Genomic DNA, 56,002 nt, shown 5'->3' with positions numbered 1-56,002 from the left:
AATAGTTTGTGGAGTGATCTTCTCTCTAATTTCAATCCAAAACTATGAATATAATCTTGAATTATTTTTCATGTTTCTTCCTTTTTTAATTATTTTGGCATCAATTACCAAGATAAGTTCCGAGAAGAGCGCATATAATAAAATGGAAAAATACGGTTCACATTGTTCAGATGAGATGCATACGGCAATTATTGTTGCACGTAATGCAAATGTATATCGTGATTCATTTGACTACACTGCACTAACTTTGGCTAAGGGACTTGCTCTTCGTGACCTTGCATATCAATTCTATCTATGTACGGACAGTGAGATGTTGAGGGACATTTTATTAAATCCTAATATATCACAAATATGGATTTTTGGTCATGGCGATATTGGGGGAGTATCTATCACAGCACGTGGATATCTATCATATGCTGAATTTATGCTGGAAAAGAAAAATGGGGAAATAGGACTTCATATTTTTCCCCCAAAGAAGGCTGTTTATCAGTGTCATTGTAATGGTGGTTATGGGTGGTCCTTGGCCGATTTCTTATTGCCACGAAAAGGTGTTTTAGATGAAGGAGTCGATAATTTTCTAAATTACAGAGAAACGGGAATAAATGGAAACTTGGTAAATTTCAAAATATTTGGCTGGAAACCGTTCGGATTTTTGCAGAATTTAAATACGGATTATTCAAATAAGACATTCATTACTAAATATTTAGAGCATCTTGATCGAGTAGCTGGAAAGGAAACATAAAATCTTCTTTTCTCCAAATGAACGCTGAAACGTTAGAATCTATCAAAAGATTTCATGATGGAAGGAAGTGGAAACAATATTCTACTCCATCACCCCTCTTTTCAATTTAATAAACCAATGTCAGCTTGCCGTTCTTCGCCACTTCGGCCGCAAGATGCGTTGGCGGAAGTTTTGACGCCAGCACCGAGATCTTTGCATGCAGACATTTCCTGACAAGGTCTGCCGTCACCTTTCCTGAAACAAGGACGGCGGTGCTTTCCGACGGGATCCCTTCCATGAGTAATCGACCAACGACCTTGTCCAGCGCAGTGAACTGACCAAGATCCTCTGCAGATGCCGCGATCTTTCCATCGGCAAACGCCTTCACCCCAAATCCGCCTGCCTTGATCACGTCGCTCGAAAATTCGTGTTTCAGAATATTTTTCGGGACCGGGATGCATGACTCAAGCACCGGCAGTTTCTCCGGATCCAGATAGGACGCCGTACCCCCGCATCCGGAGAGCACGCTTTTCTTGGGGAGAAGCACCTTGAACGGATTTTTTGTAAGCACACTCACCCCGGCATCATTCTGCATCACCGACTCGATATCCGCATACGGCACGATCCCCTCCGTCGTCAGATAGCCGACGGCAAACTCCTCGGTCATATCTCTCAGCATCATCACGGTCGCGAGCCCACGTCCGTTCACCGTCAGGGAAACCGGCTGCTCATTCAGTAAACCATTCAGAAATGCTGTCATCGTGTGATAGGATATTGGCTTAGTAAAACTATAAAATGTCCCCTCTCATATTATTAACCAATGATAATACAGGGACGAAGCATTGCAAAAGGGACAGGGACCGGTCCACTTCTCATAACCGATACACCAATATCCTTCCTAGGAGGTGTCGATCCGAAAACCGGTATCGTCATCGATGAAACCCACCCCCTCTTCGGTAAGTCGATCGCCGGAAAAGTCCTGGTATTCCCGTACGGAAAAGGCTCGACCGTCGGCTCCTATGTCTTATATTCCCTCGCGAAAAACCATGTCGCTCCTGCCGCGATCATCAACACCGAATGCGAAACGATCATCGCGACCGGGGCGATCATCTCAGAGATCCCGACCGTCGACCGCCTAAATGGCGATCTTCCAGCTGACGGGGTCGTCACCGTTGACGGAACCCGCGGTACGGTCTCTTTCGCATAATGCGGATAACCTGGCGTTTCATCGCTGCGGCACGAAACTCCTATGCTGCTCTGTATGCCGCCTGTGAAAAATACGGGTATATCCTTGAGCCGGTTGATTCCCCCTCGGACGGCGGGGATGTGATATGTTATAGTCTGAATAGTCTTGACTATCCAAAATACGTTGATGAGATAGAATCTGCAGAGCAGATCACGATAGTCGGCGGCCCGCACCCCTCGGCATGTCCGGAAGAGGTCTCTCTTATCGCTGACTATGTCGTGGTCGGTGAAGGCGAGCGGACCCTCCCGCGTCTTCTCGCCGCTTTAGATGCGGGAGAGGGAGAGGATGCGAAGATCCCGGGAGTCGCCTCCCGTGGCTCCGTTTTCGTTCCGATCGATCATTCGGTCAGGCTGGATGCATTTCCCTCGTTTTCGCGAATGAAGGGCTATATCGAACTTTCCCGCGGCTGCCCGTTCTCCTGTGCCTACTGTCAAACGCCATGTCTGCATGGAAGACGAATGCGTCACCGTTCAAGGGAAGCGATAGTTTCCATGGCGGAAAAGTATCAGGATGCGAGATTCGTCACGCCAAACGCGTTCGCCTACGGTTCGGCGGACGGCCGCGTTCCCGATGTGGAAAAACTCCGCCGGCTTTTATCTTCGATGCCGAAGAACAACATCTACTTCGGGACATTCCCGTCCGAGGTCAGGCCGGAGTTCGTTATTCAGGAGACCGCCGAACTCGTCACAGAGTTCTGTTCCAATACGAAGCTCCATTTCGGGGCGCAGTCCGGTTCGGACGCCGTTCTCTCGAAAATGGGCAGGGGGCATACGGTCGCCGATGTCTATTCGGCACTCGATATCTGTAAAAAAGTCGGGCAGACCCCGGTGGTCGATGTGATCTTCGGCTTTCCGTTTGCATCAGACGAGGATGAGGAGGCGACCCTCTCACTCGTTTCTGACGTGACCAGATACGGAACGGCCCATGTGCATTACCTGACTCCCCTTCCGGGAACGCCGCTCGAGGGTTCCACCCCCCGGGACATTCTCCCGGAGATCGATAAGCAGCTTGGAAAGCTCGCGTTGAACGGCCGGGTCACCGGCTACTGGCACGATAAATTTTAAACCGTCCCTGTTTCTAACCTCGAGAATGCCAGCTCATCGGGCGATAAATAGGTCCAATAGGCCTTACCCTTATGCAGGCCGTCTTCATACTGCCCGAGGATCGTCACCTCTTTCATCTCGAATGCGTCCGCGTACTTGGCCGCGTGATATTCTTTGACAGCAGCGAGTGCCTCTTCGCTCTTCGCTTTCCAGTCCTTCTCCGGGATGACTCCTTCGCTAAAATTGATTCCGTAGATTACTTTATCTTCCGTCTCAATGATGTACTCCCACATGACGAAGTCATCGTAGGCGTACATGTTGAAGACCCCGCCGATCTCCGGCGTATTCGATGAGTAAGGTTTTTTGTCCGTGTCGAGATGTATGGCCTGATGTGTGCATCCTGCTGTCGAAATTACGGCAAAAATCAGGATAACGGCTAGGAGAAGTACACGTTTCCTCATAAGTGTAGAGTTGCCTGCAGGCACCTTATATGTATCGCGGACCCGGATTTTTGAAATCCGGTTGTTTAAAAAAAGGAATTGGCCGTTAGACCATTTTTTCGGGAGCTGCCTGCATGAACTCTCTCGCGACCGTCGTGGCGTAATGTCCGGGCGGCAGAACGAAGGTCAGCTCCACATTGTTTTCAAAGACCGCGGTCTGTACTTCGGTCGCAAGAGATATTCTCCTGTGGGCTCCGTCGAAGTTGGTTTTTACAAACTCGGCGGCGGCGGCAAAACTCTGCATGGAGATGCCGTCCTTTTCCATCTGGGCAGTCATGGTCTCTTCGAGAGGACCCGGAGCGACGGGGAGGGTCTTTCCAGGCATCCAGCCGACAACGAAACATCTTCCGCGTTTCATGTGCTGGCGGGCAGTCACGATATTTTTCTCGGTGACCGTGTCGATCCGGTCGTTCATGAACTCGAGATGTTCGCCGATTCTCGGATCGTTGAGCGGCGTTCCGTCTTCGCATCTCTTGGAAAGGGCGATGTTGAAGAGCCAGGACTGGTATGCCGAGACGAACATGGAGAGGAGTTTTGGGGGCATTGCCTGAAGGGCCGCTCCGTAGTCGCCGGGGTTTTTGGCGAGAGAGTCGAGCATGATCCTCTCATAAGAGAGCCAGTACGGCAGTTCATACAGAGCGGTTTTTGCGTCGCCGGTTTCGGCGAATGCTCTTCGGGCGTTTTGGACCTGTTCGGATTCGTGCGGGAAGCAGCCTCCGACGTAGAGGTCGACCGCTTCTTTGAACTCGTTTCGAAGGATGTGGTATCCCATTTTGTGGGTGACGGGTTTGAGGGCGCCGAATCTCTGGAGTCCGTAGTAGTTGGGGATCCCGGTCGCGATCTCGCCTGCGATGGCGGAGGTGATCTCAGCGAGATTTTCCGGTTCGCAGTCCCGGAGCGTGATTTTGAAGGTATTGCCCAGGAGCTGCCCGAGGCCGAGGGAGAACTGATGGGTGGCGACGGGTTCGAGGGTCATGTCTTTGATGTTGAGGTTGGCGAGGACTTCTCCCGGGACGTTGTAGAGGGAGATGTACTGGGTGGTGACGGCGTTTTTGTCTTTGGTGCCTGCCCATCCGATGCGTTTCTGGCTTATCCGGAGACGGTTGGTTATTTCGTGCATGGCGTGCTGGTGTTCCCAGGAGCGTTTGGTGAGTTTGCAGATGGTGTAGGGCCCGGTGTTGGTGAAGGTGATGGGGAGTTCTTCGACGACGAAGTCTTCGGGGGTGGTCCGGAGGCGTCCGCCGATGCCCGGCCGGCTGGCGGCATAGTACCGCATGCCGAGGTCGATTTCGAGGGGGTGGGTGGATGGTTTCATGTCAGAGGAGGGGGAGGTGTCCGGTTATTTTATTGATGAGTTCGGCTTTTGCGGGTCCGATGCCGAGCGCCGTGATGGTTCCGGGGGGGATCTCGGTGTAGCCGGCGTCGATGATGAGGGAGGCAGGGACGCCTGCCATTTCTGCAGCGAATTTGAGTTCGTAGAGGGCACGTTCGCTTGCCGCTTTGAGGGCGACTTTTTTCTGGCCTTCCCTTAGCCATTCTTTTTTGTCGGCAAGTGAGGCTTTTTCGTAGGCGCCGATGGAGGCATGGGCTGCCTGGGCACACATTTTTCCGCAGCTGAGTTTTAGGTCGCTTCGGAGGATGAGGCACTGTTTATATTTGAATACTTCTTCTCCGCCGGTCATTGGTGTGGGTACTATTTGGGGTGAAGGGGGATAAAGTAGTATATTCAAAATGGGGAACCGTCTTATAACTAAGATTCAGTGTGACCCTGATCCTATTTTGTTCTGGCGAACAATAGAAGTAGTATCCCAATGACAATGGCACAAACTATTATCCATATGGGTATGTGAATATTGCTGATTGGTTCGAGACTTACATCTGGGAATATCAATCTAATATCTCCGGGATTTATCGTTATTATTTGATCATTTAATACGTTGTTTTTTGTTATTTCAAAGAATTTGTTTGTTTCATTTAACATAATATTTATACGTCGAATTTCGTTAGATTTAAATGAAATGATATTTATTGTGTCTGTTACTTTTTTTGAATAGTTTTTGGTGGGGCGAAATATTAGAATATAAATAGAATTTCATTACAAAACAGCAGAATATGAATATTTCAAGTCGATTTTTTGGATGTAACAGATATGCGGGATGAAATGAACCGCGCATAAATATTATATCGGGCAATTTTTAGAGGGGTGCTATAAGAAGATTCATGATGATATTTTTGGATGGATTTTGGAGTTATTGTTTTATGGAGTGTACTTCGCTTTCGTGTAGTGTTAGGTGTGGCTCAATAAATAAAAGAACCGCGAATCTCCGCGAATTTTCGCGAATCGCATTTTTCTTGCGTCGTCGTGCTCTGCTCCGGCTTATCGCCTGCGCAGGAATCGCACGCCGTCTGGAAAAATGCTGGGGAAAAACCCGCGTGCGGGTTTTTCTCATCTTATATGGTATTCCTTTTTTTGAATTGGGGTGCGGGGACGCGACTTCGGCGCGGAGCGTCCCGCGGTGGAGATATCTTCATAACCAGTGTGTGATATGTCTTGGGAGATCAAAGAGAACGGATATTTTTTTTGTTCACGATGGTTTGACTTGTGTTTCACTCTCTTTATTCTGGTTGAACTAGACTCTTTGAAATGAATAAAGAATGTCGTACATCAAATCAAAGTACATCTCATATGTATATCTGTTTTCTCGGTTGAGATTACGCCGCATAAGTCCCATTATAATATTGAATAATCATTTTTCTCAATCAATTCGTTTATGTCCTTTTCATTCTCTTTACAATATCTCAAACCTTTTTTATCTTGTTTAGCACTAAACCAACAATATTTATATCCCCAATCAATCCCATTTCCATCTGCTAATATTTCTGTTAATGATTTTCCTATCTCTTTGTTGCAATGAAATTGATTAATTTCTTTTTTATGGTGTTTGCGATATACATTAGTGTCAAAATAAGAATATTCACAGAATTCTTTTTGAAGATTTACACCGTTCTTTTGTCCATGGCCAAAAATCCACAATACGGTAGCATTATCATCAATAATTATTTTTTCTAAGTCCAATTTGTTTAAACATTCATATACTTTAAATGGAATATTTTTATCTAAGAATACTTTCACCAAATTCTCAACTCCTCCTGAATATGGCAAATATTTATAAATTTTATGAGTCAATCTGCGTGTTGATATTGCAATAATAATCGCGTGATGTTTTACACATATATTATTTGGAGAATTTTTTAGGCAATATCGTCTAATACATCTAGCTAATGACATTAAATTCAATATTTTAATATTTATGACATAATAACTTATCAACAATAATTAATGCCAAAAATAAACCGGAGAATTACTATCAACATGTTCTAAGATAGAAAGTAACCTTCTGTGAAAAATGGCTGTTGGAAAGTCTCAAGAATGTGTTGGATGATAATAAAAGCAATTCAACATCAGAAAAAGTTGTCCAGCGTCAGCACTCTCTGATCTGGCTTTGATAAATTGTCTTTTTCTTCTAGACTCATGTCATGTACCTTAGTTATGACACGTTTGTATCGGAGAGAGTGAGTCTGGATATACTCGTAGGTAGCTACGTCCATATCAACATCAAGAATCGTGCCTGCTTTAAATGATGCAATCCCAAAATTAACTTTTTTAATATACTTTTGATCATCGAGTTTTGCATCGAAAGCAACTTTTGTTTTTACATCACGGAATCTCCATTTATCTGAAGACTCTTCAAAATCTGCAAGAATTACTTCCAATTTTATATGATCAAAAGATTCTATCTCACGTAATATTTTATCAGATTCAGGAGAGACAAAATACCCACGTTCGTCCTTATTTATAATTATAGGCTCATAATGTTCGCTCCCATCATAAAATTGTATGTCAGCAAAATCAGGATCATCAAGGCACGTTGTTGTATCTTCTATTCCCTCACGAATCTCCGGATCTTTATAATATTTTGCAACTTCTTTATGAACAACCAAGTTTTCCTCGTCTTCTGTGGTTAACATTAGAGTATCAGGACCGTGATACTCCTCCTTCATTATTTGTTTACCCTTTGTTTTTTTAAAGAGTGCCAATAGTGAAAGTGGGGTAGCTAAAATACCTGAAAGTTTACTCGCATCATCAATTAAATTTCCAGAAAAACCCAACAAATTGAGAATTTCTATGGGGTAATCTATTAAATTATTAACAAAATATATGGTGAATTCAGAAATGAATGAGCCTTCATCGTTTGCGAGAATATCTATCTTAAGATTATTTTGTTGACCATTTGTGAGCTTATTTGCTCTTCTTATAACTGTTTCAATTCCTTTTAATGATGTTCGATAGATCTTTATATTGATGGAGTGTTTATCAGATAATGCAGGGATAAAATCAAATTTAATAGAGAATTTCTGGTTCGAATTATTTGAAATCCAATTATTTGTAGTCATTTATCTGATAACATAGGTAAGAGGTTGTTCGAAGTGGATCTTTCAACTGTTCATCACATATTTCGATACTTTTTCAATAATAAATAACCACTTCATCTACATATATAACTATGTGAAGTTTTTTTTTTAATTTCAACATGACCGATGTAACTTATATAATTTTATATTGTAATTTTTACGACACCACGAAAATCACCATTTCAACTCCAAAAACCTCTTCACCCCACCAAAATCCCCCCCACCCCCACCCCCCTCAACACATCAAACTCGAATCGAAAACCCCATCTGCGAATGGAAAAACCCGCATCTCTCCACACACGTTCTCTTGGCGAAAGCCCGGAAAAAGCCCCTCAATGCTCCCCTCTCCTGCCGCTCTTCTCAATTTCCGCCCATTGGATCAGTATTTCGTCTGGAAAAATCCCCTATACAGATGTGTATCTACATATCTATACGTGTTGAAAAAAAAGACAGGGGGGAAAAGTCCGTCCGTAAGTAAGTAAATACGGGAAGAAAAGCTGCTCATCAATCACTTTTTTTTTATAAGTATAGTATATACTTTGTTTTGTACAGACGAGAGAGAGAGAGAGAGAGAGAGAGAGAAATCACATTTATGTGTGTATGTAAGTACGTCTTTCCTTCCGTCCGGACGTAGTCTGGAGGGGGACATCATTTTTCGAATATGTATAGATAAACACATAGATAAACACATAGATAGACACATAGATGGATACAACGAGTTGGGGATAATGAGAATCCGTTAAATGCAAAGGGCAGAAATATTCATCAGGAGCATTTCGCTACGAAATACTTCTTGAATCAAAGATTCAGATAGTATTTTATCAAAGAGAATAATCAATACTAAACAAACATATGATCAGCCCTCCCATTGCATCCACGAAAACAGAAATGAAAAAAATACTAATAACCGGCCCCTCTCCTTCGGACGAAATGATGACGTTAATGAAAAATCAGGGCTATGAGATCCTCTCTCCCGGAGTACTCAGTGAAGATGAGATCATCGATGCATTAGTGGGGGTGGATGCTTATATTCCCGGCGGGGAAGACATGGTTACTGAAAAAATTATCGCATCAGCGAAAAATACCCTCAAAGTAATATCGTTTAATGGCGTGGGATATAGATATTATGTGGATATAACTGCAGCAAAAAAACATAATGTCGCCGTGACCTATGTTCCGCATGCCAATTCATTAGCAGTTGCCGAATTCACCGTGACCCTTATCCTGACTCTCATGAAAAAAATACTTATTATGAATAAAGAGACGAAATCCGGTTTATGGCACAAGTATGTATCCCAGGATGTGTCTGGTAAAACGATAGGTATTGTTGGCATGGGAAGTATAGGCAGGTTGGTTGCAAAGAAAATGTACTACGGGTTTGGGTGTAAAATACTCTATTACAGCAGAACTCGTGAGTCTGATATTGAACAGGAATTAGATGCAAAATTTGTAGAACTGCATGAATTATGTCGTTTATCGAATGTAATTACGCTGCACACCCCTTATACTTCGGAGACTCGATATATAATTGATGAAAAATGTATTAATTTCATGAATCGGGACACAATTTTAATTAATACCGCCAGGGCCGAGCTGGTATCACCAATTGCTTTACGAGACGCCTTAGTTTCGAGTAAGATTAATGCTGCTGCCTTTGACTGTTATTATTCCGGAAAGGTACCCGCTGATACATCAGAAGATACCTTTGGTCTGATGAATTTGCCGGACGATAAATTTATTCTCACCCCGCATGCTGCATATAACACGGTGAGCAGTAATAGAGAGGTAGACAGGATCGCCTTGCAAAATATCGTGGATATATTCAATACTGGATCCTGCATTAATCAGGTAGTCTAACTACGTCATATCTGAAAAATTACTCCAAGACGGGGGAGTATTGGAATACCTATTTGTATTTTTTACCTGCTCATTCAGCCTACCCTCAAAAAAATAAAAATCGAATCGAAAAGCCAATCTGGGAATGAAAAACCCTCGTTCTGTTTCTGAAAAAAGTTGATCAGTTTTCATTGCCGGACTGCAAACTTTGCATGAGGGCAAAGAAATGTTCCGGCTTACCGGTACTAAAATATGCATACCAGGATTCCAGCGTGTTTGACTCAAAAACACCTAAATGCTCAATGATCTGTTTTGCCCACAACAAACCCCCGGTGGAACCTGCAGTAATAAGGTTGTTATCCGCTACGGACGGCTCGTCTATATAGAAATTCTGCCCTTTATACCCGGGGGAAAACATCTCAAGAAATCCCGGTCCATTACTGGTATGCGGACGCGTATCCAAGAGCCCGAAGTTGGCAAGAGCCGCGGTAGCTCCGCAAATAGCACCCACCATAGCGCCAATAGAGAGAAGTTCGCCTGCTTTCTCGATAATAGCGCAGTGCTTTTGGTCGTTCCAGGTATTTGCGCCCGGTAACAGCAGCACGCTTGTATCACTCACAACGATATCATCAATTACGCAATCGGGTATGATTTTCATCCCGCCCATTGTAGTGACCGGCTCTTTTGAATAACTAACCGTTTTCAGCGATACATGTTCCGCGCCTTTTTTGAAAAACCGGCCGGAATGCAACTCAGAAGTAACATGCCCCAGTTCCCAGTCGGCTAAAGTATCAAGAATATAAACATAGATCGTAAACATATATTTCCTCCATTTTTACTGTATGTATATTTGTATGTCCTGAAACTATTTCGCTTTGTTTCATTATATTCTCCAGCCGTTTTTACCTCACCACCCAAATAGTCAGGCAACAATTCCCTGCATTGCTGCAGTCAAAAGTCTGTGCCAAAATGCTTTCTTTTCTCATCACACGGGAGAATGCCGTGTGTTGTTTACGCTGAATAATGCGCAGCTCATGATCCTTGTTTGAATGTGGGAGAGGGGAACTTCGGGTGTGTTTCATCATCACACGAAAAGCACGAAAATAATACGAAAACATGAAAAGGGGGGACAGGGCCGGAAGGATGGGAGATTATTTCTGATCTTCGGACCCGGGTTGGACGCTGAAAGTGGCCGACCTCAGCCAGGCAAAACCAGAGTTTACGTCGCTTCAACGCCCTCCATATACCCCAAAAGCCGTAATGAAGCATCCTTAATTTCAGAAAGCACACGCTTTCCATCGGACAAATCCAGATTCTGATCCAATGGAATCCTCAAAATGTAATCACTCCTCTTAGGATCCTCAGTCAGCGAAAAAGGCTGCCGAGTATCTTTCAGCAGTTCATAATAGTTGCACTGAATTTTTCGGTTGAATCCGGAAAGCCATACTTCGAATTGGAAATTTCTGTGGACAAAAGTAACCGCAATTTTCAATCCTTTCTTTTTCAAGGCGTCATTGGTAAACTGAAAATAGGAATAATCCATACCGTTCTCTATGATATTCCCCTGAAACCGATAATCTCCCAGCTCTTTTTCCAGTTCAACCCGTAAAAACCGAAAGAGTCTGAGAAACTCCTGATAACTTCTTTCCAGTTCCGTTGTCTGTATTAATTTCTTATAGGTCATTAAAAGATTTTTATCGAAATTCATTCGTTCTTTCCTCCGAAAAATTCAATTTGTGGCTATATCTCTTTTTTATTATTATAACACTTGTGCTTTCCCCGGTATTTCCACGTCTCTAAGCTGAAAAATACCTTTTCCCTCATCCCTCCCCCGCGAACAATTGGATACTACGCTCAATATATTTAAGGCACCTCAATGCCCACATACCATTTATCACAATAGAGGCAGACAATTGACCGATACCTACACAAAAAATCCCAACATCATCCTCATATCCCTTATCTACCTCATCCCTGTTCTTCTCCTCCTCCCTATAGGGCTTTATCGTCTGAACTCAAACCCCGATACTACACCTGTCATTTTCATCGCGATCTTCGTTCTCGCAGCCGTGTTATCGGGCATGGCAGTTCTTCTCTCCATTATCGGATCGATACGCTATCAGATAAAAGAAAAACCCTCGAACTGGGCAGTATTTATTCTCTTTGATATCGGAGCGGCCCTTCTCATTCTTCTCTGTATCCTGACTACCCCCGAAAATCCGGTGAGACCCCTGAACATTGTCACGCATTATAATTTCATGCCCATCACTATCCTTCCGATCGCGGCCCTGTTCTTTGGATTTGTCGTCTTCGGTATTCGCGAAGCAGGTATTCGGGAACGCCGGATCTCCCTTGGATTCCTCATTACCGGACTTGTATTCGTCGTTTATGAGATAGCTGCATCTATAGGCGGCAGTGATGTCCCTCCCTTTTCCGATCCGCCTCTTTATTCACCCGTACTCATGATCCTTCTTTATCTGACATGGGCAGTTATGGGAGTTCTAACGGCAGTGTTTTTGATTCGGTCAGTAAAAAACAGTTCCGGCACGAAGGGCATACTACGAATCCTGCTGTCACTCGGAATTGTCGCAATACTTCTATCCGCATGTTGTGTTTTTTTCTTAACAACTGGTGATGAAGGAATGGATGCAGGGCAAACGCTTATTCTACCGGCGTCGGTGATCGATGAGATGAAAAATGAAAATTATATGACCGTCTCTTTTCCGGGATCGATCATCCCGCAAGAGTATGTGACCCTGGCGGGGAACCCGGGGGACCCTTCTGTATCTGTGGTGAAAACGCTGAAACTGGACGATCCTGTTATTCTTATCGTGATGGATTATGATGAGTATGTTTCGTTGATCTTGCACACACCGCCGGAGCGTGTCATGATTCCTGCAAAGTACGTGTATGACTTTGGCGAAAACCTCTCACAAACTCTTGCTTGGCTCGCTCCGCGCTACGCAGTATCCGCAGGAGACGAAACTATCTCCATCAACATCTTCTTCCCGGCCGAAGGCGGCGAAGCCTCCTATGGGGATGTCGTTCCGCCGTGGGGAGTCGTTCGGGCGTTCATCTCGTCGCAAAACGAGATCGCCGACGTCTTCGTCCGGTCAGACAGTTACGGTGATGAAAAAATCACGCCGCTGGATCCCTACCCATGGGTCGTCGATCAGTATCCGACAACGCCGGGTAATACCAGTATCACCCTTGTGGTCACCGATGTTTTCGGCAACACCGCGGAAAAAACCGTGAACTTTACGGTGGTGCGGGTGGTCCCGGAGCCTCCAAAGCCGTGATCGCATGAAAATCATCATTCCGCTCGTCATTACCCTCCTGTGTTTTGGAATACTCTGCACGGCGGGCTGTGTTTTTCCCGGGACCGATCACCCGGAACCGGACCTTCCCGACTTTATGCCGGGCATGTTCGACAAAGGGCTCCCCATCTTCCCCATAAATGACGAAGCGCCTGAGGTTTACACCCTGATCTGGCAGTTCGATCTGGATAACTGCTCCGGGTTTGAAAAGGTCGGCCGCGTTGATGCGGTCTCAAATCGCGTCCCGGTGTTCGTTGTGGATCCGGATTCTCCTGGAAAGATTGCGATCACCATCTCCGCCCCTGAGCAGGATATCGATGTGTATCTGAAAGAGATCGTTGACCTCCCGGAAGGCCTGCATCTTTCCCTGCCGGATGAAGTCATACACATACCCAAAGGAGAGAGCGTGGATACGTATCTGCTTTTCGAATCCGACGGCCGGATAGGCGAAACGGCCGGCTACACGTTCATCTATCTGGGAACCGAAGACGATTGGGGGATGGGGTGGGGATGTCTGTTTTTCGCACCTGATTCTCCGGATATTCCGGAAATGCAGGAATAACTGCTCATTTTTGAAGATGCGCGTGTCGATTCAGAGTGAAAAGAGCTGGTAAAAAAAGAGTCGGATAGATGAACGGGTGGATGTGTTTTGGAAACCGGACATCCACCCCTGTCCCGCAATTCTGTCCGGTCACGATATTTTATACCGAGTCCGGATCCCTATATCCCGTGGATTATATCTGGGGATTGAAAATGATATGGTGTATTTTTATTTTCTTCTCATGAGAAGAGCGACAGCTCCCAGTCCTGCAATAATACCGATGATCGGCACGGGTGAAGACGGTGTTTGTGTCGGGGTTGGCGTCGTCGTCGATATCGGTTCAATGGTTGGACCGGTGGTCGGCGTCAACGTCGGGGTACTTGCTCCCTCTAAAGGGAACAAGGATGCATTGATGTTGTAGACGACCATAAACGGTGATGTATGGGTCGACGTGACGGTGTACAGATATTCTCCATCGACATGTCCGATCGATAGTATCGTCATGTTATACCACTTTCCGTCAAAGTAGTGGAGGATGGAAATATTCTCAGGGGCCACTCCCTTTTCTTTGAGTACCGATTCATTTACCCTGAACACGAGTGTGACCGATGTTCCTGAACCTGCAGTGCTGTAAACATCATATTCGTAGAGGTAGGAAATGCCCGAGGGAGCAGTTGTTTCCCCAAAATAATCCGGGAACACCGTTACAATAATGGATGATCCGGCAGGATAGGAGATAGTAAGACCGCCGTCGTTCGTGGTGAATGTGCCGTCAGGTGAAACGGAACCGGCATCGGCGTTATTATTGGTGTTACCTCCGTTTCCGCCGCTGCTTGTCGGCACCGGCGTTGGTGTCGGCGTCGGATTCACGCTCCAGTTTGCGTAGAGGTTCGTGTTTCCAACTATCCTGTCAGTAGTAAAGTTCCATGGAGTTCCGGAAGCACTGGTATTGTTCCAGCCGTTGAACGTATAGCCCGTTCTCGCAGGATCTGCCGGTTGTGCAAGCAAAGCCCCGGAGACATTGTACTGGCTGAGATATAATGTTGCGTCATTGATGCTGAAATTGACGGTACAATTCGTTCCAAGTAAAATATCGCTGCCGGATTGTCCAAGAGCCAGCGTGGGATTGCTGCTTGCCCACGTTTGGTTCAATGCAAAATTGCTGGTCCATGTTCCAAGTGAAACCCCGTTATTATAGCTGATAACAGTGCCGTTTGTATACCACGGCGTAATGTTAAGCGTCCCGGATCCTGAGGCAAGAACACCGGTTACATTGATATAGCTTTTTATTGGGTCAAATATAGTGCCGACGTCCAGATACACATCATTGTCTGAATCAACAGTTGCAGAACCTCTCATATTGAACGTTCCGCCATTCACATCTACCCCACCGCCGTCGGATTCAGCTGTGTTGGTAAATATGTTTCCGCCGTCCAAATTGAACGTTCCGCCATTCACAAGCACCCCACCGCCGTCGGATTCAGCTGTGTTGTTGGATATATTCCCAAGGATCATATTGAACGTGCCTCCATTCACTTCCACCCCTCCTCCTCCGGTTCCAGCGGTGTTTTCTGATATGTTCCCGCCGTTCATTGTGAAAATACCATTATCTAGATTCACCCCGCCGCCTTCGATCGCGGTGTTGTTGGATATGTTCCCGCCGGTCATATTGAACGTACCGGAATACACCTCCACCCCTCCGCCGAAGTCGCCACCAGTGTTCCCGGAAATGTTTCCACCGGTCATATTGAACATGCCGTCATTCACATACACCCCGCCGCCACAGTTGTCTGCATTGTTGTTGGATATGTCTCCACCATTCATGTTGAACGTGCCGTCATTCAAATACAACCCGCCGCCTCCAACGGAAGATGTAGTACTATTCTGCAGAACAGACCCGGCATTCATAGTGAATATTCCTCCATTTACATAAATGAGGGAGTTCCCATTTGCACCACCATATGTCGTCATGTTTCCGTCAATGGTAAGATTATACTCGTTGTTACCTTCCAGAATAAATGTACCTGAACTTATATTGAACAGAGAGACACTGCTCACATTACGGAAAATTGTGTAAGGGGCACTATCCACAGTTGTAAGAGTGATGGGATTCTCGGCAGTGATGTTGATCGTATAATTGAGCGGCACGTCCTGCAGGAGATACACAGTATTACCATTTGCATATGCCGCACCTGTGACCGAAATATTCAGGGCATCCGAGAGATTCTGTGCATATTGAATATCGTCATAAGCAGCCGCAGAACCGCAAAAAACTCCTCCAGCCATAAGCAAAACAAAAAATAGGATCAACATTCGGTAACTGAATTCAGCGGGCATGATTCGATACGTCTGCCCGCTGGTTTGTAATGAATCTTTGTTTTTCATTATTTTACCACCAAAAACAATAATCAGTACATCCATAATGATGACATATAAACATGTCACATTTGTCCATCAAATAAATGATTATTATCCTTTTTTTTCAAAAAGTCAGAAAACTGCCGGAATAATTCTTTTGAAAAATGGCGGTGCTGTGAATATCATACGAACATACAATCTCAGGAGAGCATTCCCTCCCAAGATCCTACCCGCTCGCAAGTTTCCTTCGAAAACTTGCTCGGCTAAGGCTGCCCCTTCGGGACATAACCCTCACTCCAGCTTTTCGATCAGCGTACACGCCGCACACAGCCGATGACTCGTCGGCTCCCCGCAGATCTCGCAGCGGCCCATCGCCGTAATCTCCCCTTCCCGGGGTCCGAGCTTTGCGAGAAGCTTCTCCTGGCCGGTCACGATCTTCATCATCGTCCCGGGATTTTTGTACTCCAGCTTCCCAAGCCCTGTCCGGACCCCCGCACGCAGAGCGTACTTTGTGTATGGGCACTCCGGCAGATCGGTGAGCAGATGGTTCACGAGTCCGTAGGCAACGGTCTCCCGCTCAGTTGAACGGCAGAGCGGTTTGATCCTCGGCAAAAACATCGTGTCCGCATTCGTCTGAAACGACCCCGTCACCCGGGTCACATCCCCCCGCAGATAATTCATCAAAACAGACTGTGCCTCATCATCCAGACAATGCCCCGTCGCGATCTTCGTTGCCCCTACTTCGCGGGCAGCCTGATTCAGGGCACGTCGGCGCAGCGTTCCGCACACCGAACACGCCTGCCTGGGGTCATTTGCCAGCAGTTCATCCAGCGTTTTCCCGCAGATATCAGTAAAAGAGACCAGTTTATCGGCGAGACCAAGCTTATCGCAGAGCCTGGTCGCCGCGAGGATCGTATCATCCCGGTACCCGCCGATCCCCTCATCCACCGTGATCGGGATAAGCTCGGCATCCAGATCCAGTTTTCCAAGAACCGTCAAAAGCACCGTCGAGTCCTTCCCGCCCGAAAGACCCACCGCGATCTGGTCGCCCGGTTCGATCATCCGGTATTTTTCGATCGCGGCCGAAACGCCGTTCTCGAACCATGCGGAAAAATGCTCGCCGCAGAACCGCTGTTTCGTGACAGGATCGACGTACACCGCCTTTTTATCGCAGTGATCGCACCCTTTCGTCATTTATCCTCCGTGCACGATCGACGTAACACGCAGGATATCGTCCTCATCCACGGGATCATCGGCAAGCAAAAGCTCGCCGTCCCTTGTTACGAGGATCTCATACGGATTCATATCCAGGCGGAGAAGGATCTCCTCAAGCGTTCCGGCAAAGGTCGTCATGACCAGATCGTCAGGGAGATACAGAGTAACCATTATTTTTTCGTATAATCCTTACCCATATACTGGTGTTTGTCCGAAAATCCGCCTTTTGCGACCACGTAGAACCACTGGAACGCCGAGCGGAACAGACCGAAGTTGATGTACCGCCGCATCGAAAAGCCGATGATCATCTTCATATCGAGAACGACGCGTCCGTAGTTTTTCATGCGTTTAGGCAGCTCCCAGTCGTCTCCGGCATCGCAGACCTTATACATCCCTGCCTCGATGAAGAGGTTTTTCCTAAACGCCGTGTTCGCTCCAAGCGTCGCATAGAAAATACCTGTCCGTCCTCCGATCCGGACCACGATATTGTACAGGAACACCTCGAATTTATGCTTGAATCCGGGTTCCAGCGGATAGATCGGTCCGTAGATCGTGGATGCATCAGGATACTTCTCGAAGTCCTTTACGATCGTTTCGAGCCAGGGTCTCGGCAGGAAACAATCCGCATCGGTCGTCACGATCAGATCATATTTGCTCGCAAGAACGCCGTCGTTTCTGGCTCCGCCGACTTTTTTGCTTGTCTGGATGAACACCTTGTCCGCGTATTTCTCTGCGATCTCGCGGGTCTTATCCTTGGATCCGCCGTCGACCACGACGATCTCATACTGATCTCTTGGGAGTGTCTGGTCACAGAGACTTTTCAGGAAGGCTTCGATGCCTTCCTCTTCATTGAATGATGGAACTACGACTGAAATCATGCTAATAACTCCGCATAAAGATCTGCATGCATCTTTGCGACTTTGTATATATCATACGGCTCGACCGATGCCCGTGCATGGGACGCAGCGTTTCTCAGCATCGCATCGTCTGCGAGCAGGGGGGCGATGTCCTCGTTTTTGGTAAAGAATCCGGCGATCCCCGGGAAAAGTTCCCGGTATTCGGAGAGATCACGCGATATGACCGGAAGACCGCTCGAAAGCGCTTCCATGATCGAGATCGACATAAGATCCCCGTAGGACGGGAACAGAAATACGTCGGCTCCGGCATATACGCCGGTGATGTCCGGGACGAATCCCGGGAAGATCACATTGTCGCCGGCTTTGGCTTTCCGTGCCTCGACCTTTTTCCTGTTGTCCGAGATCGGACCGTACGGGAACCCGCCGACCCACATGAACTTGTATTCCGGCAAAGCATCAGCCAGGTCCAGGAAATCATAGATGCCTTTTCTCGGGGTCTGCTGGGCGACCTGCAGGATCACCTTGTCGTCGTCCGAAAAGCCGTAGGTTTCCCGGAAGATCCGGCGTTTTTCTGCGTCGGGGCGGAACTTCTCCATGTTCACGCAGCTTGGGATCCTCGTCGTCGGCATATCGGGGAGCATCTCTTTGATCTCCCGTTCGTTGTCTCCTGTGATCGTGATAATATGATCATATCTGCCGTACATCGGCTTGTAGATCTTATTGATGAGTGAGGCTCCGGCAAGATTATTGGCGTTCAGGCTCGGGGTCGAGTGGGCGGTCAGCACTTTGACATGTTTTGCCCGCAGCATCGACCAGACTGCTCCCGGACCAAGGGTATGACAGTGGGTTATGTCGTGGTCATGCTTTTTGCTGTTGAGCTCTACCTCGACGCCCGGGGTCTTCTGCAGACCATTGTACAGCATCATTGCGACCGTCGCACAGCCGACATATTTGAATACCGAATAATTCTCGACCCGGATATTTACTCTCATGCCTTTTTCTCCACAAAATTCATGGCGCTCCTGATGCAGCCGTCCATATTGATGTATTCAAACTCGGAGAACCTGCCAACAAGGTCGATGCCAAGAGTTCCTTCAAGATATTCCCGGACGATTTTAATATTTTTCAGGTAATCGAGATCGTAGACGACGTACGCGAACTTGAAGTGATCGACCGCCGTATGAACGACGTCATCGCTCGAGGGGATGATCCCCATTCTGACGAGACCGTCGACCGTGTGCATAATGATCTCCTCATCGTTCATCTTTGAGACGTTGTCGCCTTCGTTGTAGGTGATCTCGGCGAGGACCGCCGAGCAGCCTTTGGGCGCGACCTTGCTCGAAAAGTTGGACGGGAAGGAGAGGCGGTTGAAAGCCCCCCATTTTTCTTCCGGCACATACATCCAGGAGATGTCCGGAAGGGTCCCTTTGAATCCGACTGAGATACAGGCGATGGAGTTGTATCGAAGAGCGTCGCATGCCTCCTGTATTTGGGATGGAACATCCAGCATCGGAAGAAGCGTCTGGAGTGGCAGTGTCGAGATGACCCGGTCGGCCAAAATCGTCTCTTTTCCGTTGGAGACCGCCCATCCGTCGCCTGTGTTCACGACCGAGGTGACGGTGTAGTTTGTCTTGATCGAACGCACGATCGGCTTCGCGATGGCGTGGATTAGGGCTTCGATACCGCCTTCGATCGGATAGGAAAAGACCGCCTGATGGGTGTAGCCTTCGGTCTCGATACCGATCGCCGATTTGATGATGTCCTCTACCGGCGGGCGGGGAACGCGTCCGTCCATCCAGTGTTTCGACATTTTGTCGGTGGGATAGTTCCAGATCTTCTCATTGTACGGAACGAGATAACATTCAGCGATCCCTTTGCCGAACGTGTAGTAGATCCAGTCCTTGAAGCTCGTTGGCTCTGCGACCTCGCCTTTTTCGACCGCTACCAGATTCTTGACGTATTCATTGATGCAGAAGAATAAGTCTTCCTTTGGCAGAGCTGATAGTCCGTTTTCGAACGGGTATTTAACATACTGACCTTTATAGAATATTTTGGTGTTTCTGTTTCTAAATTCCCGGTTGTCGGCCAGAGCGTTCTGCATGAACGCGAGAACATCGGTATCACGGGAGAAGATGATATGCGATCCTCCGCAGTCGAACGTAAATTCGTTTCTCACTTCGGATTTGCACAGACCACCGATCTTTGGTTCCTTTTCGAGAACCGTGACTTCATGTCCTTTTTCCTTGAGGAGACGGGCGAGAGTGACCCCGGTCAGACCTCCGCCTAAAATTGCCCATTTCACGAGTATATATTTGGGGGCTTAACAATAATAAGATGAGTACGTCTGTCTCTGATGAGAGAATACCGAGAGGGAACGAGCACGTAAAAAAGGGTCGTCAGTGGATGACTTTGTGGATGACTTTTCCGCTGATGGATCGTTTCATGACGATCGCATGATACTGGCACATTTCGTGGCAGCAGTAACATCTGATACAGTTGGTCAGATCGAAAATCGCTTTTCCCTGTATGATCTCGACGGCTTTTACCGGACAGATCCGTGCACACTGGCCGCACCCGATGCATTTTTTGTTGTTTACGACAGGCGAGGGTTCGTACATCTTGCCGACACGCTGCAGTTTGCGGTATATCGTTTTCTTGTGCCACGAATCCCTTTGGTTTCCGTGGTAGGTGGACGGATGGACATAATCCGTGATCGGTATGATCTCGTCCCCTTCGACCTCGACTTCATCGACCAGTCCGCGTCTGAGGGCGGCCATCGTTGTTCCGATGGATTCGGGCCGCATGTTCACGAGGGTCTGGGCGGAGATGTCGAGCCCATAGACTGAGTGCGAAGCAAGGATGTAGCCGACATCTCGCGGCTGGCCGCCCATCGGACCGTTTCCTTCCATCCCGACTATCGCGTCCATAACGACGAAGTCAGGCTCGATGAGTTCGTTTAAATCAACGAGCATCTCAGAAAAGTCGATCGCATCCGGGAATCTGGAGTGGAATACCGGTTTGTCCAGACCAGGGACGACCCCGAAGGTGTTTTTCACGGCGCCGGAAAAATGCGTGAACATGTGGGTCTTTAATTTGCAGACCGAGATGATGACATCCGCATTGCACGCCTGATTGATGACGGTGAACCGTTTCATCACGTTCCCTTTGATGCAGGATCGTTCCTGATATCCGGTATCATAGGAGAGTTTGATGCCGAGTTCCTCTGCGACTTTTTCAATGCCGCATTTGTGGTAGACTCTCTTGAGGACTCTCGGAGAATAGATGATACCGGCACCCGGACTGTCGGCGATCGTTAAGACCCCGCCTGCTTCGAGGATCAGTTTTCCGACAGCGTAGACGATTTCGGGATGCGTGGTGATCGCACGGTCGATTCCGGCATCGGATAAGAGATTGGGTTTTAACAGGACTTTTCTGCCGTCGACCCGCGGCAGGCCGCCGGAAGCTTTTATCGCTTTTGCTACCGCTTCAAGAACTTTTTCCCTGTCGTAGGTGTCGCATTTTGCCGAACCGGTTATACTTTTCATATATTCCTGTAGTATCTGTATTCCTGCCGTATGGGTCGGATATTGATATCTATAATGATTTCACATTCTCTTTAATATACATTCTTAATTCGAGTGTCTTGGTACTCATAGATTTCAGCGGCGGCGGAACCGTTATTTCTGCAGTTTCTCAATCAGTTCCCGCAGTGCCGGAAACGTGATCGAGCATTTTTTTTCGCTCCGGGCTTTGATCTCTTCAAGAATTCTGGTAATCTGCTCATCGTTTGCCGTAATTCCCATCTCACGAAGGACATACTCGAGCGCTTTTCTTCCGCTGTGTTTGCCGATCAGAAACTGCCGTTGACGGCCAAGAAGTTCCGGAGGCACATATTCATACGTAACTGGATCCTCCAGCATTGCCGCGACGTGGATCCCGCTTTCATGCGAAAACGCATACTCTCCGGTCAGCGGTTTACTTTTGCTGATCTGAATCCCCGACGCCTCGGCAACAACCGAGGAAAGTTTTGGCATCAGGGAGAGATCATACTGGTCAACTCCTCCTTTGCACCGGAGAATTACCAGGACCTCATCAAGCGCCGCATTGCCGGCACGTTCCCCAATTCCGTTCACACAGGTGTGCAGCTGGAATGCTCCGGCAGAGGCTGCAGTGATTGTGTTTGCAACTGCACACCCGAGATCGTTATGGCAGTGAACGCTCAGCGGCAGCCGCGAGGAATGCGTAATATTTTCAACAGCTGCCGCAATTTCGGTCGGGATGAGACAACCGGTTGTATCTGAAAATCCGATCATATCCGCACGGCTGTTTTCGCACGCCGTATACACCACCAGGAGATCATTCATTGAGGTGCGGGATGCATCCTCTGCTGCGAATCGCACGAATAACCCGTGATCCTTTGCATACTCGACCACATCCATCGCGGATGCAACCACTTTCTCACGCGGCTCATGGAACTTGCACCACATATGCAGATCCGAGACGCCGAGAAAGATGTTTACCATCGAAACATCCGCATCAAGTGCCGCGTCCACATCAGCGGCAGCTGCTCTGCAGAGACAGGAGATCTTTGCATCAAGTCCAAGGGATGCAACAGCACGAACGGAAGCCAGTTCGCCGGTCGAAACCGCAGGGAAACCCGCTTCAATGCAGTTGACACCTGCCTCGTCCAAAAGTCCGGCGATCTCCTGTTTCTCCTCAGAAGAAAACACCACTCCCGGTGCCTGTTCTCCGTCCCGCAGTGTTACATCACATATTTCCACCTGCCATCCGCTCAATTTTTTCGCCTCCCTGTAATGAGTATTATTGGTTCTTTGCAGGAATAATAGCATACGGAGTTTCGAAATAATCCTGGTTTTTCTGAAGAGGAGATCCGCAGAGATCATTATTGACAGTAATCTCATGCGCGTGAGGTCCCCTTCGCATTATTGTATATATAGTTTGCGTGACACTGGTTGACATATGGCATGGTAATTAATATATCAGTAATTTCATAGTTAATTTAACATAAGATCGCTGTGATTCCAGTAACCTGAGGGGTATCTCTACTGGATCATAGGATTCAGGGGGACATCTTTTTTCTACTCGGGGCGTGGTTTTTCAGGGTTTTGTGCTTTAGGTGATTACACAAATGACGAATTCCAAAGCCGGCACTCTGCCGGCTGCCGGGCTGAAACGTCGAACTGTGCATCCCTGAATTGGTTGGATGCACCGTTTGAACACTTTCGGCATCCTGGTACTTGTATGGTTGTCATGCAGCGGCGAGAGCGAAAGCTTTCCCGCCTGACAGGGAAAAATAGATTTGAAAAGCGAAAGCTTTAGAAAAAAATCCACAGGAACGTGAAAACAATGCGTCAGATCGCAATTTATGGAAAAGGCGGTATCGGGAAATCGACAACCACACAAAACACAGTCGCGGCACTCGCAGAGGCGGGAAGAAAAGTCATGGTCGTCGGATGCGATCCGAAAGCAGACTCAACACGGCTGCTTCTGAATGGTCTTTGTCAGAAGACCGTCCTCGACACGCTGCGTGACGAGGGAGACGACATTGTCTTAGGAGATATCCTCAAACCTGGATTCAAAGGGACACTGTGTGTCGAGTCAGGAGGACCTGAACCGGGCGTTGGATGTGCCGGCCGGGGAATCATTACCTCAATCAATCTGCTCGAATCACTTGGAGCATACACGCCTGAACTCGACTATGTATTCTATGATGTACTCGGTGATGTGGTTTGCGGAGGATTTGCCATGCCGATCCGTGAGGGAAAAGCAAAGGAGATCTACATCGTCGCATCCGGAGAGCTCATGGCACTGTATGCAGCAAACAACATCTCCAAAGGAATTCAGAAGTACGCCAACACCGGCGACGTCCGTCTCGGCGGTATCATCTGTAACAGCCGTCAGGTTGACTTCGAACTCGATCTCATGACCGCGTTCGCGAAAGAACTCGGATCACACTTGATCCACTTCGTTCCAAGAGACAATATCGTCCAGCGTGCCGAGATCAACAAAAAGACCGTCATCGACTACGACCCCATCTGTAATCAGGCCGACCAGTACCGTCAGCTTTCCATGGAGATTAACAAGAACGATAAATTCGTCGTGCCAAAACCGATGTGTCAGGACAGACTCGAGGAACTCATGATGGAGTTCGGTATTCTCGGATAAACGGAGGAACAAAAACATGTATCTCGTTAAAGCAATTGTTCGTCCGGAAAAGAAGGATGAAATCCTCTATGAACTTGCAGGAGCAGGATTTCACGCGGCAACCGTTGTTGAAGTCGTCGGCCGCGGAAAGCAGAAAGGCATCAACCTCGGAGGAATCGTCTATGACGAGATTCCGAAGGTCATGATCCTAATTGCAATCCGCGAAGAGGACAAACGCGACGTTATCGATGTCATCCTCCGTTACGCAAAGACCGGCGAGAAGGGAGCGTACGGTGATGGAAAGATCTTCATCAGTGCAATCGACGAAATCTACACCGTGTCCTCGGGCAAGCCGGGACTCTGAACGGGGTGAATCAGATGAAAGAGATCTTAGCCTTTGTCCGGATGAACAAAACCAATGCAACCAAACGCGCTCTCCTCAATGCAAAAGCAGCAGGTTTCATTGCTATGAAGGTGGAAGGTCGCGGCAAACTGGTCACTGATCGCGAAAGTCTTACAGGCCTGAAAAACGATCTCATGGCAAAAGGACAGTTCGACGACATCGACGACATGCAGGAGGTCGAGACCCTGGTCGAGGGATTCCTTGACGACTCCCGCATGTTTGCCCGCAGAATGTTCCAGGTCGTCTGTGAAGACGACGAAGTTGAAAAAATTGTCAAAGCAATCATCGACGTGAACAAAACCAGCTACAAAATGGGTGACGGAAAGATTTTCGTCCTGCCGCTCGAAGACGCTGTCCGCGTGCGGACAGGAGAAACCGGATCTGCAGCACTCTGATATTGGGAAGGGAGAAAATGGCGATAACGGAAGAGAAGTTAGGAGAGGTACTCGGTGTATACCCCGAGAAAGTACTGGTCAACCGCAGACGTCATATTGTGCTGAAGGAACCGGATACCGAGACCGCACAGCAGATAGAAGCAAACACCCGGACACTGCCGGGAATCATCACAAACCGCGGCTGCGCTTTTGCTGGATGCAAAGGCGTGGTGGTCGGCCCTATCAAGGACATGGTTCACATCGTTCACGGGCCGGTAGGCTGCGCCTTCTATACTTGGGGCACACGCAGAAACAAGGCAAAGGCTGGAGATGACGGCAAAAACTATGTCAACTATTGTTTCACTACCGACATGCAGGAGTCCGACGTCGTCTTCGGCGGAGAAAAAAAGCTCGCCAAACTCATTGATGAGGCGGTTGCGATTTTTCATCCGAACGCAATCTCCATTGCAGCAACCTGTCCGGTTGGTTTGATTGGTGATGATATCGGAGCGGTCGCCCGTGCTGCAGAAGAGCGTCACGGCATTCAGGTACTTGCTTTCCAATGTGAGGGATATAAGGGCGTCAGCCAGTCCGCAGGTCACCATATTGCCAACAACATGCTGATGGACAAAGTCATCGGCAACAGCGATGTGGAGACATGCGATGAACCGTATGCGGTCAATCTGCTCGGTGAATACAACATCGGCGGCGACGGCTGGGAAATTGCCCGTATTCTCAAAGACATCGGATATCACGTGGTCTGTGTGATGACTGGTGACGGATCTTACGAAGATATGAAGCTCGCCCACACCGCTGACCTCAACCTCGTGCAGTGTCACCGTTCGATCAACTACATCGCAGAAATGCTGGAGATCAAATACGGCACGCCATGGTTGAAGGTCAACTTCATTGGCATCAAGTCCACCTGCGATTCACTGCGTGCGATGGCCGCCTACTTCGGTAACAAGGATCTCATGCAGAAGACCGAAGAGATCATCGCCCGTGAACTGGCAAGGATCCAGCCGGTTATCGATCAGTACAGGAAAGTCTGCGAAGGCAAGACCGCGTTCTGTTTCGTAGGAGGCTCGCGAGGTCACCACTATCAGGGTCTTTTCTCTGAGATCGGTATCGAGACGGTTCTTGCGGGATACGAGTTCGCCCATCGTGACGACTACGAGGGAAGACTGGTAATCCCCACGATCAAAAAGGATGCTGATTCCAAGAATATCCCCGATCTGCACGTTGAGGCTGACCCCAAACGTTTCAGAATCAAGATTGCTCCTGAACGTCTCGCCAAACTCAAGGAAAAGTTCCCGTTTAACGAGTACAAGGGACTGATCGTCGACATGAAGGAAGGAACCATCGTTGTGGACGATCTCAACCACTTCGAGACCGAGGAGTTTATCAAAATCCTGCATCCTGACATCGTGTCCTCGGGAATCAAGGACAAGTATGTAATTCAGAAGATGGGAATCCCATCCAAACAGCTGCACTCCTACGATTACAGCGGCCCATACTCCGGGTTCAACGGGGCGGTAATCTTCGCACGCGACATCAGCATGTCCTTTGCATCACCGACCTGGAACTATATTGTTCCGCCATGGAAGAATCAGCCGTTCTTAAACGCCACGATCAACGGAGGTGACCAGTAATGCTTGAATACACACCCAAAGAGATGATCAAACGCGACAGCGGCGGCATGATCAATCCGGCTAAGACCTGCCAGCCGGTCGGCGCAATGTATGCGGCTCTCGGCATTCACAGTTGTCTGCCGCACAGTCATGGTTCACAGGGCTGTTGTTCGTTTCACCGGATGCACTTAACGCGGCATTTCCGTGATCCGATCATGGCCTCGACCAGTTCATTTACTGAAGGAGCTTCGGTCTTCGGCGGCGGCGCAAACCTCAAGACATCCATCAAGAACGTGTTTGCCATCTACAACCCGGATGTGATTGCCATTCACACCACGTGTCTTTCGGAAACGATCGGCGACGACATTCCGACAGCCATCCGCCAGTCGGAGATTCCCGAGGGAAAAGTGGTGTTCCATGCAAACACGCCGAGTTATCAGGGATCCCACATTACGGGATTTTCCAACATGACCAATGCGATGGTGACCTACTTCTCAGAGACGAAGCTTGCCGATGGGAAGAAAGAGAAGTTCGTAAACATCATCCCGGGTTTTGTCAACCCGGCGGACATGCGGGAAATCAAACGCCTGACCGAGGAGATGGGTATCAAATACATCATGTTCCCGGACACCTCAGGTGTTGTTGACTCACCAATGACTGGTAAGTTCGAGATGTATCCTTCCGGAGGAACGACGATTCCGGAGTTGAAGAAGACCGGAGATGCGAAATTCACGATCTCACTCGGTAGGTTTGCTTCACAGATGGCGGCAGAAAGTCTTGAAAAGAAGTGCAAGATCCCATTTGTGAGTCTAAAGGAGCCGATCGGCATCAAGGCAACAGATGAGTTCCTGATGGCTCTTCGTGGAGCATTCGCAACCGAGATTCCTGAAAGTCTTGAGTGCGAACGCGGTCAGCTGGTTGATGTGATGACCGACACCCACTTCCATTTCCATGGAAAGAAGGTGGCAATTTTTGGTGATCCGGACGTTGTAACCGCGATGACCGAGTTCTGCCTGAGTCTTGGCATGTTGCCGGTTCACGTGCTGACCGGAACGCCGGGCGGCGCTCTCGGCAGCGGTCTCGGCGGTTTTGAACAGGAAGTCAAGGCAATGCTTAATGAGGCAGGAGTTTGCGGAAACGTGAAGGCAGCAGGTGATTTGTTCACGCTTCACCAGTGGATCAAGAACGAGCCGGTTGATCTCTTAATCGGCAACACCTACGGTAAGTACATCGCCCGGGCGGAAGACATTCCATTCGTGCGGTTCGGGTTCCCGATTCTTGACCGTGCGATTCACCCGTACATGCCGGTTACCGGCTACCGCGGTGCACTCCGTTTGATCGAACAGATCAGCGATGCACTGCTTGACCGGTGCGATCGGGATGCAGCCGACGAAGACTTTGAACTGGTAATGTAAGAAGAACACGATATAATCATCGGGAGGATCCAGAGATGGAGGATGTAGTACTACTCAAAGGACGGGAACAATTTGTCCGCCAGAAAGGGGAGCGTCATCAGACGCTCCCCATCAGTTGCGGGGCGGAAAGTGTTGCCGGCTGCGTCAGCCAGCGTGCCTGCGTATATTGTGGGGCACGTGTGGTCCTGAACCCGGTTGCTGATGCTCTTCACCTCGTACACGGCCCGATCGGATGCGCCAGTTATACCTGGGACATCCGGGGGAGTCTGAACAGTGGAAAATCCCTCTACCGTGAGGGATTTTCCACGGACCTGCGGGAGAAGGACATCATTTTCGGCGGCGAGACCAAACTTGCCGCGGCCCTTGATGAACTGATTCCAAAGTATCAGCCGCCTGTCGTGTTTGTCTACTCGACCTGTGTGGTAGGCATCATCGGCGATGATCTGGACGCGGTCTGTAAAGCAGCCGCTGAAAAGTACGGCGTACCCGTGCTGCCGGTGCAGTCCAGCGGATTTGTGGGGACTAAATCGATTGGCTATCAGACGGCATGCGACGTGCTGTTCAAACTGATTGAACCGCCGACAACGAAGCTGCTGCTTCGCAGACGCCCGGTGATCAACTATCTCGGCGACTTCAACCTCGCCGGAGAAGCCTGGATAATCCGCAGCTATCTTAAGAAGATCGGAATTGACGTGAACGTGGTCTTCACCGGAGACTCAAGGTATGAAGAGATCCGCCGCGCCGCAAACGCTGAATTGAACATCATTCAGTGCGCAGGATCCATGTTCTACCTTGCCCAAAAACTGGAGGAAGCCTATCATATTCCCTTCATGCAGGTTTCCTTCCTCGGCGTGGAAGATACTGCAGACTCGCTTCGAAAGATTGCCCGGTTCACTAATGATCCGGGAATTATCCGAAGAACAGAAGAAGTGATTGCAGCAGAGCTGCGTCGTGTGATGCCGGATATCTCCGGATACCGCACCGCACTTTCTGGAAAGAAGGCTGCAGTGTATGTGGGAGGCGGGTTTAAGGCAATTTCGCTGATCCGCCAGTTCCGGGAGATCGGTATGGAAGTAGTGATGGTCGGAACGCAGACCGGCCGCCGCGAGGACTACGAGATCATTGGCGACATTGCCAATGACGGCACGATCATTCTCGATGATGCAAACCCTGCGGAGCTGGAAAGATTCATGCTGACACAGGGGGCGGATCTGCTGGTGGGCGGTGTAAAAGAGCGACCGCTTGCCTACAAACTTGGCATTGCATTTGTGGATCACAATCATGACCGGAAACATCCGCTCGCAGGCTTTGAAGGTGCGGTAAATTTCGCCCATGAAGTGTACACGACGATATGTTCACCGGTTTGGAACGCAGTCAAAGGAGGTGTAGTCCGTGGAGATCTCTGACGTTCCCGTTCAGCAGGGAACCCAATCCCGTTCAATCGCAGAAAACCCCTGCAATATGTGCATGCCGATGGGAGGAATCATTGCCCTGAAAGGAATCGAAGGAGCAATGGTTATCCTGCATGGGTCACAGGGCTGCAGTACGTATATGCGCCGTCACATCGCTGAACACTTTGACGAACCTGTGGATGTTGGCTCCTCCTCGCTAAATGAGAAGGGTACTATCTACGGCGGATCGGATCAGTTGAAGACCGCGATCGACAATATCCGCAAAGCCTACGACCCCGCAGTCATCGGTGTTCTGACCACCTGTCTTGCCGAAACAACCGGCGAGGACGTTCACCGGATTGTGGAAGAGTACTGTCGTGAACGCGGGGTTTCGAGGTCGATGTTCATCACGGCACCAACTCCCGGTTACGGAGGGAGTCATGGAGATGGTTACTGGTACACCCTCCGCTGCGTAGTTGAGCAGCTTGTCCTGCCGTTGGAGCAGGCGACACCTCATGAAGGAGTGAACATCATCGTCCCGATCACGTTTTCTCCTGCTGATGTCCGGGAGATGAAAAGAACTCTCAGTGCAATGGATATACCCTACACCATCTTTCCTGATATCAGCGAAACGATGGATCGTCCGTATGGTGCCACCTACACCAAAATGTCATCAGGCGGAACACCAGTTGCGGTGCTCCACAATATGGGCGGAGCAAAGGCCACAATTGAGTTCGGCTCCCCGGGAGACGAACGAAAGTTCCCGGGAAAATATCTGGAGGAAAAGTTCGGTGTTCCCTACTACCGCATTGCATCGCCCATCGGACTTGTGCAAACGGATGAGTTTTTTTCCCTGCTGAAAAAGATCACCGGTAAATCCATGGCACACGAGACGGCTGCCGAACGCGGACGGCTGATGGATGCCATGATCGACGGCCACAAACATGCATTTTCCGGCCGGTGCACGCTGTTCGGCGATGCGGACTTAACGTATGCACTCGCTGGATTTACCACAGAAATTGGTATGTATCCAAGAGTTATTGCCTCCGACAGTCGGAACAGACACTGGAAAGAAGCCGTTTCTGCGATTACCGCAGATATAGGTGAACCGGTAACAATCTTCAGTGATACTGATTTTGGTACAGTTCGCCGAGAAAGCGAGATCGGTGGATCGAACATCGCGATCGGTCACTCTGACGGGAAGTATCTGGAAGAGCATTCGGGCATCCCCCTCGTCCGTCTGGGCTTTCCGATACATGACCGTATCGGCGGCCAGCGTATCTGTTCCACGCTGTATGCGGGAACAAACCGGCTACTGGATACCTGCGTGAACACGCTCCTTGAACGAAAGTTCAGCACGTACCGGAAAAGAATGTATGATCAGTATTTTCCACAAATCGAGAGGTAAAAATGGAGAAACCCAAACACCACATATTCGTCTGTGCAAGTTTCCGGCTGACCGGCCAGCAGAAAGGTTTCTGCCAGGGCAAAGATGCCGCAGAGATTGTGCAGATGATTGTAGAAGAGATTGACAACCGCGGAGTCTCAGATGAGATCATGGTCTCTACGACAGGCTGCCTAAACCTGTGTGATCAGGGACCAATCGTAATTGTGTATCCGGACAATGTCTGGTATGGCGGTGTTGCGTCTGAAGATGCGGAGGACATAGTTTCCGCTGTCCTTGACGGCACCGTCGTGGAACGTCTTGTGATCACATAAGAGAGGAGGATCCAATGGCAAAAGAGATTGCAGTATGCTGCGAGGATACGGACGCGGTCGCGACACTTTCTGCGACAACACATATCAAAAAGTTCCGGCGTGAACAGGGTGTCTGGGAACTTGTCGGCGTCCTGCCGATAACTCTCGGGGACATCAGCGGCATTGCTGATCTCAGGAAAGCAGTAGCATCGATTCTTGAACTGCTGGACGGCTGCAAAATTCTGGTTGCCTCCTCCTTTATCGGGGCGGCGGCATATCATCTGGAGAGGAACGGTATTCACCTGTGGGAATCTTTAGATGCTGACCTGTTCAGTCTCGATGACATCCTTTCCAAAGATGAAGCAGACCAAGATGTTTCCGAAACAGTTGAGACGAAACATAACTTTGTCACATACCTCGGGAACGGTGTCTATCAGATATCCCTAACCGAGATTCAGAGACAGAACGGCACTATCACCTCCAAACAGATCCTGATGCCGATTCTCTCTGCCGGAACGTTCTACGAACTGCAGATCGACTGCTGCCATATTCCCCCATGGCTGGAGGGCGAACTTGCGGGTGAGAGGTTCGACTCCCGCGTCGAACCACTCACTGGCTCGTCAAAGTTTCGGCTGTTCCTTACCAAAAAGACCTGTGCCAGCGGGATCTGACCTGCATCTCCTAGGTGTGATCAACTCCTAGGCACATTTTTTTTCTTTTCACAATTCGTTTGATTGGTATGTATCGGAAATTTTCGTATCCCTGCCTTGGAAATAACCTAATACTAAGTCTAAATCCAAATTTTGCAGCACATTATTTTCGTATTTTGTTTCGTCGTTTTCGTGTGATGGATGGTACCAACCCAAAAAAATCCCCTACATGAAACTGAAGTGTACACCAAAAAAATAATTGCAGAGATTTCTATCGAAAGTTACGCTCGAACCTTTGCAAGCGTATACACCCGGGATTTTCCCTTAGCTCCGGCATATACGAAGCCCGCCTTTTCGAGTACCCTTTGCGATGCAGCATTCCATTCATAGGGCTCGGCGAAGATCTCGTCGATCGGAAATGTACGAAATGCCAGATCGCATATCTCTGTGACCATCTTCGTCATGATCCCTTTGCCCCAGTAAGGTTTGCCGAGCCAGTAGCCGAGCTCCGCCTTTCTTTCGCCCCGGCAGAACACACCGATACTGCCGACTGCCGTATCGTCATCGGTTATCGCGAGGTAGAGATTTTCCGATAAGTCCGGCTGATGGCAAAACGCGATATAGGCTTTCGCATCGTCAAGACCATACGGCGAAGGAAACCCTGCCCGCAGATTCTTTGCAATTAAAGGTTCATTCGCAAAAAAAGCAAGGGAAGGAGCATCACGCTCTTCCCAGGTTCGTAAACTGATCTGCAAAGCTCTCACTCTATGATCTGGCTTTCAGCGAATCGGTCTTCCGTTGCAAGCAGGAACTCCGACGACTGGGAGATGGCGTCCTTTGGGCAGATATCGATACACTGACCGCAGAAAATACAGTTTCCAACATAGATACGGACCCTTTTCTGGACACGCGGCTTGTCCTCTCCTTCTTTTGCGGGAGGCACGGGATAGGTGACCTGTTCAATCGCATGGGCCGGACAGACCTTCATACACAGGCCGCACCCGTTGCAGAGGTTTCGATCATAGAGCAGTTTACCCCGCATATTCTCCGGCGTCTCCACCGGAGGGATCAGCGCTGCTTTTCCCTCGCTCACTTTCCCTAAAAATCCGGTTATGGTTTTTGGGAGACGAGCTGCCGGGAAAAGATTTGTGACCGGCTTTTTCACCGACTGGACGAGGATCTCTTTGAGCATCGGGAACATCTTAGATCCCCCCCATCAGAAAAGCATCCAGCATCAGAAGAATGATCGCCGCGATCCCAAGCCCGCCGAAGATGAACCAGTAGACTTTCACGACCTGCGTGATACGGAACCTTGCCATCATCGTTCTGATCACCGTCACCGAAAAGATCGAGACGACGATGACTTTTGCGAAGAAGAACAGAATATCGATCACCGCAGCTCCGGCCCCGGTGAGGCCGAAGACCGGGGAAAGATTCCAGGGCAGCAGGATGATGACGCCAAAAGCGATCATCGCGACCGTTTTCACTGCCTGAGCAAGTGAGAAGACACCGAGGTTTCTGCCCGAGTACTCGACGAGAATTCCTCCTGCGAGTTCCGTTTCCGCTTCTGGCGTATCGAACGGGACCTTCGAGAGTTCTCCGGGTGTGATCCAGGCAAAAAGGATCAAAAGGATCAGAAGACCGATGACTCCGAGAGGTCCGACGACATCCCAGACGGAAGTCTGCATCAGCGTTGTAAAGGAGAACGGGTCGGCAACATTCGCGGTCATGAGTCTCCAGGCGATGATGATAACGGACACTGCGAGCGGTAATTCGTAGGCGATCATCGAGACCATTTCACGCTGAGCGCCGATCGTTGCATACGGAGAGCCCGAGGCAAATCCGCCGATCACGAGGGCAAGTGACGGAACGATCAGGAGATAGAGCACGAGGATCATATCGCCGGCATCGCCGAGGATCGGGGCCAGGCTGCCGAACGGCAGATACAAAAGCACAGCGATCGAGGAGGCGAGAGCGACGATCGGCATCAGATTAAAGAGCCAGGGGATCGCGTTTGCCGGCACGATGCTCTGTTTTGCAAACAGTTTTCGAACATCAGTGAACGGCTGGGTAAGGGGGGGACCCATGCGTGCCTGCATGTGGGCGACGATCCTTCGGTCAATCCCGGCGAGGAACAGGCCGACGATGATCGCGATGATCGCGAGGACCACCGTTCCGCCGACTGCGGAAAGGATGATATTCATTGCATCATCCTCCGGGACTTCTCGTAGGACATCTTTGCGAGCTGTTCTTTCGTGAAGATCTTCGTGGATCCGTTATCCGTGATGGCGACACGGTCAGTGCATGACATGCACGGATCGACCGAGGCAACGATGACTGGGATGTCGGCAAGCTGAGCGCCTTTCAGAATGATTGGCCAGACATGCAGATTACTGTATGATGAGGCTTTGACCTTCCAGGCGATCGGAGCTTCTGCCCCGTCCATCGCTACATAATGGACTGCTTCTCCTCTCGGGGCTTCGTGACGTCCGACTGCTTCGCCCGATGCTTTCTTGCAGGTCGAGAGGATCTTTGCGACTTTCTCTTCCCAGAGGGCGGGTCCCGGAGGCATGTTGTCGAGGCATGTCTCGACGATCTCGATTGACTGAGCGATCTCAAAGATACGGACCACGATCCGGTCATAGGTATCTCCGTTCACATCGCTTCCGTAGATGGTGGGCATGACTGGTTTGATATCCAGATCTCCGTAGGCGCAGTAGGGATAATCAACACGGAGATCGGCAGTAACGCCCGATGCCCGCGAGGTCGGACCGACGGCGGAATACGCCATCGCGGTTTCGAATGAGAGAAGGCCTGTTCCGACGCAGCGGGATTTGATGACCGCGTCTTCCAGGAACAGTTTTTTCAGTTTCGCAAACAGGTCCTTGTAGGTGTTCAGACATTTGCGGATCTTTACATACTGATCCTCTGTGATGTCCCGGCGTGTCCCGCCGATCTGGATGATATCATAATTCACCCGGTTTCCGGTGATCACTTCTATCGCATCCATCGCTTCTTCGCGGACCCTCCACGCAAGATAGAACAGCGTGTCGAATCCGAGTTCGTGGGCGGCGACTCCTGCCCAAAGCAGGTGGGACTGGATACGCTCGAACTCGGCGATGATCGTTCTGACATAATCTCCGCGTTCGGGGACGGTGATGTCCGCGATCTGTTCGACCGCCCGTGCGAATGCAAGCGAGTGGGTCACACCGCAGATACCGCAGATCCGGTCGGTGAGATGCACGATCTGGACCGGGTTTCGGGACAGACCCATCCACTCGATACCGCGGTGGGTCTGTCCGGGCGTGAAGTCGGCCGAGATGACCTCTTCGCCGACGACGGTCAGTTCGATGTGGACCGGCTCTTTGAGTGCCGGGTGGATCGGACCGACCGGGACGATGTATGGCGCATTTCCGGCCATTTACTCATCCTCCAGAGGTGCAGGCGGCCGGTTATCCGGTCTGCCGCATGCCCAGAGATTTTTGATCATCGAGTCGGGGATCTTCTTCTCATCCTTTCGTAAAGGATAGACGTTTGCCGGGAAATCCTGCGGCAGGAAGAATTTGTGTTTTGCCGGCGGCAGACCGTCGACAACGATGCCGAGATACTCCCTTTTCTCCTGCTCGGTGAACGCTGCACCTTCCATCAGATCGGTGATCGTTGGGATATGCGGGTCTGCTTTCGGGATATCAGTCGAAAAGATGACCATACATTCGGTGTTTTCGATCCCGCCGTAGAGGGAGAAAATGTAATGGACCCTGAGATTTGGATCGTTTGGTCCTTTGTCGTATCCTGAAATGCAGGACAAGTGGGGGTACCGGATCTTCATCAGCTCTTCGACTGCCTGATGGATCGCTTCCTTTTGGATCGTGATCCAGATATTGCTGTTCTCCCGTTTCTTCACTCCTTCGGCTCTTACCCTGATGGAGGAGTCCAGCATAGAATCGCCGAGTGAGGCTTTGAGTTTATCCACCACTTCCGCGGGGGTATATATTTCGTCCATTATTTTCCTCCTTCGAGTCGTTCGAGCTTCGCGATCGCCGTGACAACGCCGTTGATGATCGCCTCAGGTCTTGGGGCACATCCCGGGACATACACGTCCACCGGGATGATCTGATCGACCGGGCCTGCCAGATTGTATGATGTCGAAAACACGCCGCCTGACTGGCCGCATGTTCCAACGACCATCACCACTTTTGGTCCGGCCATCTGGGCATAGACCCTGCGGAGTCTGTCGGCCATCTGGTTCGTGACGGGTCCCGTTACGAGTAATACGTCCGCATGGCGGGGAGAACCCACGAGTTTTACGCCGAAGCGTTCAGGGTCATACCTGGGGGTCAGGGTCGCCACGATCTCGATATCGCAGCCGTTGCATGACCCCGCATTGAAGTGGAAGACCCAGAGAGATCTGTTTAAGGATGGTGTGAGCTTCATACCATGATCACCACCACGAAAATAACAATGACTCCTATCAGGAACCATGCGAGGTAATCGTTCACCACACCGGAATGGAGCGGGATGAGTTTGTCATAGTATCCTTTGAGGGCATGCGTAAATCCCCAGTACATGTTCCCGCCTCTGATATGGACTGCGCCTTTTTCGGGCTCGTCGTTTCCTGAGAGGTAGGGTTTCGTCTGTTCGGTTCCTATGTCATAGTCCGACTCGCCGCAGCGCCAGATAAGCCAGGCGACCAGAAGTCCCGTGGCCATAACGGCGATCCAGACGAGCGGATTCCAGAATCCGTATCCTGTTAAAAGATCTCCGATCATAATCCGCCTCCAAAGACCGCGGTGATATATGCACCTTTATTAATGAGGGCATCAGCCGCCGGGGCAACGAGATTGTTCACCACTAGATCCGGGAAGAGACCAAATCCGATGACGAATATCGTCAGGATGACCATTCCTGCGATCATGAGCTTCGGGACTTCCTTTACTTCTGCATACTCGGGGAGCTGAGGTCCCATAAACATCGAGTGGAACACTTTCATGAAGGATGCGAGCGTTAGGATGGAAACGACCATCGCGATGATCGAAAGGGCCGGGTTGAATGCAAAGACCGACTCATAGATCATCAGCTTCGAGGCAAATCCGTTAAAGGGCGGGATGCCTGCGATCGCCAATGCTCCGATCAGGAAGAAGATCATCGTCCATTTCATGTTGTGGCCGAGACCTCCCATCTTGTTCAGACTCCAGACACCGGTCCGATAAATAACGGCACCGACCGCGAGGAACAGGAGACCCTTGTACATCGCATGGTTGATGATATGGAAGAGACCTCCTTCCATGGCCGTCTGACCATAGGAGGCCATCGCGATGGGATCTCCTAAAACTGCCAACGCTACGCCCACGCCGAGAAGCATGTATCCGGTCTGCGAAACGGCATGATATGCCAGCAGACGTTTGACATCCTTCTGGGGAATCGCCATCGTAACGCCGATGACCATTGAGAGGACACCAAGAACGATGATGACCCAGCCAAGCGTAACGGTGTTGAACGTGTCGCCGTAGAGCGTGAAGAGGATCCTAAACAGACCATACAGACCTGCCTGGCTTGCAACGATCATGACTGCGGTGATCCCCGAGGGGGCGACCGAGTATGCATCGGGCGTTGCGAAGTGGAACGGGACCGATCCTGCTTTCATGGCGAGAGCCGCGATGAAGAGGACAAGTGCGATGATGTTCAGGGTCGAAAGCGAGATCTGCGACGCGATCACTGCCATGTTCAGCGAATTATACTGGGCATACAGGAGACCGATCGAGAACAGGACCATGAGTCCGCCGACGGTGTTGACGATCAGGTATTTGAGCGCTCCTTCGGCCGCGATTCCGCCTCTCCGGTGATAGGAGACGAGCGCTGCGCCGGCAAGGGAGTTGATCTCCAGGAACACGAAGAAGTTGAACATGTCCCCGGTTGAGACCATGCCGAAGATGCCTGCGGTCAGCAAAAGATACAGTGCATAGAACTCGGATTTTCCGCTCCGTTCCTTTTGGGATGAAACGAGGTAGAGAACGACCGCGAAAGAAACGATCGCCGCTGAAAGCAGCATGAATACGCCGAATCCGTCGATCGTGAAGATGATCCTGAATGGGATCCCTCCTGAGTCGATCGGAGCCGCGGGCGAGCCTGCAGCCGCTCCGAAGACATACACGATCGTTCCCTTCGTGTAGACCGTGAACGCCGTAATAACGGCGAGAAGACTTGAAGCGAACGAGGCACAAATGATCCAGGCATCGCGGATCTGCGGAAGGAATCTTCCGATGATCGGGACGAGGAATGCGCAGAACAGCGGAACCGCGATCAGCAGTGCCGGCAGATTATCGAAAAGAACGTTCATTCCTTGAGCCTCCGCATCTTATCCGCATTGACCGTACCGTATTTTTTATAGATGACCATCACTAAAACGAGCAGAAGGGCAGTCGTTGCAACACCGATAACGATGTTTGTCAGCGTGAGCGCCTGGACCGTCGGGAGAACCATATCGGCGCCTTCCGGTGCATTCGTGAAGATCGGGGCGATCCCGTTTTCCCGGTAGCCAAGAGTTACCAGAAACAGATTGACCGCTCCTTCCAGCATCGCGAGACCCATCACCATTTTGATCATATTCTTCTTGAGAAGAATGGTGGCAAGCGCGATGCCGATAAGTAATGCCACCGCAATAAACGGCAGATTTGCTATCATTTTCTCACTCCTTTTTTGCCCTTATGCATATTTTGGACCGGTGCTTTTGCATCGTCCTCTTCCTGTGTGGGTTCTTTCAGACCGGCGAACATGAACATCAGCACGGCTGAAAGGGCACCGAACACCTCGATCCCGATAGCGAAGTTCAGGATCGGGATGATTCCGGCGGTGTAGAGATCGCCGGGATTTATTCCGTAGGCGACCGCATTCCCGAAGAGTCCTCCCGTGGCGTTCAGCCAGTTGAAGAGGAAGCCCGATGCGACCACGAGTCCGGCAAGTGCCGTACAGATGAAGAGCATAAGACCTGCCGATTCGACGAGTTTGAAGCTCGAGACAGGGATGAACTTCTCCATACACTCGCGGTAATAATAACAGACGAGGATCAGTGCAACGCCTGTCGCGATAACGGCTCCTCCCTGGAATCCTCCGCCTGGTGTCAGGTGACCGTGTGCCACGATGTAGAAACCGAAGATGAAGATGAACGGAACGAGCAGGCGGCCTGCTGTTTTGACAATAAGACCGATCGTCATTTGTGTGTCCTCCGAAAGATCATCGCGACCCCGAGGACCGCAATGAACAGAACGGTCGCTTCACCAAGCGTATCGAATCCACGGAAATCGAAGACGACTGCAGAGACCACGTTGTTCGCTCCGGTCTCGGTCTGCGAGTGATCGATGTAATACTGGTCCGTCATCGTGGCCTCCGGAGCGCCGAAGGTCAGACCGAATGCCGGCAGAAGGAAGATTATTGTTACCAGGACGATCAGAACGATCGCAAATCTTGGCTGGAAGATGGAACCTGCTTCTTTCATTCCTCTTCACCTTCCTTACGTTTTGTCCCGCGTATGGCGATCATCATGATCGCCGTCGAGATCCCTGCTCCGATACTTGCTTCTGCGATCGCCACATCGGGTGCCTGCAGAAGGAAGAACTCAAGAGCGAGAAGGAAACTGAATGCGGAAAACGCTATCGCGGCCGCTATCAGATCTTTCAGGAAAAATACCGTCACTGCAGATAAAAGTATTGCTGCGAGGAAGAGAAGGTGTAAAACCACATAGCTTTCGGGAAACAGTTCGATCATTTCTTTCGTTCCTCCCGGTGTTTCATTTTTGTTTCGTCCGCGTTCAGGGCGTCGATTTTTGCGATCGGCATATTTCCCGAGCGGTATGCACTGCGGGCGATCGCATGGGTCGCCGTTGTCCCTGTGATCACCACGACCATGAGGGCCAGAACAACGTGTGCCCCGTAGTTGAGCCAGGCTTCATCGCCCGCAAGCAGGAGACCTCCGGCGTAGATAAGGACGGCGGCTCCCATGAAAAGAAATCCGAGACTGCCGACCAGTCCGGCGGCATGGATGCGTGTGTAAAAGTCAGGGAACCGGAAAAGACCGATCACCCCAAGGATGCTGAATATGAGTGAGATCACCACACAGACGGTTACGAGTATATCGATCATTGGAGATCCCCCATGATGAGTTTTGCGACGTAGAGTGTTCCTACAAAGGAGAGAAGAGCATAGACGATCGCCACATCGATGAACACCGGCTGCTCGAACCAGAGCGAGAGGGTGATCATGATGGTGACAACGAGGATGTTGACCACTTCGAGTGCGAGCATACGGTCGGCATTTGTCGGTCCGCGCCAGATTCGAACCCCGCATGCAAAGATGAGAAGCACGAAAATGATCGCTGCGATCATGAATATATCGTTCATTCGGTGATCCTCCTGATCCATTTAGCGAGATCGATCTTCGTGAAGATCTTATCTGCAGGTATGATCCCTTTTGGATCTTCGCCGACATCGAGACAGTGGACGTAAAGTTCCCTGGTCTCGTCATTCACGTCCACCGTGGCCGTTCCCGGCTGATAGGTGATGGATGCCGAAAGAAGCAGTGCGCCTCCGTCGGTTTTCATGCCAGGCGTGAGTTTCACGATCCCAGGTCTGATATTTCTGCCGGTGACGATCTTCCAGGCTACGGTCAGATTTGCAATAATAAGTTCGATTAGAAACGGAATGATATAGACGATCAGGAGGAGCCAGCGAAGCGGGTTTGCCATTCTATAGCTTTTTCCGACCCAGAGTTTCCGGCATATCAACCCGGTTATAATCGAAAGAATTAGTCCAATGATGATTTCTGCGGATGACCAGAGAAGGATCCCGTCGTTTGGTGTTGCCGAACCTGCAGACAGTATCAGATAGATGATGAATGCTGCAGCACCTGCGAGTATTGCGGGGAAAACGTTACTCACGTTTCACCCCTGAGTTTGCTCTTATTTCTCATGATAAATTATCACTTTATCTCCACACATGATTTTGTACAGACTCATACGTCGTGGATGATGCCCGTATCTATATTAATAAGTTTGTCAGTAATTTATACTCTGCGCCGGGTTTTTCCCTGTATTTCCCGGAAACAAAAAAACGGTGGATCTCTATCCTTTTGAGAATAACCTGAATGCAGCCTGATTTTATCTTTATCTTCGGTAGTATTTCGGATATATTTATATCTCAGTATGCGTAATATACGGATGTCTGAAAATCATTCGATTTGATTGAATGGCAAGGAGTAACATAATTATGGTTAATGGAAACGGACTGCCGACAACATCCTATGGAAAAGTTGTCAGCGGTGAAAAAAGTATGATTCTGGGAATTGTCCTCTGGTTCTTCCTTGGAGGGATCGGACTTGCCTATGCGGGACGCGTCGGACTTGGTATTGCTCTCTTCATTATAGAGATCATCTGTGCATTTTTCGCAGTCCTGATCATTCCCGCTATCCTCGCAGTTATCGTCTGGATCGTGGCTCTCTATCTGACCTACAAGGCCATTAAAGAGAACAACGAACTCTGGACCCAGCACCTGACCCGCTAAGGGATAATCCCTTATAATTTCATAAAATAGATGCGGGAGACTCCTGCATCCTTTCAACATTATTTTTACCCAGTCTGTTTTTACCTGTTTTGGCTATCCGCCGAGGTGTTCCAGGTCCCTCATTTCTGATGATCCCCGCGGACGTAGGCATAAACCGTGCATTATGCCCGTCATCCATCCATATCATCCGACCCTGCCAAAGCGCGTGATATGCGTTCTTCATCAAATCCTTTCCGGTCAGGTTGCATTTTCCCGATAATGCCGTGTGTTTCGAGTCAATTCTGTGTTTCCCGTTGATAAATCCGGATATATTGTTTAACATAATAGATACTTCAGAAGTGACTTTATATACTAGAACGTTCTTCTATAAACTATCTCAAAAAAGGAGATGGTATTATTATGTCAATTGGAATTGGAGAAAATTTAACCGAATCTTTTGGTTATGCAAAAGATAAACTCGTGGGAAGTATTGGTAACTGGATCATTTTGATGATCCTGACCATCATCCCGATCGTTAACTTCATCGCAATGGGAACATACCTGAAGGTTTACCGCGGAGAGGACCCGAAAGTTGAAAACATCGGGAAATCCTTTGTTGATGGTCTTCTTTTATTCATCATCGCATTCATCTACATGCTTATCCCGACGATCATCGCTATCCTCCTTGGCGTCGGCAGTCTGATGATCGGCAGCGTTTTCATGTCACCTACCGGATCAGTGGGCGGAGCCGCGATGTTTGCTGCCCTTGCAGCAAGTATGGGACTGATCCTTCTCTGTATCATAATATTCATTCTGTTTGCCCTCATCATGACTCCGGCAATAGTCAACTTTGCCCGCAAAGGATTTGGCGCAGCATTCAACTTCAGTGAGATCTTCGGCATGGTCGCAAAGGCCGGCTGGCTTAAGTACATCTTATGCATCATCATCCTTGCAGTCATCTTTGGTATCATTGGTCTTCTTGGCATGATCCCGTTCATTGGATGGCTTGTTATGATCATCATTTTACCCTTCCTCATCGTCTGGGCCAGCAAGTTCTGGACAAACCTGTTTGCGTAAGAATACCAAAACATTTTTTTTTTAATTTTCATTTTAGGTTCTGCAGATCTTTTCTTTGCGGCAAAATCGTTTTATATATGCCTGCGTCCTTATAATATAAATCTCAATACAAAGAGATGGTTATACTATGTCAATTGAAATTGGAGAAAATTTAACCGCGTCCTTTGGGTTTGCAAAAGAGAAACTCGGGGGCAACATCGGAACATGGCTGATCCTCTCGATCCTCAACCTTATCCCGATCGTCAACTGGATAGTCTACGGAACATTTGTGAAGATCCTTCGCGGCGATGAACCAAATCTCGACAATATGGGAAAATCCTTTGTTGACGGTCTTCTTGCACTGATCATTGGTATCATCTACATGATCATTCCGATCATTCTTACGATTGTTATCTCGGTCGGCATGTTCACGATCAGTTCAGTTACCACCGTGACGCCAATGTCAACGATGTCGGCGATGTCTCCGGTCGTACCCGTGGTCACGACAGGTGTGGGTTTTGCCCTCATGTTCGGTCTGATTCTGCTCTGTATCATCGTCACATTCCTGTTTGCTCTGTTCGCAAAACCGGCTGTGGTCAACTTTGCCCGCAACGGATTCGGTGCTGCGTTCCACTTCGGTGAAATATTCAGAATGATCAGCAAAGCAGGCTGGCTCAAGTACATCCTTTCGCTCATCCTCTTCTGGATCATCTTCGGTGCGATCATCCTCATCTGCTTAATGATCCCGATCCTCGGCTGGGTCATTCTGATCTTCATCATGCCGTTCCTCTACTTCTGGGGAGCAAAGTATCTCGCCAATCTGTTCGAGTAAGAACAAAAAATCTTTTTATTTTTTATTTTTTTATATGATGCCGTTTTGAGAATGCTTATCTCTTGCAAAGGCAAATCAATCATAGTTAGCCGGATCATACGATCCGTTGATATGGAGTATCTGATTATGCCATTTTGTCCAGGGTGCGGTGCTGAAATTCTTACCACCGCTGAGCTATGTCCTGTGTGCGGAACACGAATACATAATAAGCCCCGCAGCAATCTCCCACGAAATGCACATGGTGATCTGGTCACCGGTGAGAAAAGCGAATTTCTCGCCGTTATTCTGGGATTTTTCATCATCGGTGCCGGACTCATGTATGCCGGACGTGTTGGACTTGGGGTTCTTCACCTGGTGTTGTCCATTCTCTTCTGCTGGACGTTCCTCGTGCCCTTTGCTTTGTGGATCTATGGTATGCTAAAAGGCTATGAACTCTGCAAAGAAAACAATATGCTCTGGATCCAATATCTGGAAGAAAACAGATAATCCTCTCACCTCCACATTATTTTGCCTGTCATCGCGCTTTTTTCTTTCAGACTCCTTCCCTTCTAGTATGGAGTGAATACATTTGCATATCAGTATGGTCCACAAACAAAACTAATATATAGAACTGCAATACAACAAATATGTGCAACAAGCGAAACAGGAAAAGCCATGGACAAACACACCGAGCCAAAGGAGGTCAAAAACACTGACTCTTCCCAGGCAGAAATCACAAACCCGGATGAGAATCCCGTTCCTGAAACCACTGTTGTTGACGAACTCACAAAAAAATACGATGAACTCAATGACAAACATCTTCGTCTCGCAGCAGAATTCGAAAACTACAGAAAGCGTGCTAAACGCGATCAGGAAAGCGCTGTCAGGTATGCAAACGAAAAGTTTGCGCTCGACATCATTGACATCCTCGACAACTTCGAACGTGCTCTCAAAAGCGATGACGAAAATCTTCGTGACGGACTCGAGCAGATCCACAAACTGTATCTGTCCATCCTTTCGAGAAACGGCATAGAACCAATGAAAATCACGGGAACAACGTTCGATCCCGCATTCCATGAAGCCGTCGCCTGCATCCCCGCAGACGCTCCCGAAGGTGCGATCATCGACATCGCCGTTCCTGGATACACGATCCGCGACAAGGTGCTTCGTCACGCAAAAGTGGCCGTAGCGAAGAAAAAAGAATAATAAAGGTACTAAAAATGGCATCAAACAAAGTAATCGGAATTGACCTCGGGACCACCAACTCCTGCCTTGCAATCATGGAAGGCGGGAGCCCTGTTGTCATCGCAAACGCAGAAGGATTCAGAACAACCCCGTCTGTAGTCGGATTCTCCAAAGATGGAGAGAGACTCGTTGGAAACGTTGCAAAACGTCAGGCGATCATCAACCCCGGAAGAACCGTCAGCTCGATCAAACGGTACATGGGTACCGAACATCCGACCGAGATCGACGGCAAAAAATACTCTCCTCAGGAGATCTCTGCAATGATCCTGCAGAAACTCAAGATGGATGCAGAGGCATACCTTGGAGAAAAAGTCGACAAAGCCGTAATCACGGTCCCGGCCTACTTCAACGACGCCCAGCGTCAGGCAACCAAAGATGCAGGCAAGATCGCCGGACTTGAAGTCCTTCGTATCATCAACGAACCTACTGCCTCGGCACTTGCATACGGCCTCGACAAAGAAAACGAAGTCACCGTCCTCGTCTACGACCTTGGTGGAGGAACCTTCGATGTCTCCATCCTTACTCTTGACGACGGACTCTTCGAAGTCAAATCGACCGCAGGAAACAACCGTCTCGGAGGAGATGATTTCGATGCACGCGTCGTTGACTTCCTTGCCGACGAGTTCAAGAAGAAGGAAGGCGTTGACCTGAGAAAGGATCCGGTCGCACACCAGCGGCTGAAGGATGCTGCCGAGAAGGCAAAGATCGAACTTTCCTCACTTCAGAAGGCAAGCATCAACCTCCCATATATCACTGCGACCACCGACGGACCAAAACACTTGGATGTCGATCTGACCCGTGCAAAGTTCGAGCAGCTTATCGGCGACCTTGTCCAGAAGACCGTCGAACCCGTCAAGCAGGCATTAAAGGATGCAGGCCTCAGCGCTTCCGACATCAACCATGTTCTCCTTGTCGGCGGATCGACCCGTGTCCCAGTCGTCATCGAGACCGTCAGAAGCCTCCTCGGTAAAGAACCCGACAAGACCCTCAACCCTGACGAGTGTGTTGCACTCGGTGCAGCAGTCCAGGGAGCAGTCCTCACCGGAGAGACCAAAGACGTCGTCTTACTTGATGTCACCCCGCTGACCCTCGGTATTGAGACCCTCGGCGGCATCGCCACCAAACTCATCGAGAGAAACACCACCATCCCAACCAGAAAGAGTCAGATCTTCTCGACCGCTGCAGACAATCAGACCTCTGTTGAGATCCATGTCGTGCAGGGAGAACGTCAGTTCGCCCGCGACAACTTCAGTCTCGGCAGATTTCAGCTTACCGGCATCCCGTCGGCACCCCGCGGTATGCCGCAGATCGAGGTTACCTTCGATATCGATGCAAACGGTATCGTCCACGTCTCAGCAAAGGATCTTGGAACCGGTCACGAGCAGTCGATGACCATCTCCGGCAGAAAAGATCTCAAGGACGACGAGATCGATAAGATGGTCAAGGACGCAAAACAGTTCGAGGAAGAGGACAAGAAACGCCGTGATGAGATCGAACTCCGTAACAACGCCGACAACGCCGTTTACGCTGCAGAAAAACTCGTCAACGACAAAGAGACTTCCGCCAAGATCGACACCGAAGACAAGGAAAAGATTTCGTCAGGCGCCTCTGCTCTCAAAGACGTCCTTGCAAAGGAGGATGCATCCTCCGAGGAGATCAAAGAGAAGATGGACGCCCTTCAGGAAGTAGTCTTCGCTGCGACCTCCAAGATGTACCAGAAGATCCAGGAAGAACAGCAGGCAGCAGGCAATGCGGCCGGTTCTGGATGTGAAGGAAACTGTGACTCCTGCAAAACCGACGACAATGTCGTAGACGCAGACTACGAAGTCAAAAAGGATTAAACCTCCTTTTTTTTGGGAATGTAAGAAATGGGTTCGGAATCGTACTATGATGTCTTAGGTTTGCCCCGTAATGCTACGGAGACAGACATTAAAAAGGCTTACCGAAACCTCGCCAAGAAATATCACCCGGATGTCTGCAAGGATGACGGGGCTGAGGAGAAGTTCAAGTCGATCAACGAGGCGTATGATGTTCTTTCAGACGAGACGAAACGCCGGCAGTATGATCAGATTGGACATGATAATTTCACGAATGCATCGAAGGGTAACTACTCTGGTGCTGGAGGCGCAGGAGGCGCAGGATTCAATGCGGACTTCTCGGGATTCGGAGATATCTTCGATTTCTTTGGCGGAGGGGGCCGCAAACAGAGCGGACCAAGAGAGGGCGACGATCTTTTGATGCGGATCCAGATAACGCTTGAGGAAGCGGTATTCGGAGCACAGAAAGAGATCGAGGTCATGCATATGGAAAGCTGTCCTGATTGTGACGGGACAGGCAGTTCAACGAAGAAGACCACCACATGCAGTAAATGCGGCGGAACTGGTCAGATCAAACAGGTGAAGAACTCGATCTTCGGCCAGATGGTCACCCAGTCCCCGTGTCCAAATTGCGGTGGAAGAGGGAAGATCCCCGAGTCTCCGTGTAAGAAATGTAACGGGACGGGGAGGACCAAGGTTCGCCGTAAGGTGACGGTCAGTGTACCTGCAGGAATCGACAGCGGCATGCGTCTGCGTATGGAAGGATACGGCGAGGCAGGAGATTACGGAGCGAGAAACGGCGATCTGTATATCGAAGTCTATGTCGTGTCGAATCCGAAGTTCGACCGCGAGGATGACAATCTGATCACGCAGTATGAGATCTCGCCGGCACAGGCGGTCCTCGGCTGCGAGGTCGAGATCGAGACGATCGACAGAACGAAGGTCGCGCTGAAGGTGCCGGCAGGAATTGCCTACGGGACCCGTCTCCGGATCGCCGGCGAAGGTGTTCGAAGACGCGGCAATTATGGAAACCTGCTTGTCAGGATCGTGATCGCGACCCCTAAGAAGATCTCCTCGGCTGAAAAAGAGCTGTATGAAAAGCTTCTGAAGGCAGAGGGAAGTGCCGGTTCTCCCTCATCATCCAAGGATGATGAGAAGGAAGGCCGGAAGAAACGAGGGATCTTTAAGTAAGTGAGGATTTGGTGACGGTAAAACCGTCACCAAATCCGAAACGGGGAGCAAATCTTTGATTTGCGACCAAGTGAGGATTTATTCTCACTACATCCGAAGCGAGTGTTTACCTTCACGCAACCCCGCGTGAAGGCCTTACCCCTCACACAATATATCCGTAAACACCCCAGGACCGGGAATCTTCGCAAGGGCCGAATACTCCGGATCAACCCCGGTCCCCACCCTGATTTTTCACTGTATTCTCAGCACTCTGGTTAAGATGTGCTACCCTTAATTAACCCTCGCGTCTATAGTAATAGATAATGACTCTTGCACTGCTGTCAGTCTGGGACAAGACCGGGATCCTTGATCTCGCCCGTGCCCTGATTGCAAAAAACATTGGAATCTTAAGTTCAGGCGGAACGGCAAAGGCTCTGCGTGAAGCCGGCATTCCTGCAAAAGACGTTTCAGACTATACCTGTTTTCCTGAGATGATGGACGGCCGTGTAAAGACCCTCCACCCGAAGGTCCACGGCGGTCTTCTTGGCCGCAGAGGCATCGACGATGAAGTCATGGCAAAACACGGCATTGAGCCGATCGACATCCTCTGTGTCAATCTGTATCCGTTCGAGGAGATGTCCAAGAAGAATCTCCCGCTCGAGGAACTCATCGAGTTCGTCGATATCGGCGGCCCCGCCATGATCCGTGCGGCATCCAAGAACTACAAGGATGTTGCCGTTTTGACCGATCCATCTGATTATCCGATGGCTATCGAAGCGATCAAAACAGGAGGGTTCACCCCGGAGCAGAAACTCCGTCTTGCAACGAAAGCATTCACCCGCACGGCTGCATACGATGCTTTGATCTCCAACTATCTCAACGGCATCGAGAAGGAGTTCCCGGATGTATACACTGTTCAGTTTGGAAACGGCAGAAAACTCAGATACGGAGAAAATCCGCATCAGATGGCCGCCGTCTACGGGACGTCCGGCATCGCCGGTCAGGTCGCTCTGCAGGGCAAAGAGATGTCCTACAACAATTATCTTGATGTTCACGCCGCCGTCAGTTTGTGCAGAGAACTAGATGGATTTGCGACGGTAATCGTGAAGCACAATAATCCGTGCGGTGTGGCTGTCGGAAAGAATCAGCTTGAGTCGTATCTCAAGGCCCGGGATGTCGATCCGGTTTCGGCCTACGGCTCGGTCGTTGCGATGAGTACACCTGTCGATACCGAGATCGCCAAGGAGATCTGCTCGACGTTCGTTGAGGTCCTGATCGCTCCGTCGTTCAGCGACGAGGCACGTGAGATGATGAAGACGAAACAGAACATGCGTCTTCTGCTTCTTCCTCCGGCAGAACCTGCGGACGAGATCCGCACAATCGACGGCGGTATTCTCGTTCAGAGGACCCCGGCATACATCGAGGACTGGAAGGTCGTCTCAAAGCGTGCCCCGACCCCGGACGAAGTCGAAGCACTCAAACTCGCCTGGAAGGTGGTCAAGTACGCTAAAAGTAATGCGATCATCTACGCGAACAAGACCGAGACGGTTGGTATCGGTGTTGGTCAGATGAACCGTGTGGACTCGGCAAAGCTCGCTGTCCAGAAAGCTGCGGAGTTCGGCAGAACGATGAAAGGAACCGTGATCGGGTCCGATGCGTTCCTGCCGTTCTCGGATACACTGGAAGTGGCGGCTGCCGCTGGGGCAACTGCGCTTATTCAGCCGGGTGGCTCGATCCGTGACGCCGAGGTGCTCGCAAAAGCGGATGAACTCGGTGTCGCGGTCGTGTTCACCGGAACACGGCACTTCAGACATTAAAAACATATTTTTGCGGGGTCATACCCCGCTGCTTTTTTTGGGAGTTGGGTATCGTCTGCTATGTGCAGAAGATCCGTCCATCCCTTACTTCTGCCCTGTGGAAACCCTTCGACGAGTTTTCAAATAGCATGATGAGAAACCCGAGGAAGGGTTTCTCACAGGGGAGAAGTAAAGAGCAATGGGCATGCAGAATGTACTATGACGACTTACCCGTACGGGGTTCTTTTTATTTTCGCATGGAACCCCCAATAAGGACCTGATTCCATCCTTATTACAGACCCTCCAAACTTAATGCTTTAATTAGTTTTGGTTACCCATATTTTTGGATGATTTCTTATCCGGCGTTAATGCTGCAGAATTCTCGTGGACGATAATATGGAAGAAGTGAAATGTCCAATATGCGGAGAGCACTGTTATATACACTCAAGAGCAGGGAGTAATCTTCCCACCTACAAATGTGATTTCTGCTTTGCCTATGAACTTGCGGATGAAGATCTCCCCCTGATCCAGGAACATAAAGTAGTTCTTTCCGGATTTCTCTTTGAAACCCGCATGAGATCCCACTCCATACGGATCAATGCCGGGACGCTTCCTTTCGTCCTGTCCGATTCGCGTATTCCACGAACCCCCATGCAGAAACTGGATAAACTCATACTGTTTATCTACAGCATAGGGTCGGGATTCAAAAACCATATCTCCAAACTCGCAAAATATCCCCCGTCCGTATGCTACGCGGAAGATGCTGCCGAGTTCAATCTCATGGTCTCTATCCTGACCGATATCGGCTATCTCTGCGAACGTCAGGCACGGTTCGGTGAATACGACTGCGGATATTTCATCACCGTAGAAGGAATGAAATACGCCGAATCTCTTCTATCAGGCAATAATAACTCCACCGCCGTATTCGTCGCCATGAAATGTACCGACGATTTCAAATCAGTATACGAAGAAGGAATCAAACCCGCATGCGCAAAGTTTGGCTTCTCCGTCTTCACCATTGATGAAACGAAATACCCGGGAGACATCACCGACAAAGTCATTGCCGGCATCAAAACCAGCCGTTTTATCATCGCAGACTTCACCTCCAACCCCCTGTCGGTCTATTATGAAGCAGGATATGCAAAAGGGCTTGGACGCGAAGTCATCAAAACCTGTAACAAGAAATGGTTTGAGGAGGAAAAGGACGGCAAGAAGGTAAACCGGCTCCACTTCGACATACAATACGACAACCTCATCCTGTGGGAGGATGAAAAAGATCTGTTGCAGAAACTAGAGGACAGGATCCAGGCAACGATCCTGTAAACTGTTTTTTGCCTGCTCGCGGGTGACTACTCTCATCCGCCCGCCTGAAAAAAAGAAAACTGCCTGCTAATGCAGGTCTCACTTATACTCTTTACCGATCAAAAACCGGTAAAGCACCATATATTTTGCCGCAGACCGCGGGATCTTCGACTCGACTTCGTAATATGTTCCGTCGTGCATCGAGAAGAGGATCTTCATCTGCAGAGAAAACGCAAACCCTTCGATATCCGCAAACGGGAACACGAATTTCCCTTTGTCGCCGTCGAACTCAAGTCTGTCCACATAGACCGAAAATCTTCCGGTGCCGAGATCCTCGACCGACTTCATCGCTCCGATCTTTCCAAGGATCTGCCCCTCGTCCGACTCGATCGGGACATCCTTCGGGGTCGCGAGATACGCCGGCAGATTCTCCTTGATCAGATCCCGCTGCCAGTGATCCCAGGAGACGATGTTGTCAAAGTGAAGCGGGTGATCGGACGCCGGCTCAAACAGACCGAACTCGTTGAATTTCACCGCATAGCCGCATTCGCAGGAAAGGATATCTCCTTTACTATGCAGTTTGCCCATCTGTTTACACTCCGGGCAGATGTAGAGGATGGTTTCCAGATACTCGGCAAGATCCGTGCCGGTGTAGGGCTGCGGGTCCTTTTTCTGGTCATCGAACGTATTCACGTACAGATCGCGGTTGATTGCTTCATTGATCTGATCGACGGTCATGCTCTTCAGCTCGTCAGGTAAGTATTCGTGTACGAACTCTCCCCGCATTTTGCCGTCACGCTGGGTTTTTCCCCACCGTGGGCGGCGCAGATATCCGCCGTGCATCCGGTAGGTGATCAGCGAGGCGCCGAGATCTCCGCATTCTTTGACCAGTTTTCCGGTCCCGGGCGAGATGAACGCGGTCTCGCCGTTGATAGATCTGACCCCTTCGGGGGACATCCAGACATTATGACCTGCACTGAGTCTCTCTTTGATATCATGGATGACTTCACCGGCGGGCGCCCCTTTCTTTCGGATGATCGGGTCGAGCAGAAAAGCTCCACAAAACCGCGTTGATTTTTTTCGAAACAGGTGTTCGCCTGCCACATAATACATGTGCCCTTTGACCGCCATGCCGATCATCAGGTGATCCCACAGGGTGGTGTGGTTGGAGAAGACCATATGGGGAGTATGCTTTGGGGTGACTATATCGTAGGTATAATGTAATTTCCGTCCCATTGCCGGACTGGCAATAAAACGTGCCGTTCTGTACACGCCTTTGTACCAGAAAACACGAATGCTCTGCATTGACCTATATTATAGTAATTTACCCATGATATAGGTGAGGGTACTCAACAGGTAAAATTGCATAGTGGTGGAGGAAAATAGTGATGATACGCCGATAAAACATCATGTTTTTTTGAAAAAATGAGCAAACATCTATATATTGTTGAGATGTATTTCTATCATGTGAGTAATATGGATTTTAATGAACAATTATGCGTTTTTTCAAACAGAATTCCAAAAATCGTTGAAGGTATAAAAACTGAGGAGGCAACAAAAACTGGATTGGTAATGCCTTTCCTCCAGATTCTGGGGTATAATGTATTTGATCCGACTGAGGTTTGTCCGGAGTGCATTGCGGATGTTGGAATCAAAAAAGGAGAAAAAATAGATTATGCTATTATGCAGGATGGAAAACCCATCATTCTTATTGAATGTAAAACCGTTGGTACTGATCTGGCAACGGTTCACATGTCACAACTATTCCGCTATTTCTCTGTGGGTCCTGCAAAAATCGGTATTCTGACAAATGGGGTAAAGTATCTGTTTTATTCGGATTGCGAAGCTCTAAACAAGATGGACACAAAACCTTTCCTTGATGTGGATCTGCTTAATCTCACTGAGCAAAGTGCGGAGAATTTAAAACAATTCAGAAAGGAGAGCTTCAATGTGGATAAGATCCTGCCGTCTGCTATGAATATGAAATATATCAAAGCGATGAAGCTTATCCTTGCTCAGGAGATGGAAAATCCGTCGCAGGATTTCGTGAAATATTTTGCACATCAGATTTACGATGGGCTTCTCACCAAAAATGTAGTAAATAACTTCACGGAAATAACCAAGCGTGCCTTGCATCAGTTCATCAATGATATCATCAATGACCGTCTCAAATCTGCGATGTCCCCCGAAATACCCGAACAACCAAAAGAAATTGAAGAAAATGTCGAGGAAGAGTCAGACATTATCACCACTGATGAGGAAAGGGAGGGATTTTTAATCGTTCGTGCGATTCTGAGTGATACGGTGGATCCCACACGGGTTATAATGAGGGATGTAAAAACATACTGCGGCATTATTTTGGATGATAATAACCGAAAACCCATCTGCCGGTTACATTTCAATAGTCAGACAAAGCGTTACATCACGATATTTGTCAATGGAAAAGAGGAGAAGTATCCAATTACGTCAACGCCGGATATCTACAAATATGCTTCTCAAATGCGTGATGTCGTGAAACTGTACGATACACAATAATTTTCTTTTTTGCTTTTCAAAAAAGTGGATCATTCCCGCTTCACCTGCAGAATCGTGTTTACGACCTTCTCGATCTCGGCAAACTGCACGTCCGCCATACCGTTCTTCGTGATCCCGATCTCCGTCGTGATCACATGATGGTCATGGGTGAATCCTGCCTCGGCAAGCTTCTTCTTTGCACAGCAGTCAGTGCAGCCGTCAAGCACGATCACACAATCCGCATCGTCGATCCCATCTGCAAGCATATCGGCTCCCTGCTCTGCACGCACCCAGAGATATCCGCCCGGTCTCCTCTGTAAGAGAGCAAGGGCGGCCTGGGTAGTCAGTTTCCCGGTGTTTGAAATACCCGAACAGGTAATCAACGTAATTGGCACATTCGACCTCTTCTGATCACTTGCACGATCCGCCGCATCCGCACGTGGATTTTTTATTGTCTGAACCTTTTTTCACCGGCTCGTTCTTTCGCCCATTCCCGGCCCAGCAGGCAGCGACGACCTTCTCGATATCATCTGTCGTGTAGGATTTTGACGGTCCTTTGGCGATTCCAAGTTCAGTCACGATAATTTTTTGTCCTACCTCAACGCCTTGTCCCTCTGCGATCTTTGCTGCACAGGACATTGGGCAGCCGTCAAGAGCAACTACTTCTTCCGCATCTCTTGCAGATTTTACCAGTCCTTCACTACCGGTTGCAAGGAGTGAAGTACAGACTATTTTTCCATAGCCTTCTTCCGTCAGCTGAATCGCTGCGAGGTTTGTGATCTGTCCGGTGTTTGACTGGCCGGCACATGGGAAGAGAAGCCGTTTTGGTTCATTCTGTCCGCACGAACATGTTGGTTTTTCTGTCATACTTTTTCACTCCGTTAACAATGCTTTGATCTCTTTCACATCCGCGACCCGGCCTTCGGCCACGATCTCATCATTAATGATCAGGGCAGGCGTCATCATCACGCCGCGTTCGGCGATCTGATCAAGCTTTTCGATCTTGACCAGATCGACGGTAATATTCAGTTCTTTTACAGCCTGTTCGGTGTTGGCAAAAAGCCGTTTGCATTTTGCACATCCTGTTCCGAGAATTTCAATTTTTGTCATAATAGTTCCAGTGTATATTCAATTTTTTTTGTAATAGGTTTTTGGGAAGGGAATCAACTCTTCCCTGCTGTTTCTTTCTATCCTTCCTGATTTTTTATGCCTCCTTAGAATACATTCCCGAAGACAAAACCTGCTATGGTCGCAAAAACTATGATCAGACATACATAGACCACCGTCTTCTTTCCGCCGATGAGACGATAGAGAACAAGAAGACTCGGCAGGCTGACTGTAGGGCCGGTGAGGAGAAGTGCGAGGGCAGGGCCTTTCGCCATGGATCCTGTCAGGTATCCCAGTGTTGTTCCAATGACCGGAACTTCAAGAAGTGTCGGCATATAGAGGATCGTTCCTACAAGGGCAGCAAACAAATTTGCAAGAATTGAGTTGTCGCCAATGAATGGTTTGAACACTTCTGCCGGAAGGAAGAACGAAAGGACACCAAGAGCAAATGTACCTATAATGAGAATCGGGAAGATTTTTTTCGTCAGGTCCCAGATCTCCATCCCCCAGTCGGTTACTTCATCACGGGTGAAATAGTAAATCAGCAGATAGGCGATCACAATCGTGATTAAGAACACAATGAAGAGTCGGATAAAAGCATCTAATGCAGAAGTTCCGACCAGAAGAATCGCAACCAGTAAGACAAAGAATACCGGAACGACCCATTTTGGCCGGGTAGCTTCGCTCGCGATCGCGGCTTTGCGTGCTGCTCCGAACGTCTTTCTCGTCTCAGTATCGTGAGCGGGAAACAGCTTCATCATAATCAATCCGATCAAAATTGAAATAACTACGGCCGCTAATGCCCGTGCGAGACCAAGATCGAGTCCAAGTACCTGAGCAGTGTAGATGATCGCAAGAATGTTGATTGCAGGTCCCGCAACGAGGAACGTAATGGCAGGTCCAAGTCCGCTCCCTTTTTTGAGAATGCCGGCAAACATCGGCAGGATCGTGCAGCTGCAAACCGCAAGTACGGTGCCGGAAATTGACGCGATACCATAAGATACAAGCTTATTCGTCTCCGGGCTGAAGTATTTGAGAATTGCATCTTTTTTGATAAATGTTGCAATTGCGCCGGCGATGAAGAACGCAGGAATAAGGCATGTCACAACATGTTGGGATAAATACCCCAGCAGGGTCTCCCATCCAAGCAGGAGTGAGCCGATTAGTAAATCTAGCATTTTTTCACCTCTCACAAAACGATTTCAATTTTTATTGAACTCATTATTGTCTGAGAAATTATTTATATCTATGCATTTCATAATAATTTGAAATAGCTCAGACATAATATGACAATCAAAAACCCATCAGCAAAATCCACTATAGAGCCGATTTCACGGTCCGGGATTCCTGAGATAATCCGGTGCGATCTAAACGCAGTTGGCGGCGTGAAAGGACTCCGCGAACGTTTACCCTCTCCGGAACAAATTGAGGAAATAAGCTCGACGCATCACGCATTATCCGATACGGTTCGTATTACTATTCTCTGTCTCCTCACGATCCAGCCGCTGTGTGTCTGTGTGATTCGGGAGTGTATCGGGATTTCAGGATCGAAACTCTCCTATCATCTGAATATCATGAAGGAGAATGGTCTGATCGTATCTGAACAGCAGGGGAACTGGATCATCTACAGGATAACGGAAAAGGGCAGGATCTTCGCTGAAGAACCTGCAAAAATGTAACTCAGTCCAGATCCGTATTCGGGAACCGGTCTTTTGTGGCGTTTGCGATTTTCACGAGCATCAGCATGACCGGAACTTCGACCAGGACCCCGACGATCGTCGCGAGAGCGACCGGACTGTTGGTTCCAAACAGCGCGATCGA

The 56,002-nt window shown here is 49.2% G+C and carries 64 protein-coding genes (2 of these 64 running past the window's edge); 26 read left to right on the top strand and 38 right to left on the bottom strand.

Annotation, left to right across the window (positions count from 1 at the left end; all coding sequences use genetic code 11):
- On the top strand, positions 1–742 hold the 3' portion of the coding sequence (locus tag Q7J08_RS02240) for a hypothetical protein (RefSeq protein WP_304910064.1). The gene continues 161 nt to the left of window position 1, outside the view; 742 of the gene's 903 nt are visible here — the last part of the coding sequence; its start codon lies off the left edge, out of view; the stop codon is at positions 740–742.
- Positions 743–848: 106 nt separating this feature from the next.
- Here Q7J08_RS02240 and Q7J08_RS02235 read toward each other — a convergent pair whose 3' ends face one another.
- Positions 849–1,481, bottom strand: a complete 633-nt coding sequence (locus tag Q7J08_RS02235) for a formate dehydrogenase accessory sulfurtransferase FdhD (protein ID WP_304910063.1) — start codon at positions 1,479–1,481, stop codon at positions 849–851.
- Between the two features lie 60 nt (positions 1,482–1,541).
- Here Q7J08_RS02235 and Q7J08_RS02230 point away from each other — a divergent pair, with 60 nt between their 5' ends.
- Positions 1,542–1,928 carry a DUF126 domain-containing protein gene (locus Q7J08_RS02230; RefSeq protein ID WP_304910062.1) on the top strand — a complete coding sequence of 129 codons (387 nt, stop codon included), beginning with the start codon at positions 1,542–1,544 and terminating at the stop codon, positions 1,926–1,928.
- On the top strand, positions 1,928–3,031 hold the full coding sequence (locus tag Q7J08_RS02225; protein ID WP_304910061.1) for a TIGR04013 family B12-binding domain/radical SAM domain-containing protein: 1,104 nt from the start codon (positions 1,928–1,930) through the stop codon (positions 3,029–3,031). Before Q7J08_RS02230 ends, Q7J08_RS02225 begins: the two co-directional genes overlap by 1 nt.
- Here Q7J08_RS02225 and Q7J08_RS02220 read toward each other — a convergent pair.
- The 5 genes from Q7J08_RS02220 to Q7J08_RS02200 all read right to left on the bottom strand — a co-directional run bounded on the left by Q7J08_RS02220 (position 3,028) and on the right by Q7J08_RS02200 (position 7,965).
- The gene (locus Q7J08_RS02220; protein ID WP_304910060.1) at positions 3,028–3,471 is read right to left on the bottom strand and encodes a hypothetical protein; all 444 of its coding nucleotides are present in this window, start codon (positions 3,469–3,471) and stop codon (positions 3,028–3,030) included. The genes Q7J08_RS02225 and Q7J08_RS02220 overlap by 4 nt on opposite strands.
- An 85-nt stretch (positions 3,472–3,556) precedes the next feature.
- Positions 3,557–4,825 (bottom strand): tRNA pseudouridine(13) synthase TruD, encoded by a 1,269-nt coding sequence (truD, locus tag Q7J08_RS02215; RefSeq protein ID WP_304910059.1) that lies wholly within the window; start codon positions 4,823–4,825, stop codon positions 3,557–3,559.
- A 1-nt stretch (position 4,826) separates the two neighbouring features.
- Positions 4,827–5,192, bottom strand: a complete 366-nt coding sequence (gene pth2, locus Q7J08_RS02210; RefSeq protein WP_304910058.1) for a peptidyl-tRNA hydrolase Pth2 — start codon at positions 5,190–5,192, stop codon at positions 4,827–4,829.
- A 1,049-nt stretch (positions 5,193–6,241) separates the two neighbouring features.
- Entirely contained in the window at positions 6,242–6,799 is a 558-nt protein-coding gene (locus Q7J08_RS02205; RefSeq protein ID WP_304910057.1) for a hypothetical protein, read from the bottom strand.
- Positions 6,800–6,972: 173 nt separating this feature from the next.
- Positions 6,973–7,965, bottom strand: a complete 993-nt coding sequence (locus Q7J08_RS02200; RefSeq protein WP_304910056.1) for a hypothetical protein — start codon at positions 7,963–7,965, stop codon at positions 6,973–6,975.
- Between the two features lie 906 nt (positions 7,966–8,871).
- Between Q7J08_RS02200 and Q7J08_RS02195 the strand changes: the two genes are divergently transcribed.
- The gene (locus Q7J08_RS02195) at positions 8,872–9,840 is read left to right on the top strand and encodes a D-isomer specific 2-hydroxyacid dehydrogenase family protein (protein ID WP_304910055.1); all 969 of its coding nucleotides are present in this window, start codon (positions 8,872–8,874) and stop codon (positions 9,838–9,840) included.
- A gap of 160 nt (positions 9,841–10,000) precedes the next feature.
- Here Q7J08_RS02195 and Q7J08_RS02190 read toward each other — a convergent pair whose 3' ends face one another.
- Positions 10,001–10,639, bottom strand: a complete 639-nt coding sequence (locus Q7J08_RS02190) for a type 1 glutamine amidotransferase family protein (RefSeq protein WP_304910054.1) — start codon at positions 10,637–10,639, stop codon at positions 10,001–10,003.
- A 399-nt stretch (positions 10,640–11,038) separates the two neighbouring features.
- Positions 11,039–11,527: a hypothetical protein gene (locus Q7J08_RS02185; protein WP_304910053.1), complete on the bottom strand. Its 489-nt coding sequence runs from the start codon at positions 11,525–11,527 to the stop codon at positions 11,039–11,041.
- 205 nt (positions 11,528–11,732) lie between these two features.
- On the opposite strand from Q7J08_RS02185, the gene Q7J08_RS02180 reads away from it, so the two are divergent.
- Both Q7J08_RS02180 and Q7J08_RS02175 read left to right on the top strand, forming a co-directional pair.
- Positions 11,733–13,118: a hypothetical protein gene (locus tag Q7J08_RS02180; protein ID WP_304910052.1), complete on the top strand. Its 1,386-nt coding sequence runs from the start codon at positions 11,733–11,735 to the stop codon at positions 13,116–13,118.
- A gap of 4 nt (positions 13,119–13,122) precedes the next feature.
- A complete protein-coding gene (locus tag Q7J08_RS02175; protein WP_304910051.1) occupies positions 13,123–13,698 on the top strand; it encodes a hypothetical protein in 576 nt (191 codons plus the stop codon).
- 207 nt (positions 13,699–13,905) lie between these two features.
- Here Q7J08_RS02175 and Q7J08_RS02170 read toward each other — a convergent pair whose 3' ends face one another.
- From Q7J08_RS02170 to aksA, 8 genes are all read right to left on the bottom strand, one after another.
- Positions 13,906–16,062 carry an InlB B-repeat-containing protein gene (locus Q7J08_RS02170; RefSeq protein ID WP_304910050.1) on the bottom strand — a complete coding sequence of 719 codons (2,157 nt, stop codon included), beginning with the start codon at positions 16,060–16,062 and terminating at the stop codon, positions 13,906–13,908.
- 264 nt (positions 16,063–16,326) lie between these two features.
- Positions 16,327–17,229 carry a TIGR00269 family protein gene (locus Q7J08_RS02165; protein WP_304910049.1) on the bottom strand — a complete coding sequence of 301 codons (903 nt, stop codon included), beginning with the start codon at positions 17,227–17,229 and terminating at the stop codon, positions 16,327–16,329.
- On the bottom strand, positions 17,230–17,421 hold the full coding sequence (locus tag Q7J08_RS02160; RefSeq protein WP_304910048.1) for a hypothetical protein: 192 nt from the start codon (positions 17,419–17,421) through the stop codon (positions 17,230–17,232). It abuts the gene before it with no gap.
- Entirely contained in the window at positions 17,421–18,128 is a 708-nt protein-coding gene (locus Q7J08_RS02155; protein ID WP_304910047.1) for a glycosyltransferase, read from the bottom strand. Before Q7J08_RS02155 ends, Q7J08_RS02160 begins: the two co-directional genes overlap by 1 nt.
- On the bottom strand, positions 18,125–19,099 hold the full coding sequence (locus Q7J08_RS02150; protein WP_304910046.1) for a glycosyltransferase family 4 protein: 975 nt from the start codon (positions 19,097–19,099) through the stop codon (positions 18,125–18,127). The genes Q7J08_RS02155 and Q7J08_RS02150 overlap by 4 nt, the downstream gene beginning before the upstream one ends.
- The gene (locus Q7J08_RS02145; protein WP_304910045.1) at positions 19,096–20,409 is read right to left on the bottom strand and encodes an NAD(P)/FAD-dependent oxidoreductase; all 1,314 of its coding nucleotides are present in this window, start codon (positions 20,407–20,409) and stop codon (positions 19,096–19,098) included. The genes Q7J08_RS02150 and Q7J08_RS02145 overlap by 4 nt, the downstream gene beginning before the upstream one ends.
- Before the next feature lie 94 nt (positions 20,410–20,503).
- Positions 20,504–21,652 (bottom strand): DUF362 domain-containing protein, encoded by a 1,149-nt coding sequence (locus Q7J08_RS02140; RefSeq protein WP_304910044.1) that lies wholly within the window; start codon positions 21,650–21,652, stop codon positions 20,504–20,506.
- Between the two features lie 132 nt (positions 21,653–21,784).
- Entirely contained in the window at positions 21,785–22,888 is a 1,104-nt protein-coding gene (gene aksA, locus Q7J08_RS02135; protein WP_370651228.1) for a homoaconitate hydratase, read from the bottom strand.
- A gap of 586 nt (positions 22,889–23,474) precedes the next feature.
- On the opposite strand from aksA, the gene nifH reads away from it, so the two are divergent.
- The 9 genes from nifH to Q7J08_RS02090 are packed head-to-tail and all read left to right on the top strand — an operon-like array spanning position 23,475 to position 31,855.
- Positions 23,475–24,293, top strand: a complete 819-nt coding sequence (nifH, locus tag Q7J08_RS02130; protein WP_304910042.1) for a nitrogenase iron protein — start codon at positions 23,475–23,477, stop codon at positions 24,291–24,293.
- A 16-nt stretch (positions 24,294–24,309) separates the two neighbouring features.
- A complete protein-coding gene (locus Q7J08_RS02125) occupies positions 24,310–24,636 on the top strand; it encodes a P-II family nitrogen regulator (protein WP_304910041.1) in 327 nt (108 codons plus the stop codon).
- A gap of 14 nt (positions 24,637–24,650) precedes the next feature.
- Entirely contained in the window at positions 24,651–25,070 is a 420-nt protein-coding gene (locus Q7J08_RS02120) for a P-II family nitrogen regulator (RefSeq protein WP_304910040.1), read from the top strand.
- 17 nt (positions 25,071–25,087) lie between these two features.
- Positions 25,088–26,701, top strand: coding sequence for a nitrogenase molybdenum-iron protein alpha chain (nifD, locus tag Q7J08_RS02115; RefSeq protein WP_304910039.1), 1,614 nt, complete (start codon positions 25,088–25,090; stop codon positions 26,699–26,701).
- Positions 26,701–28,095 (top strand): nitrogenase molybdenum-iron protein subunit beta, encoded by a 1,395-nt coding sequence (nifK, locus tag Q7J08_RS02110; protein ID WP_304910038.1) that lies wholly within the window; start codon positions 26,701–26,703, stop codon positions 28,093–28,095. The genes nifD and nifK overlap by 1 nt, the downstream gene beginning before the upstream one ends.
- 35 nt (positions 28,096–28,130) lie before the next feature.
- Positions 28,131–29,501, top strand: coding sequence for a nitrogenase iron-molybdenum cofactor biosynthesis protein NifE (gene nifE / locus Q7J08_RS02105; protein WP_304910037.1), 1,371 nt, complete (start codon positions 28,131–28,133; stop codon positions 29,499–29,501).
- Positions 29,488–30,894, top strand: coding sequence for a nitrogenase component 1 (locus tag Q7J08_RS02100; protein WP_304910036.1), 1,407 nt, complete (start codon positions 29,488–29,490; stop codon positions 30,892–30,894). Before nifE ends, Q7J08_RS02100 begins: the two co-directional genes overlap by 14 nt.
- A 2-nt stretch (positions 30,895–30,896) precedes the next feature.
- Positions 30,897–31,205: a (2Fe-2S) ferredoxin domain-containing protein gene (locus Q7J08_RS02095; RefSeq protein ID WP_304910035.1), complete on the top strand. Its 309-nt coding sequence runs from the start codon at positions 30,897–30,899 to the stop codon at positions 31,203–31,205.
- Positions 31,206–31,219: 14 nt separating this feature from the next.
- Positions 31,220–31,855, top strand: coding sequence for a Fe-only nitrogenase accessory AnfO family protein (locus Q7J08_RS02090; RefSeq protein WP_304910034.1), 636 nt, complete (start codon positions 31,220–31,222; stop codon positions 31,853–31,855).
- A 260-nt stretch (positions 31,856–32,115) separates the two neighbouring features.
- On the opposite strand, the gene Q7J08_RS02085 is transcribed toward Q7J08_RS02090, so the two are convergent.
- Genes Q7J08_RS02085 through Q7J08_RS02015 form a run of 15 tightly spaced genes read right to left on the bottom strand, consistent with a single transcriptional unit; the run spans position 32,116 to position 40,762 of the window.
- Complete coding sequence (locus Q7J08_RS02085) at positions 32,116–32,589, bottom strand: GNAT family N-acetyltransferase (RefSeq protein ID WP_304910033.1); 474 nt, start codon at positions 32,587–32,589, stop codon at positions 32,116–32,118.
- Positions 32,590–32,594: 5 nt separating this feature from the next.
- Entirely contained in the window at positions 32,595–33,035 is a 441-nt protein-coding gene (locus tag Q7J08_RS02080) for a 4Fe-4S binding protein (RefSeq protein WP_304910032.1), read from the bottom strand.
- A 1-nt stretch (position 33,036) separates the two neighbouring features.
- Positions 33,037–34,038, bottom strand: coding sequence for a respiratory chain complex I subunit 1 family protein (locus Q7J08_RS02075; RefSeq protein WP_304910031.1), 1,002 nt, complete (start codon positions 34,036–34,038; stop codon positions 33,037–33,039).
- On the bottom strand, positions 34,035–35,255 hold the full coding sequence (locus tag Q7J08_RS02070) for a nickel-dependent hydrogenase large subunit (RefSeq protein WP_304910030.1): 1,221 nt from the start codon (positions 35,253–35,255) through the stop codon (positions 34,035–34,037). Before Q7J08_RS02070 ends, Q7J08_RS02075 begins: the two co-directional genes overlap by 4 nt.
- Positions 35,256–35,837, bottom strand: a complete 582-nt coding sequence (locus tag Q7J08_RS02065) for an NADH-quinone oxidoreductase subunit C (RefSeq protein ID WP_304910029.1) — start codon at positions 35,835–35,837, stop codon at positions 35,256–35,258.
- On the bottom strand, positions 35,837–36,268 hold the full coding sequence (locus tag Q7J08_RS02060; protein WP_042697635.1) for an NADH-quinone oxidoreductase subunit B family protein: 432 nt from the start codon (positions 36,266–36,268) through the stop codon (positions 35,837–35,839). Before Q7J08_RS02060 ends, Q7J08_RS02065 begins: the two co-directional genes overlap by 1 nt.
- On the bottom strand, positions 36,265–36,603 hold the full coding sequence (locus Q7J08_RS02055; RefSeq protein ID WP_304910028.1) for a hydrogenase: 339 nt from the start codon (positions 36,601–36,603) through the stop codon (positions 36,265–36,267). The genes Q7J08_RS02060 and Q7J08_RS02055 overlap by 4 nt, the downstream gene beginning before the upstream one ends.
- On the bottom strand, positions 36,600–38,171 hold the full coding sequence (locus Q7J08_RS02050) for a proton-conducting transporter membrane subunit (RefSeq protein WP_304910027.1): 1,572 nt from the start codon (positions 38,169–38,171) through the stop codon (positions 36,600–36,602). Before Q7J08_RS02050 ends, Q7J08_RS02055 begins: the two co-directional genes overlap by 4 nt.
- A complete protein-coding gene (locus Q7J08_RS02045) occupies positions 38,168–38,515 on the bottom strand; it encodes a sodium:proton antiporter (RefSeq protein WP_304910026.1) in 348 nt (115 codons plus the stop codon). The genes Q7J08_RS02050 and Q7J08_RS02045 overlap by 4 nt, the downstream gene beginning before the upstream one ends.
- Positions 38,512–39,045, bottom strand: a complete 534-nt coding sequence (locus Q7J08_RS02040; protein WP_304910025.1) for a Na(+)/H(+) antiporter subunit B — start codon at positions 39,043–39,045, stop codon at positions 38,512–38,514. The genes Q7J08_RS02045 and Q7J08_RS02040 overlap by 4 nt, the downstream gene beginning before the upstream one ends.
- Positions 39,042–39,326 carry a hydrogen gas-evolving membrane-bound hydrogenase subunit E gene (gene mbhE, locus Q7J08_RS02035; protein WP_304910024.1) on the bottom strand — a complete coding sequence of 95 codons (285 nt, stop codon included), beginning with the start codon at positions 39,324–39,326 and terminating at the stop codon, positions 39,042–39,044. Before mbhE ends, Q7J08_RS02040 begins: the two co-directional genes overlap by 4 nt.
- Entirely contained in the window at positions 39,323–39,595 is a 273-nt protein-coding gene (locus tag Q7J08_RS02030; RefSeq protein ID WP_304910023.1) for a hydrogenase subunit MbhD domain-containing protein, read from the bottom strand. Before Q7J08_RS02030 ends, mbhE begins: the two co-directional genes overlap by 4 nt.
- Entirely contained in the window at positions 39,592–39,969 is a 378-nt protein-coding gene (gene mnhG, locus Q7J08_RS02025; RefSeq protein WP_304910022.1) for a monovalent cation/H(+) antiporter subunit G, read from the bottom strand. Before mnhG ends, Q7J08_RS02030 begins: the two co-directional genes overlap by 4 nt.
- Positions 39,966–40,226, bottom strand: a complete 261-nt coding sequence (locus Q7J08_RS02020; RefSeq protein ID WP_304910021.1) for a cation:proton antiporter — start codon at positions 40,224–40,226, stop codon at positions 39,966–39,968. The genes mnhG and Q7J08_RS02020 overlap by 4 nt, the downstream gene beginning before the upstream one ends.
- The gene (locus Q7J08_RS02015) at positions 40,223–40,762 is read right to left on the bottom strand and encodes a Na+/H+ antiporter subunit E (protein WP_304910020.1); all 540 of its coding nucleotides are present in this window, start codon (positions 40,760–40,762) and stop codon (positions 40,223–40,225) included. The genes Q7J08_RS02020 and Q7J08_RS02015 overlap by 4 nt, the downstream gene beginning before the upstream one ends.
- Before the next feature lie 328 nt (positions 40,763–41,090).
- Here Q7J08_RS02015 and Q7J08_RS02010 point away from each other — a divergent pair, with 328 nt between their 5' ends.
- Positions 41,091–41,384, top strand: coding sequence for a hypothetical protein (locus Q7J08_RS02010; RefSeq protein WP_304910019.1), 294 nt, complete (start codon positions 41,091–41,093; stop codon positions 41,382–41,384).
- A gap of 19 nt (positions 41,385–41,403) precedes the next feature.
- On the opposite strand, the gene Q7J08_RS02005 is transcribed toward Q7J08_RS02010, so the two are convergent.
- Positions 41,404–41,706, bottom strand: coding sequence for a hypothetical protein (locus Q7J08_RS02005; RefSeq protein WP_304910018.1), 303 nt, complete (start codon positions 41,704–41,706; stop codon positions 41,404–41,406).
- Between the two features lie 77 nt (positions 41,707–41,783).
- Here Q7J08_RS02005 and Q7J08_RS02000 point away from each other — a divergent pair, with 77 nt between their 5' ends.
- The 8 genes from Q7J08_RS02000 (at position 41,784) to Q7J08_RS01965 (ending at position 50,581) form a co-directional block, all read left to right on the top strand.
- Entirely contained in the window at positions 41,784–42,440 is a 657-nt protein-coding gene (locus Q7J08_RS02000) for a DUF4013 domain-containing protein (RefSeq protein ID WP_304910017.1), read from the top strand.
- A gap of 127 nt (positions 42,441–42,567) precedes the next feature.
- Positions 42,568–43,251 (top strand): DUF4013 domain-containing protein, encoded by a 684-nt coding sequence (locus Q7J08_RS01995; RefSeq protein WP_304910016.1) that lies wholly within the window; start codon positions 42,568–42,570, stop codon positions 43,249–43,251.
- A gap of 126 nt (positions 43,252–43,377) precedes the next feature.
- A complete protein-coding gene (locus Q7J08_RS01990; RefSeq protein WP_304910015.1) occupies positions 43,378–43,737 on the top strand; it encodes a zinc ribbon domain-containing protein in 360 nt (119 codons plus the stop codon).
- Positions 43,738–43,905: 168 nt separating this feature from the next.
- Positions 43,906–44,436 (top strand): nucleotide exchange factor GrpE, encoded by a 531-nt coding sequence (locus Q7J08_RS01985; RefSeq protein ID WP_304910014.1) that lies wholly within the window; start codon positions 43,906–43,908, stop codon positions 44,434–44,436.
- Positions 44,437–44,450: 14 nt separating this feature from the next.
- Positions 44,451–46,316 (top strand): molecular chaperone DnaK, encoded by a 1,866-nt coding sequence (dnaK, locus tag Q7J08_RS01980; protein WP_304910013.1) that lies wholly within the window; start codon positions 44,451–44,453, stop codon positions 46,314–46,316.
- Positions 46,317–46,343: 27 nt separating this feature from the next.
- Positions 46,344–47,483 (top strand): molecular chaperone DnaJ, encoded by a 1,140-nt coding sequence (gene dnaJ / locus Q7J08_RS01975; RefSeq protein WP_304910012.1) that lies wholly within the window; start codon positions 46,344–46,346, stop codon positions 47,481–47,483.
- A 302-nt stretch (positions 47,484–47,785) separates the two neighbouring features.
- Positions 47,786–49,279, top strand: coding sequence for a bifunctional phosphoribosylaminoimidazolecarboxamide formyltransferase/IMP cyclohydrolase (gene purH, locus Q7J08_RS01970; RefSeq protein WP_304910011.1), 1,494 nt, complete (start codon positions 47,786–47,788; stop codon positions 49,277–49,279).
- A gap of 375 nt (positions 49,280–49,654) precedes the next feature.
- A complete protein-coding gene (locus Q7J08_RS01965) occupies positions 49,655–50,581 on the top strand; it encodes a hypothetical protein (protein WP_304910010.1) in 927 nt (308 codons plus the stop codon).
- Positions 50,582–50,659: 78 nt separating this feature from the next.
- Here Q7J08_RS01965 and Q7J08_RS01960 read toward each other — a convergent pair whose 3' ends face one another.
- Positions 50,660–51,865 carry a 1-acyl-sn-glycerol-3-phosphate acyltransferase gene (locus tag Q7J08_RS01960; RefSeq protein WP_304910009.1) on the bottom strand — a complete coding sequence of 402 codons (1,206 nt, stop codon included), beginning with the start codon at positions 51,863–51,865 and terminating at the stop codon, positions 50,660–50,662.
- Between the two features lie 171 nt (positions 51,866–52,036).
- Between Q7J08_RS01960 and Q7J08_RS01955 the strand changes: the two genes are divergently transcribed.
- Complete coding sequence (locus tag Q7J08_RS01955) at positions 52,037–53,095, top strand: type I restriction endonuclease (protein WP_304910008.1); 1,059 nt, start codon at positions 52,037–52,039, stop codon at positions 53,093–53,095.
- 29 nt (positions 53,096–53,124) lie between these two features.
- Here Q7J08_RS01955 and Q7J08_RS01950 read toward each other — a convergent pair whose 3' ends face one another.
- From Q7J08_RS01950 to Q7J08_RS01935, 4 genes are all read right to left on the bottom strand, one after another.
- Entirely contained in the window at positions 53,125–53,469 is a 345-nt protein-coding gene (locus Q7J08_RS01950) for a putative zinc-binding protein (protein WP_304910007.1), read from the bottom strand.
- A gap of 16 nt (positions 53,470–53,485) precedes the next feature.
- The gene (locus Q7J08_RS01945) at positions 53,486–53,941 is read right to left on the bottom strand and encodes a putative zinc-binding protein (RefSeq protein WP_304910006.1); all 456 of its coding nucleotides are present in this window, start codon (positions 53,939–53,941) and stop codon (positions 53,486–53,488) included.
- Positions 53,942–53,947: 6 nt separating this feature from the next.
- Entirely contained in the window at positions 53,948–54,184 is a 237-nt protein-coding gene (locus tag Q7J08_RS01940) for a thioredoxin family protein (RefSeq protein WP_304910005.1), read from the bottom strand.
- Between the two features lie 104 nt (positions 54,185–54,288).
- The gene (locus Q7J08_RS01935; RefSeq protein ID WP_304910004.1) at positions 54,289–55,359 is read right to left on the bottom strand and encodes a permease; all 1,071 of its coding nucleotides are present in this window, start codon (positions 55,357–55,359) and stop codon (positions 54,289–54,291) included.
- A 108-nt stretch (positions 55,360–55,467) separates the two neighbouring features.
- On the opposite strand from Q7J08_RS01935, the gene Q7J08_RS01930 reads away from it, so the two are divergent.
- Positions 55,468–55,860: a helix-turn-helix transcriptional regulator gene (locus Q7J08_RS01930; RefSeq protein WP_304910003.1), complete on the top strand. Its 393-nt coding sequence runs from the start codon at positions 55,468–55,470 to the stop codon at positions 55,858–55,860.
- Position 55,861: 1 nt separating this feature from the next.
- Here Q7J08_RS01930 and arsB read toward each other — a convergent pair whose 3' ends face one another.
- Positions 55,862–56,002: the end of an ACR3 family arsenite efflux transporter gene (arsB, locus tag Q7J08_RS01925; protein ID WP_304910002.1), read on the bottom strand. The gene runs 918 nt beyond the window's last position; 141 of the gene's 1,059 nt are visible here — the last part of the coding sequence; its start codon lies off the right edge, out of view; the stop codon is at positions 55,862–55,864.

The organism is Methanocorpusculum sp., from assembly GCF_030655665.1.
GTDB lineage: Archaea > Halobacteriota > Methanomicrobia > Methanomicrobiales > Methanocorpusculaceae > Methanocorpusculum.
The sequence above is the reverse complement of the archived record's forward strand: the minus strand, read 5'-3'. Positions and strand labels throughout refer to the sequence as shown.

What these genes read in the sequence shown, in the direction of transcription:
- Q7J08_RS02235 (WP_304910063.1), bottom strand. Translation starts at nt 1,481, where the DNA reads ATGACAGCATTTCTGAATGGTTTACTGAATGAGCAGCCGGTTTCCCTG.
- Q7J08_RS02230 (WP_304910062.1), top strand. Translation starts at nt 1,542, where the DNA reads ATGATAATACAGGGACGAAGCATTGCAAAAGGGACAGGGACCGGTCCA.
- Q7J08_RS02225 (WP_304910061.1), top strand. Translation starts at nt 1,928, where the DNA reads ATGCGGATAACCTGGCGTTTCATCGCTGCGGCACGAAACTCCTATGCT.
- Q7J08_RS02220 (WP_304910060.1), bottom strand. Translation starts at nt 3,471, where the DNA reads ATGAGGAAACGTGTACTTCTCCTAGCCGTTATCCTGATTTTTGCCGTA.
- truD (WP_304910059.1), bottom strand. Translation starts at nt 4,825, where the DNA reads ATGAAACCATCCACCCACCCCCTCGAAATCGACCTCGGCATGCGGTAC.
- pth2 (WP_304910058.1), bottom strand. Translation starts at nt 5,192, where the DNA reads ATGACCGGCGGAGAAGAAGTATTCAAATATAAACAGTGCCTCATCCTC.
- Q7J08_RS02205 (WP_304910057.1), bottom strand. Translation starts at nt 6,799, where the DNA reads ATGTCATTAGCTAGATGTATTAGACGATATTGCCTAAAAAATTCTCCA.
- Q7J08_RS02200 (WP_304910056.1), bottom strand. Translation starts at nt 7,965, where the DNA reads ATGACTACAAATAATTGGATTTCAAATAATTCGAACCAGAAATTCTCT.
- Q7J08_RS02195 (WP_304910055.1), top strand. Translation starts at nt 8,872, where the DNA reads ATGAAAAAAATACTAATAACCGGCCCCTCTCCTTCGGACGAAATGATG.
- Q7J08_RS02190 (WP_304910054.1), bottom strand. Translation starts at nt 10,639, where the DNA reads ATGTTTACGATCTATGTTTATATTCTTGATACTTTAGCCGACTGGGAA.
- Q7J08_RS02185 (WP_304910053.1), bottom strand. Translation starts at nt 11,527, where the DNA reads ATGAATTTCGATAAAAATCTTTTAATGACCTATAAGAAATTAATACAG.
- Q7J08_RS02175 (WP_304910051.1), top strand. Translation starts at nt 13,123, where the DNA reads ATGAAAATCATCATTCCGCTCGTCATTACCCTCCTGTGTTTTGGAATA.
- Q7J08_RS02170 (WP_304910050.1), bottom strand. Translation starts at nt 16,062, where the DNA reads ATGAAAAACAAAGATTCATTACAAACCAGCGGGCAGACGTATCGAATC.
- Q7J08_RS02165 (WP_304910049.1), bottom strand. Translation starts at nt 17,229, where the DNA reads ATGACGAAAGGGTGCGATCACTGCGATAAAAAGGCGGTGTACGTCGAT.
- Q7J08_RS02160 (WP_304910048.1), bottom strand. Translation starts at nt 17,421, where the DNA reads ATGGTTACTCTGTATCTCCCTGACGATCTGGTCATGACGACCTTTGCC.
- Q7J08_RS02155 (WP_304910047.1), bottom strand. Translation starts at nt 18,128, where the DNA reads ATGATTTCAGTCGTAGTTCCATCATTCAATGAAGAGGAAGGCATCGAA.
- Q7J08_RS02150 (WP_304910046.1), bottom strand. Translation starts at nt 19,099, where the DNA reads ATGAGAGTAAATATCCGGGTCGAGAATTATTCGGTATTCAAATATGTC.
- Q7J08_RS02140 (WP_304910044.1), bottom strand. Translation starts at nt 21,652, where the DNA reads ATGAAAAGTATAACCGGTTCGGCAAAATGCGACACCTACGACAGGGAA.
- nifH (WP_304910042.1), top strand. Translation starts at nt 23,475, where the DNA reads ATGCGTCAGATCGCAATTTATGGAAAAGGCGGTATCGGGAAATCGACA.
- Q7J08_RS02125 (WP_304910041.1), top strand. Translation starts at nt 24,310, where the DNA reads ATGTATCTCGTTAAAGCAATTGTTCGTCCGGAAAAGAAGGATGAAATC.
- Q7J08_RS02120 (WP_304910040.1), top strand. Translation starts at nt 24,651, where the DNA reads ATGAAAGAGATCTTAGCCTTTGTCCGGATGAACAAAACCAATGCAACC.
- nifD (WP_304910039.1), top strand. Translation starts at nt 25,088, where the DNA reads ATGGCGATAACGGAAGAGAAGTTAGGAGAGGTACTCGGTGTATACCCC.
- nifK (WP_304910038.1), top strand. Translation starts at nt 26,701, where the DNA reads ATGCTTGAATACACACCCAAAGAGATGATCAAACGCGACAGCGGCGGC.
- nifE (WP_304910037.1), top strand. Translation starts at nt 28,131, where the DNA reads ATGGAGGATGTAGTACTACTCAAAGGACGGGAACAATTTGTCCGCCAG.
- Q7J08_RS02095 (WP_304910035.1), top strand. Translation starts at nt 30,897, where the DNA reads ATGGAGAAACCCAAACACCACATATTCGTCTGTGCAAGTTTCCGGCTG.
- Q7J08_RS02090 (WP_304910034.1), top strand. Translation starts at nt 31,220, where the DNA reads ATGGCAAAAGAGATTGCAGTATGCTGCGAGGATACGGACGCGGTCGCG.
- Q7J08_RS02080 (WP_304910032.1), bottom strand. Translation starts at nt 33,035, where the DNA reads ATGTTCCCGATGCTCAAAGAGATCCTCGTCCAGTCGGTGAAAAAGCCG.
- Q7J08_RS02075 (WP_304910031.1), bottom strand. Translation starts at nt 34,038, where the DNA reads ATGAATATCATCCTTTCCGCAGTCGGCGGAACGGTGGTCCTCGCGATC.
- Q7J08_RS02070 (WP_304910030.1), bottom strand. Translation starts at nt 35,255, where the DNA reads ATGGCCGGAAATGCGCCATACATCGTCCCGGTCGGTCCGATCCACCCG.
- Q7J08_RS02065 (WP_304910029.1), bottom strand. Translation starts at nt 35,837, where the DNA reads ATGGACGAAATATATACCCCCGCGGAAGTGGTGGATAAACTCAAAGCC.
- Q7J08_RS02060 (WP_042697635.1), bottom strand. Translation starts at nt 36,268, where the DNA reads ATGAAGCTCACACCATCCTTAAACAGATCTCTCTGGGTCTTCCACTTC.
- Q7J08_RS02055 (WP_304910028.1), bottom strand. Translation starts at nt 36,603, where the DNA reads ATGATCGGAGATCTTTTAACAGGATACGGATTCTGGAATCCGCTCGTC.
- Q7J08_RS02050 (WP_304910027.1), bottom strand. Translation starts at nt 38,171, where the DNA reads ATGAACGTTCTTTTCGATAATCTGCCGGCACTGCTGATCGCGGTTCCG.
- Q7J08_RS02045 (WP_304910026.1), bottom strand. Translation starts at nt 38,515, where the DNA reads ATGATAGCAAATCTGCCGTTTATTGCGGTGGCATTACTTATCGGCATC.
- Q7J08_RS02040 (WP_304910025.1), bottom strand. Translation starts at nt 39,045, where the DNA reads ATGACGATCGGTCTTATTGTCAAAACAGCAGGCCGCCTGCTCGTTCCG.
- mbhE (WP_304910024.1), bottom strand. Translation starts at nt 39,326, where the DNA reads ATGAAAGAAGCAGGTTCCATCTTCCAGCCAAGATTTGCGATCGTTCTG.
- Q7J08_RS02030 (WP_304910023.1), bottom strand. Translation starts at nt 39,595, where the DNA reads ATGATCGAACTGTTTCCCGAAAGCTATGTGGTTTTACACCTTCTCTTC.
- mnhG (WP_304910022.1), bottom strand. Translation starts at nt 39,969, where the DNA reads ATGATCGATATACTCGTAACCGTCTGTGTGGTGATCTCACTCATATTC.
- Q7J08_RS02020 (WP_304910021.1), bottom strand. Translation starts at nt 40,226, where the DNA reads ATGAACGATATATTCATGATCGCAGCGATCATTTTCGTGCTTCTCATC.
- Q7J08_RS02010 (WP_304910019.1), top strand. Translation starts at nt 41,091, where the DNA reads ATGGTTAATGGAAACGGACTGCCGACAACATCCTATGGAAAAGTTGTC.
- Q7J08_RS02005 (WP_304910018.1), bottom strand. Translation starts at nt 41,706, where the DNA reads ATGTTAAACAATATATCCGGATTTATCAACGGGAAACACAGAATTGAC.
- Q7J08_RS02000 (WP_304910017.1), top strand. Translation starts at nt 41,784, where the DNA reads ATGTCAATTGGAATTGGAGAAAATTTAACCGAATCTTTTGGTTATGCA.
- Q7J08_RS01995 (WP_304910016.1), top strand. Translation starts at nt 42,568, where the DNA reads ATGTCAATTGAAATTGGAGAAAATTTAACCGCGTCCTTTGGGTTTGCA.
- Q7J08_RS01990 (WP_304910015.1), top strand. Translation starts at nt 43,378, where the DNA reads ATGCCATTTTGTCCAGGGTGCGGTGCTGAAATTCTTACCACCGCTGAG.
- Q7J08_RS01985 (WP_304910014.1), top strand. Translation starts at nt 43,906, where the DNA reads ATGGACAAACACACCGAGCCAAAGGAGGTCAAAAACACTGACTCTTCC.
- dnaK (WP_304910013.1), top strand. Translation starts at nt 44,451, where the DNA reads ATGGCATCAAACAAAGTAATCGGAATTGACCTCGGGACCACCAACTCC.
- dnaJ (WP_304910012.1), top strand. Translation starts at nt 46,344, where the DNA reads ATGGGTTCGGAATCGTACTATGATGTCTTAGGTTTGCCCCGTAATGCT.
- purH (WP_304910011.1), top strand. Translation starts at nt 47,786, where the DNA reads ATGACTCTTGCACTGCTGTCAGTCTGGGACAAGACCGGGATCCTTGAT.
- Q7J08_RS01965 (WP_304910010.1), top strand. Translation starts at nt 49,655, where the DNA reads ATGGAAGAAGTGAAATGTCCAATATGCGGAGAGCACTGTTATATACAC.
- Q7J08_RS01960 (WP_304910009.1), bottom strand. Translation starts at nt 51,865, where the DNA reads ATGCAGAGCATTCGTGTTTTCTGGTACAAAGGCGTGTACAGAACGGCA.
- Q7J08_RS01955 (WP_304910008.1), top strand. Translation starts at nt 52,037, where the DNA reads ATGGATTTTAATGAACAATTATGCGTTTTTTCAAACAGAATTCCAAAA.
- Q7J08_RS01945 (WP_304910006.1), bottom strand. Translation starts at nt 53,941, where the DNA reads ATGACAGAAAAACCAACATGTTCGTGCGGACAGAATGAACCAAAACGG.
- Q7J08_RS01940 (WP_304910005.1), bottom strand. Translation starts at nt 54,184, where the DNA reads ATGACAAAAATTGAAATTCTCGGAACAGGATGTGCAAAATGCAAACGG.
- Q7J08_RS01935 (WP_304910004.1), bottom strand. Translation starts at nt 55,359, where the DNA reads ATGCTAGATTTACTAATCGGCTCACTCCTGCTTGGATGGGAGACCCTG.
- Q7J08_RS01930 (WP_304910003.1), top strand. Translation starts at nt 55,468, where the DNA reads ATGACAATCAAAAACCCATCAGCAAAATCCACTATAGAGCCGATTTCA.